Source organism: Trinickia sp. (assembly GCF_051954495.1).
In the GTDB taxonomy this organism is placed as follows: Bacteria; Pseudomonadota; Gammaproteobacteria; order Burkholderiales; family Burkholderiaceae; genus Trinickia.
This window is the reverse complement of the sequence record NZ_JBQCHR010000054.1, coordinates 1-50,411: the sequence shown is the minus strand read 5'-3', so window position 1 is coordinate 50,411 and position 50,411 is coordinate 1. Positions and strand designations below refer to the sequence as shown.

General features: G+C 63.3%; 37 protein-coding genes and 1 pseudogene. 18 read left to right on the top strand and 20 right to left on the bottom strand.

Translation table 11 applies throughout. The features are described 5' to 3' along the window. Window positions 1-155: 155 nt before the first annotated feature. The 3 genes from ACTHNR_RS08820 (at window position 156) to ACTHNR_RS08810 (ending at window position 5,446) form a co-directional block, all read left to right on the top strand. The gene (locus ACTHNR_RS08820; protein WP_440547196.1) at window positions 156-3,350 is read left to right on the top strand and encodes an efflux RND transporter permease subunit; all 3,195 of its coding nucleotides are present in this window, start codon (window positions 156-158) and stop codon (window positions 3,348-3,350) included. A 20-nt stretch (window positions 3,351-3,370) separates the two neighbouring features. After that, window positions 3,371-4,882, top strand: coding sequence for an efflux transporter outer membrane subunit (locus ACTHNR_RS08815; RefSeq protein WP_440547195.1), 1,512 nt, complete (start codon window positions 3,371-3,373; stop codon window positions 4,880-4,882). 153 nt (window positions 4,883-5,035) lie between these two features. After that, window positions 5,036-5,446 carry a DUF2384 domain-containing protein gene (locus ACTHNR_RS08810; RefSeq protein WP_440547194.1) on the top strand — a complete coding sequence of 137 codons (411 nt, stop codon included), beginning with the start codon at window positions 5,036-5,038 and terminating at the stop codon, window positions 5,444-5,446. Window positions 5,447-5,569: 123 nt separating this feature from the next. On the opposite strand, the gene ACTHNR_RS08805 is transcribed toward ACTHNR_RS08810, so the two are convergent. Together ACTHNR_RS08805 and ACTHNR_RS08800 are read right to left on the bottom strand one after the other, a co-directional pair. Then, window positions 5,570-7,699, bottom strand: a complete 2,130-nt coding sequence (locus ACTHNR_RS08805; RefSeq protein WP_440547193.1) for a hypothetical protein — start codon at window positions 7,697-7,699, stop codon at window positions 5,570-5,572. A 361-nt stretch (window positions 7,700-8,060) separates the two neighbouring features. Continuing rightward, the gene (locus ACTHNR_RS08800) at window positions 8,061-8,966 is read right to left on the bottom strand and encodes a LysR family transcriptional regulator (protein ID WP_440547192.1); all 906 of its coding nucleotides are present in this window, start codon (window positions 8,964-8,966) and stop codon (window positions 8,061-8,063) included. 359 nt (window positions 8,967-9,325) lie between these two features. Between ACTHNR_RS08800 and ACTHNR_RS08795 the strand changes: the two genes are divergently transcribed. Next, a complete protein-coding gene (locus ACTHNR_RS08795) occupies window positions 9,326-10,477 on the top strand; it encodes a sugar-transfer associated ATP-grasp domain-containing protein (RefSeq protein WP_440547191.1) in 1,152 nt (383 codons plus the stop codon). Here the strand turns inward: ACTHNR_RS08795 and ACTHNR_RS08790 are convergent. The 7 genes from ACTHNR_RS08790 to ACTHNR_RS08760 form a co-directional block, all read right to left on the bottom strand. Beyond that, window positions 10,467-11,669, bottom strand: a complete 1,203-nt coding sequence (locus ACTHNR_RS08790; RefSeq protein WP_440547190.1) for an ROK family transcriptional regulator — start codon at window positions 11,667-11,669, stop codon at window positions 10,467-10,469. The two genes, ACTHNR_RS08795 and ACTHNR_RS08790, sit on opposite strands and share 11 nt — an antisense overlap. Before the next feature lie 37 nt (window positions 11,670-11,706). After that, window positions 11,707-12,501 (bottom strand): ATP-binding cassette domain-containing protein, encoded by a 795-nt coding sequence (locus ACTHNR_RS08785; protein WP_440547189.1) that lies wholly within the window; start codon window positions 12,499-12,501, stop codon window positions 11,707-11,709. Between the two features lie 79 nt (window positions 12,502-12,580). Continuing rightward, window positions 12,581-13,516, bottom strand: a complete 936-nt coding sequence (locus ACTHNR_RS08780; RefSeq protein WP_440547199.1) for an ABC transporter permease — start codon at window positions 13,514-13,516, stop codon at window positions 12,581-12,583. 144 nt (window positions 13,517-13,660) lie between these two features. Beyond that, window positions 13,661-14,614 (bottom strand): sugar ABC transporter substrate-binding protein, encoded by a 954-nt coding sequence (locus tag ACTHNR_RS08775; RefSeq protein WP_440547198.1) that lies wholly within the window; start codon window positions 14,612-14,614, stop codon window positions 13,661-13,663. Window positions 14,615-15,109: 495 nt separating this feature from the next. Next, on the bottom strand, window positions 15,110-15,694 hold the full coding sequence (flhC, locus tag ACTHNR_RS08770; RefSeq protein WP_440547188.1) for a flagellar transcriptional regulator FlhC: 585 nt from the start codon (window positions 15,692-15,694) through the stop codon (window positions 15,110-15,112). A 19-nt stretch (window positions 15,695-15,713) separates the two neighbouring features. Continuing rightward, window positions 15,714-16,034, bottom strand: a complete 321-nt coding sequence (gene flhD / locus ACTHNR_RS08765; RefSeq protein WP_440547187.1) for a flagellar transcriptional regulator FlhD — start codon at window positions 16,032-16,034, stop codon at window positions 15,714-15,716. A 394-nt stretch (window positions 16,035-16,428) separates the two neighbouring features. After that, window positions 16,429-16,872, bottom strand: a complete 444-nt coding sequence (locus tag ACTHNR_RS08760; protein ID WP_440547186.1) for a diacylglycerol kinase — start codon at window positions 16,870-16,872, stop codon at window positions 16,429-16,431. 315 nt (window positions 16,873-17,187) lie between these two features. Here ACTHNR_RS08760 and bcsB point away from each other — a divergent pair, with 315 nt between their 5' ends. From bcsB to ACTHNR_RS08715, 9 genes are read left to right on the top strand one after another with little or no spacing between them, the layout of a single operon-like run. Continuing rightward, on the top strand, window positions 17,188-19,467 hold the full coding sequence (gene bcsB / locus ACTHNR_RS08755) for a cellulose biosynthesis cyclic di-GMP-binding regulatory protein BcsB (protein ID WP_440547185.1): 2,280 nt from the start codon (window positions 17,188-17,190) through the stop codon (window positions 19,465-19,467). Between the two features lie 3 nt (window positions 19,468-19,470). After that, entirely contained in the window at window positions 19,471-20,688 is a 1,218-nt protein-coding gene (bcsZ, locus tag ACTHNR_RS08750) for a cellulose synthase complex periplasmic endoglucanase BcsZ (RefSeq protein ID WP_440547184.1), read from the top strand. Further along, entirely contained in the window at window positions 20,685-24,539 is a 3,855-nt protein-coding gene (locus tag ACTHNR_RS08745; RefSeq protein ID WP_440547183.1) for a cellulose synthase subunit BcsC-related outer membrane protein, read from the top strand. Before bcsZ ends, ACTHNR_RS08745 begins: the two co-directional genes overlap by 4 nt. Window positions 24,540-24,552: 13 nt before the next feature. Continuing rightward, a complete protein-coding gene (gene bcsE, locus ACTHNR_RS08740; protein ID WP_440547182.1) occupies window positions 24,553-26,553 on the top strand; it encodes a cellulose biosynthesis protein BcsE in 2,001 nt (666 codons plus the stop codon). After that, window positions 26,550-26,783 (top strand): hypothetical protein, encoded by a 234-nt coding sequence (locus tag ACTHNR_RS08735; protein WP_440547181.1) that lies wholly within the window; start codon window positions 26,550-26,552, stop codon window positions 26,781-26,783. Before bcsE ends, ACTHNR_RS08735 begins: the two co-directional genes overlap by 4 nt. Beyond that, window positions 26,780-27,577 (top strand): cellulose biosynthesis protein BcsQ, encoded by a 798-nt coding sequence (gene bcsQ / locus ACTHNR_RS08730; protein ID WP_440547180.1) that lies wholly within the window; start codon window positions 26,780-26,782, stop codon window positions 27,575-27,577. The genes ACTHNR_RS08735 and bcsQ overlap by 4 nt, the downstream gene beginning before the upstream one ends. Continuing rightward, window positions 27,574-30,117 (top strand): UDP-forming cellulose synthase catalytic subunit, encoded by a 2,544-nt coding sequence (bcsA, locus tag ACTHNR_RS08725; protein WP_440547179.1) that lies wholly within the window; start codon window positions 27,574-27,576, stop codon window positions 30,115-30,117. The genes bcsQ and bcsA overlap by 4 nt, the downstream gene beginning before the upstream one ends. 16 nt (window positions 30,118-30,133) lie before the next feature. Further along, complete coding sequence (bcsG, locus tag ACTHNR_RS08720) at window positions 30,134-31,690, top strand: cellulose biosynthesis protein BcsG (protein ID WP_440547178.1); 1,557 nt, start codon at window positions 30,134-30,136, stop codon at window positions 31,688-31,690. Continuing rightward, window positions 31,687-31,926 (top strand): hypothetical protein, encoded by a 240-nt coding sequence (locus ACTHNR_RS08715; protein ID WP_440547177.1) that lies wholly within the window; start codon window positions 31,687-31,689, stop codon window positions 31,924-31,926. Before bcsG ends, ACTHNR_RS08715 begins: the two co-directional genes overlap by 4 nt. Window positions 31,927-32,027: 101 nt before the next feature. Here the strand turns inward: ACTHNR_RS08715 and cydB are convergent, their stop codons facing one another. The 8 genes from cydB to glmS form a co-directional block, all read right to left on the bottom strand. Further along, the gene (gene cydB / locus ACTHNR_RS08710) at window positions 32,028-33,029 is read right to left on the bottom strand and encodes a cytochrome d ubiquinol oxidase subunit II (RefSeq protein ID WP_440547176.1); all 1,002 of its coding nucleotides are present in this window, start codon (window positions 33,027-33,029) and stop codon (window positions 32,028-32,030) included. A gap of 82 nt (window positions 33,030-33,111) precedes the next feature. Beyond that, window positions 33,112-34,500, bottom strand: coding sequence for a cytochrome ubiquinol oxidase subunit I (locus ACTHNR_RS08705; protein ID WP_440547175.1), 1,389 nt, complete (start codon window positions 34,498-34,500; stop codon window positions 33,112-33,114). A gap of 382 nt (window positions 34,501-34,882) precedes the next feature. After that, window positions 34,883-35,161: a BrnA antitoxin family protein gene (locus ACTHNR_RS08700; RefSeq protein ID WP_440547174.1), complete on the bottom strand. Its 279-nt coding sequence runs from the start codon at window positions 35,159-35,161 to the stop codon at window positions 34,883-34,885. Beyond that, window positions 35,145-35,438: a BrnT family toxin gene (locus tag ACTHNR_RS08695; RefSeq protein WP_440547197.1), complete on the bottom strand. Its 294-nt coding sequence runs from the start codon at window positions 35,436-35,438 to the stop codon at window positions 35,145-35,147. The genes ACTHNR_RS08700 and ACTHNR_RS08695 overlap by 17 nt, the downstream gene beginning before the upstream one ends. A 217-nt stretch (window positions 35,439-35,655) precedes the next feature. Then, the gene (gene tssF, locus ACTHNR_RS08690) at window positions 35,656-37,485 is read right to left on the bottom strand and encodes a type VI secretion system baseplate subunit TssF (protein WP_440547173.1); all 1,830 of its coding nucleotides are present in this window, start codon (window positions 37,483-37,485) and stop codon (window positions 35,656-35,658) included. A 161-nt stretch (window positions 37,486-37,646) separates the two neighbouring features. Beyond that, window positions 37,647-38,093 carry a hypothetical protein gene (locus ACTHNR_RS08685; RefSeq protein WP_440547172.1) on the bottom strand — a complete coding sequence of 149 codons (447 nt, stop codon included), beginning with the start codon at window positions 38,091-38,093 and terminating at the stop codon, window positions 37,647-37,649. Window positions 38,094-38,138: 45 nt separating this feature from the next. Then, a complete protein-coding gene (locus tag ACTHNR_RS08680; RefSeq protein WP_440547171.1) occupies window positions 38,139-38,492 on the bottom strand; it encodes a hypothetical protein in 354 nt (117 codons plus the stop codon). Window positions 38,493-38,615: 123 nt separating this feature from the next. Next, window positions 38,616-40,445, bottom strand: coding sequence for a glutamine--fructose-6-phosphate transaminase (isomerizing) (gene glmS, locus ACTHNR_RS08675; protein WP_440547170.1), 1,830 nt, complete (start codon window positions 40,443-40,445; stop codon window positions 38,616-38,618). Window positions 40,446-40,665: 220 nt separating this feature from the next. Between glmS and ACTHNR_RS08670 the strand changes: the two genes are divergently transcribed. From ACTHNR_RS08670 to ACTHNR_RS08660, 3 genes are all read left to right on the top strand, one after another. Then, window positions 40,666-41,160, top strand: coding sequence for an Lrp/AsnC family transcriptional regulator (locus ACTHNR_RS08670; protein ID WP_440547169.1), 495 nt, complete (start codon window positions 40,666-40,668; stop codon window positions 41,158-41,160). Between the two features lie 212 nt (window positions 41,161-41,372). Next, window positions 41,373-42,548 (top strand): GGDEF domain-containing protein, encoded by a 1,176-nt coding sequence (locus ACTHNR_RS08665; protein ID WP_440547168.1) that lies wholly within the window; start codon window positions 41,373-41,375, stop codon window positions 42,546-42,548. An 84-nt stretch (window positions 42,549-42,632) separates the two neighbouring features. Beyond that, window positions 42,633-43,853, top strand: coding sequence for a diguanylate cyclase domain-containing protein (locus ACTHNR_RS08660; RefSeq protein WP_440547167.1), 1,221 nt, complete (start codon window positions 42,633-42,635; stop codon window positions 43,851-43,853). Window positions 43,854-44,678: 825 nt separating this feature from the next. Here ACTHNR_RS08660 and ACTHNR_RS08655 read toward each other — a convergent pair. Further along, window positions 44,679-45,266, bottom strand: a complete 588-nt coding sequence (locus ACTHNR_RS08655; protein WP_440547166.1) for an IMPACT family protein — start codon at window positions 45,264-45,266, stop codon at window positions 44,679-44,681. A 362-nt stretch (window positions 45,267-45,628) separates the two neighbouring features. Here ACTHNR_RS08655 and ACTHNR_RS08650 point away from each other — a divergent pair, with 362 nt between their 5' ends. Next, window positions 45,629-46,930 (top strand): UDP-N-acetylglucosamine 1-carboxyvinyltransferase, encoded by a 1,302-nt coding sequence (locus tag ACTHNR_RS08650; RefSeq protein ID WP_440547165.1) that lies wholly within the window; start codon window positions 45,629-45,631, stop codon window positions 46,928-46,930. A gap of 132 nt (window positions 46,931-47,062) precedes the next feature. On the opposite strand, the gene ACTHNR_RS08645 is transcribed toward ACTHNR_RS08650, so the two are convergent. Next, on the bottom strand, window positions 47,063-47,602 hold the full coding sequence (locus ACTHNR_RS08645) for a DUF4142 domain-containing protein (protein ID WP_440547164.1): 540 nt from the start codon (window positions 47,600-47,602) through the stop codon (window positions 47,063-47,065). 175 nt (window positions 47,603-47,777) lie between these two features. Here ACTHNR_RS08645 and ACTHNR_RS08640 point away from each other — a divergent pair, with 175 nt between their 5' ends. Further along, a complete protein-coding gene (locus ACTHNR_RS08640; protein ID WP_440547163.1) occupies window positions 47,778-48,488 on the top strand; it encodes an MgtC/SapB family protein in 711 nt (236 codons plus the stop codon). A gap of 1,010 nt (window positions 48,489-49,498) precedes the next feature. Here the strand turns inward: ACTHNR_RS08640 and ACTHNR_RS08635 are convergent. Further along, window positions 49,499-50,368, bottom strand: a pseudogene (locus tag ACTHNR_RS08635) (HAD-IIB family hydrolase); the annotation flags it as partial. Window positions 50,369-50,411 lie beyond the last annotated feature (43 nt).

Sequence of the window (50,411 nt, the reverse complement as noted above, 5' to 3'; positions counted from 1 at the left end):
CAGAAGGTGCAGGCGCACATGGTGCCGATGACGGACGATCCGGCGGGCGGCAGCGACGGCAGCGCTAGCGCGGATGCGGGCAAGGCCGGCCAATCGACGAATTCCTGAGCCAAACGCTTCGACGGCTTGAAGCGCTCAATTACTCAGAAAGCGACATGAACATATCCAAATTTTTTATCGACCGGCCTATCTTCGCAGGGGTGCTGTCGGTCCTGATCCTGTTGGCCGGCGTGATCTCGCTGTTCCAACTGCCGATCTCCGAGTACCCCGAGGTGGTGCCCCCGTCGGTCATCGTGCACGCGCAGTATCCGGGCGCGAACCCGAAGGTGATCGCCGAAACGGTCGCTTCGCCGCTGGAAGAGCAGATCAACGGCGTTGAAAACATGCTCTACATGCAGGCGCAGGCGAACAGCGACGGCAACATGACGCTGACCGTCACGTTCAAGCTCGGCACCGATCCCGACAAGGCGCAGCAGCTCGTGCAGAACCGCGTTTCGCAAGCTATGCCGCGTCTGCCCGACGACGTGCAGCGGCTCGGCGTGACGACGATCAAGAGCTCGCCCACGCTGACGATGGTCGTGCACTTGATTTCGCCCGATCATCGCTACGACATGACGTATCTGCGCAACTACGCGCTGCTCAACGTCAAGGATCGTCTCGAACGAATCGCGGGCGTGGGCCAAGTGCAGCTGTGGGGCGCCGGCGACTACGCGATGCGGATCTGGCTCGATCCGAACAAGCTTGCCGAACGCAACCTGACGGCGAACGACGTCGTGAGCGCCATCCGCGAGCAGAACGTGCAAGTGGCGGCGGGCGTGATCGGCGGATCGCCGTCGTCGGCCGACGTGCCGCTGCAACTTTCGGTGAATGCGCGCGGCCGCCTGCAGACCGAATCGCAATTCGGCGCGATCGTCATCAAGACTTCGCCCGACGGCGGCGTGACGTACTTGCGCGATGTCGCGCGCGTCGAGCTGGCCGCGTCCGAATACGGCTTGCGTTCGTTGCTCGACAACAAGCAGGCCGTCGCGCTCGGTATCAACCAGCAGCCCGGCGCGAACTCGCTCGCGATTTCGGATCAAGTCCGCAAGGATATGGCCGATTTGAAGAAGGACTTCCCGGCCGGCGTGGACTACGAGATCGTCTATGACCCGACGCAGTTCGTGCGCTCGAGTATCGAGGCGGTGATCCACACGCTGCTCGAAGCGATCTCGCTCGTCGTCATCGTCGTGATCGTGTTCCTGCAGACGTGGCGCGCATCGATCATTCCGCTCGTCGCCGTGCCCGTGTCGATCGTGGGGACGTTCTCGCTGCTCTTGGCGTTCGGTTTCTCGATCAATGCGTTGTCGCTGTTCGGGATGGTGCTCGCGATCGGGATCGTGGTCGACGATGCGATCGTCGTCGTCGAAAACGTCGAGCGTAATATTTCAGCGGGCTTGAGCGCCCGAGCCGCCACCTATCGAGCGATGCGAGAGGTGAGCGGGCCAATTATCGCGATTGCGCTGACGCTCGTCGCCGTGTTCGTGCCGCTCGCGTTCATGAGCGGTTTGACGGGGCAGTTCTACAAGCAGTTCGCGATGACGATCGCCATCTCGACGGTGATCTCGGCGTTCAACTCGCTCACGCTCTCGCCGGCGCTTTGCGCGATTCTTCTGCGCGGCCACGATGCGCCGAAGGATTGGCTCACGCGTGCGATGGATCGCGTGCTCGGCGGGTTCTTCAAGCAATTCAACAAGGTCTTCAAGCGCGGCTCGCAGTCGTATGGCCGTGGGGTTACCTCGGTCCTGGGTCGCAAGTCGCTGATGCTCGGCGTCTACGCGGTGCTGGTGGGCGCAACCTTGTTCGTCACGCATATCGTGCCGGGCGGGTTCGTGCCCGCGCAGGACAAGGAGTATCTGATTGCGTTCGCGCAACTGCCCAACGGTGCGACGCTCGATCGAACCGAGAACGTCATTCGCGAAATGGGCGACATGGCGCTCAAGCAGCCGGGCGTCGAACATGCCGTGGCGTTCCCGGGCTTGTCGGTGAACGGCTTCACGAACAGCTCGAGCGCGGGCATCGTGTTCGTGACGCTCAAGCCGTTCAAGGACCGGGGTTCGAAGGCGTTGTCGGCCGGCGCCATCGCCGGTGCGCTGAATCAGAAATATGCGGGGATCAAGGGCGCGTTCGTGGCCGTGTTCCCACCGCCGCCGGTGCTCGGGCTAGGGACGCTGGGCGGCTTCAAGCTGCAGCTCGAGGATCGCGGCGCGCTGGGGTATGCGCAGCTGGACGAGGCGACGCAGGCGTTCATCAAACGCGCGCAGGCCGCGCCCGAGTTGGGCCCGCTGTTCACGAGCTATCAGATCAACGTGCCGCAGCTGAACGTCGATCTCGATCGTGTGAAGGCGAAGCAGCTCGGTGTGTCGGTGACCGACATCTTCAACACGATGCAGATTTATCTCGGCTCGCTGTACGTGAACGACTTCAACCGCTTCGGCCGCGTCTATCAAGTGCGGGTGCAGGCGGACGCACCGTTCCGCGCGCGGCCCGACGACATTCTGCAGTTGAAGACGCGCAACGCCGCGGGTGAAATGGTGCCGCTGTCGTCGCTCGTGAAGGTCACGCCCACGTTCGGGCCCGAGATGGTGGTGCGCTACAACGGCTACACGGCTGCCGACATCAACGGCGGTCCGGCGCCCGGCTACTCGTCGGATCAGGCACAAAGCGCGATTCAGCGCATCGCGAAGGAAACGCTGCCGCGCGGCGTGAGCTTCGAATGGACGGACTTGACGTATCAGCAAGTGCTGGCCGGCAACTCGGCGATCTGGGTGTTCCCGATCAGCGTGCTGCTCGTGTTCCTCGTGCTTGCCGCGTTGTACGAAAGCTTGACGCTGCCGCTCGCGGTGATCTTGATCGTGCCGATGAGCGTGCTGTCGGCGTTGACCGGCGTGTGGCTGCTGCGCGGCGACAACAACATCTTCACGCAGATCGGTTTGATGGTGCTCGTGGGCCTCGCCTCGAAGAACGCGATCCTGATCGTCGAATTCGCGCGTGAGCTCGAACACGACGGGCGCACGCCGGTCGCGGCGGCGATCGAGGCGAGCCGCCTGCGGCTGCGCCCGATCTTGATGACGTCGATCGCGTTCATCATGGGTGTGGTGCCGCTCGTGCTGTCGACGGGCGCCGGCTCCGAAATGCGCCACGCGATGGGTATCGCGGTGTTCTTCGGGATGTTGGGCGTGACGCTGTTCGGTCTCATGCTCACGCCTGTCTTCTACGTGGTGCTGCGCACGCTTGCGGGCGGCAAGATCCACGTCGCGGGCAAGGACTCGAAGGAAGATGCGGACGTCGACGCCGAATTGACGGACGCTTGAGGCTTAGAGGAACGATAACGATGAAACGAAACGATTCGGTTGCCGGCATTGAGCGCCTGGGCGTACGCGCGCTGGCCGGCGGCCTTTTGATGACGCTTCTTGCGGCCTGCTCGATGGGGCCGACCTACAAGCGGCCCGACATCGACACGCCGGCGGCGTTCAAGGAAGCTCCGCTGCCGGCTTCGGAGGCGGGCACGTGGAAGAGTGCGCAGCCGGCGGAAGTGCTCGAGCGCGGTCAGTGGTGGACGGTGTTCAACGATTCGACGCTGAACCAGCTCGAAGACGAAGCGCTCGCTGCCAACCAAGACCTGAAGGCCGCAGCGGCGCGCGTGCGCGAATCGCGCGCTGGACTCGACGCGGCCCGCTCGGCCTGGTTCCCCTCGTTGGACGCGGGTTTCGGGCCGACGCGCGAGCGCGTCTCGCCCGCTTCGCAAGGATTGCCGCAAAACGCGTACGTCCCGCCGATGACGCTGTGGCGCGCGCAAACGACGGTGTCGTATGAAGCGCCGCTGTTCGGTCGCGTGAGCGACAACGTGGCGGCCAGCCGTGCCGATTCGCAGCAGTCCGAGGCGCTGTTTCGCTCGGTTCAGCTCGCGTTGCAGGCCGATGTGGCGTCGAACTACTTCTCGCTGCGCGAACTCGATACGGAGCAGGACCTGTATCGCCGCACGGTGTCGTTGCGAGAAGAAGGGCTCAACCTCGTCAAGCATCGCTACGACGCGGGCGAGGTGAGCGAGCTCGATTTGCAGCAAGCGACCAACTCGCTCGCCACCGCGCGCGCCGAGGCCGCGGGCGTGGCGCGTCAGCGCGCCGCGTCGGAGCATGCGCTGGCGGTGCTCTTGGGCAAGCCGCCGGCGGAGTTCTCGTTCCCGCAGCAGCCGCTCCAGCCTGTCCTCGCGCGCGTGCCGGCAGGTCTGCCTTCGGCGCTGCTCGAACGTCGTCCCGACATCGCGGCGGCCGAGCGTGCGATGGCGGCGGCGAACGCGCGCGTCGGTTTAGCCAAATCGGCGTTTTTCCCGCAGCTCAATATCACGGGCGCATTCGGCTATGAGTCGTCGGGCTTGAGCGAGTTGTTCCGCTGGTCGAGCCGCACGTTCTTGCTTGGGCCGTTTGCCGGCACGGCGCTCACGCTGCCGATTTTCGACGGTGGGCGGCGCAAGGCCGATTTGGCCCGCGCACGGGCGCAGTACGACGAGCAGGTGGCGAACTATCGCTCGCAGGTGCTGAACGCATTCCGCGAAGTCGAGGATAGTCTTGCCGATTTGCGTCTGCTCGACGATCAGATTCGTGCGCAGAACGATGCGGTCAATGCTGCCGCACGCGCCGAGCATTTGTCGGAAGCGCAGTACCGAGAAGGGCAGGTCAACTATCTCGACGTACTGGATAGCCAGCGCACGGTGCTGCTCGCGCAGCGCCAGGCGAGCCAGCTCGCGGGGTCGCAGGCCGTGGCGACGGTCAGCCTCATTCGCGCGCTGGGCGGCGGCTGGGGCGATATGAAGCCGGGCGATACGCAGCAAGTCGCCAAGCAGTAAAAGAGCGCGCCGCCTTGGCTCGGCTGGAATTCGAGTTCGAGCGAAGGCAAGGGACGGCGCGTTGTGGATCAGCGGGGCTCGCGAGCGTGCGTTTGCACGCGATCGGCGCCCCGCATGTGCGCAATCGTGTGCACATCGATGCGAGGTGGAAAGATGAACTCGATGGTTGACGTTGAATACATCGCGCAGGGCGCAAGCTTCGACCAATTCATGAATTCTTTGCGGGATCCGGTGTTTGAGGCGCCCATCGTATCGGCGCGCCGTTTCTCCGAAGCGTTGCACATCGATTTGCAGACGCTGGCGAAGCAGGCGGGCGTGCATCGCAATACATTGAGCCGCATGCCCGCATCCGAGAGCGTGCAGCGCTTCCTCCGTGAAGCCTTGCGCGTGATTCGCGCGGCCACCGATGTCCAGGGCTGCGTGAAGCAGGCGTTGTTCTGGTACCGGAACGAGCCGCTCTCCGAATTCGGTTACAAAACGGCGGAGCAGCTCGTTTCAAGCGGGCGCACCGAAGATGTGCTGCGTTATATCGTTTCGCTCAAAACGCGCTCGGCTGCGCAGTGACGCGCCGCTGCGCGGGCCTGTCCGTACATGGTGTGGCGCAACCCGGCAGGCCGGAGCCCGATGGGCTTCGGCCTGCTAGGTTTATGAGGCGCTGCATCACCGTAGGGCGGTCTTGCCGATGTATCAATTGTTGCGCATCACGCCGCTGATTTGTGCCTGATTCCTGCCTCTATCGCTGTTTGCCCCGTCCACGAGCTGGTTGAGCGTGTTGTAATTTGCGGATTGATTAATCTCGTCGGCGACATAGTCGGAAAATACTCGGCCTGCCGGGCCGGCAATTCTTTCGGCTGCTCCCGACAGGATTTTTTTCTTCAAATTATCCGCCTGCCCCGGGGCATCGAGATATCCAAGCTTTTTTAGATGTTTTGCAATAGTGACGAGCTTGCCGCTTTTCAGTACTATTCCGGCGGTTTTCAGTGCGTTGGCAAATGGTCCTCCGGCCAGCGCAATCATGTCGAGCACCGCTCGCACCGCCATTTCAGAGTATTCGTGTCGCTTATAGGCAATCCAGGCGGCGTAGAATGGGATGTGCCACTGAAGAAAGTTAAGCGTTCTCTCTCTTAGATTTTCATCGAATGCCTCGTTTTTGAATGCATCGACGATGGTCGTGGACAGCTTATCGGCCACATCTTGAATGACTAACAGGAAGTTCGCATATGCGTCGATCGTTTTCGTCGATATCCTCTGCAGCCGCCAGGGGGTTTCCAATTTTGTGTTGAAGAAGAGATGCGCATGCCGGGTTAGCCATTCGACCTGCTCCTTTTCATTCGTGGGAATCCGAATCAGCGGAGGATGGTGAGCAGGAGCAATGACATAGGATTCATTGCGATGCAGCGTGGCATCTTTGACATCCACGACGTATCCAATCGATGATGTGTCGGTGAACCGGTATTTCCCAGCAATCGGCTCTTCGACATTGATCGATTTGAGCATGTAGGTACCGCTGCCCATCAGTTTAGCGTAGGGCTCGTGTGTCTTGTTGTTTGCTGGCCCATATGCTGGAAATTTGTAGAGATGATGTGCTGTGTTGGTGAGTTCTCGCGTTATGTTATGTTTTGCTTGAAGTTTAACCGAATCTATCAAACTTGAGAAAATGTCATTGAGATTGGGAAGCTTTTTGATTGCGTCATCGATTTTGTATGAGCCGAGCCAATCCGGTTGCTGAGAAAAAATATAAATATCGATGCCCGTCATCATTTCCTCGATGGGCGTGCCACCTGCCGGCGTGTAACGGAGTTTGCGAAATTCATGTGGATCCAGGCCGTACATGCGCATTATGAATTCGCCGAGTTCGCGCCTAGAAATGATCTGCGGAATTATTTGATACAGCATCGGCTGGGTCGCGGCGGCGGTACTGTTCCGGTGGTGGTGGTGATGGTGGTGGTGATGGTGGTGGTGATGGTGGTGGTGATGGTGGTGGTGATGGTGGTGGTGATGGTGATGGTGATGGTGATGGTGATGGCGATGCGTCCCTGTCGGGGCGGCGGTCACTTTAACGCGACGGCGAGCGGGAGCGGCCTCGTTTCCTGGGAATGGCCATGCCGACGGCTTGTAATCGGGATCGGCGGAATTGCGCGAAAGCGGGTTCAACCATTCTAGGGCGCTCCATAAGAGGGCGCTCGCCGCCGTTCCGTACGACGTTGTCGGTACGAGCAGGTCTGCGGCCGGCCCGGGTGACGGCGTTGGCGGACTTTCGGCCGCGAGATCCGGGGATAGCGTCCTTAGTGTGGGGGGAGTTGAAGGCTCGCGGCCTGATTGGATGAACGTGTCGCGGCCGTTGTGAGCATCAGAGGCGAACGTCATGTTGCGGGCCGCGTCGTTTCCGTACCGAGGCGACGTTCCCGTTATAGGGCCCATCGAATTGGGCTGCACCGATGCCGGGTTTGGGGCCGGGTGGGCAGGCATGCCTGATCGGGCGGGTGCGGCATCGGCGCCACTGCTCGATGGCGGCTCGGGAATGATCGGGCTTTCTTTGGGAGCGTAAGGCCGTGTGCGCAGATTCATCTCGGCTTGAGCGTGGAGCCCATATTGCGTCGTCAATAAGGCCGTCAACAGCAACCCTAAGCGTGGGTTGCCCTCGCGTGGCAGCTCTGCCGCATTGTGATGGCGAACCTCGCGCGGCCTGTCGTTGACGAAGTTGTTGCTCGTGCCAATTGCCCGCCGCCAATTTGCAAGGTTGGCGGGTTTGGCCGTTTTGCGAGAGGCCTTGGGCGGCTTCCATCGCTTGGCCTTGAATTGTCCGTCATGCCCCATTTCGTGGTGCCTCGTGGAAATCGAAGCCCCACCTTCCGAGCGCGCTCGGGTTTTGAGCGAAAGAGGGGCTAGCCTTCACGTGTTCGCTCGCGCTTATACGTTATTGGGCCGGGCCCATGAATGCAACCGGGCGCGGCAGACCGGCCGGGAACGGCCCCTCTGCAACTCATATAGTGAGGAGCGGTCGATCGTTTTTGACGTGATCTTGTCGTTTTGTGGTCAACTAACTTCGAACCGGCAGATAGTCTCTCGTTCCGTCGATTTCGCCTCGAAGGCAGCGGGCGACAGATCGCCCGATGTCGACTGGCGTACCGACTTCCGCGATCCGAGTGCGGCCGTGGCCGCAGGCACGCGAGCCGCGCTAGCGTGCGTCGAGATACGCCGCGGTGCTCGTTTGCAAGAAGTCGCGAAGGCGGCTAAGCACCGGTGTCGCCGCGAGTCTATGCGTGCTGATGAGGTTGACGGGCGCGCTCTCGCCCGTCCAATCGTCGAGCGCGGTCTCGAGCCGCCCCGCGCGCAAATCGGCCAGCACATCCAAATGCGACTTGTAGGCGAGCCCATGCCCGGCCAGCGCCCAGCGGCGCACGAGTTCGCCATCGTCGCTGACGCGATTGCCGCTGACCTTGACTACGCGCTCGTCGTTCTCTTTGGCGAAGCTCCAGCGATCGTGCATCGTTTCGCTGAGGGCGTACCGCAAACAATTGTGCTCATGTAGTTCCTCGGGGGTCGCGGGCTTTCCATGCCGCGCGAAATAGGCGGGCGACGCGCAAAGGACGCGGCGATTGTCTGGCGCCATCGGCGATGCGACCAGCGTCGAATCGTCCGGCACGCCGTATCGCACGGCTGCGTCGACCGGCTGGCGAAACATATCCACCGGCGTATCGCCGATTCTTACGCTGACCGTCAGCGCAGGATGTTGCGCCATGAATTCGTCGAGCCAGCCGGCGAGCACGCTGCGGCCGAGATCCGACGGAATCGACAGCGTCAGGGCGCCACGCAATGCGTCGCGCTCGTGCATCAAGGCGTCTTGGCCGGCTCGCAATTCCGATAGCGCATTGCGGGCGAATTCGACGTAGCGGGCGCCGTCGGACGTTAGGCGCAGGCTGCGCGTGGAGCGTGCGAACAGGCGCACGCCAAGCTCCGCTTCGAGCCTTTTGATGGCCGCGCTCGCTACCGCCGGCGCAATATTGAGCAGACGCGCCGCCGCCGATAGGCTGCCGTTGTCGGCGGCCAACACGAATACCGTCAAATCGTCGAGTCGAATCATCGTGCTGCACCCCATTTCATGACTTTTTGCCTTCGTCCCATTCCAAGCCGCGCCAACTTAGCTGGAACCAACTTCGCAGCCGGTATTGTCTTATACAAGCTGCCGCCGGCGGGGGCTGTGCGATGGGCGCACTGTCTCGAAGCGGCGGTAAATTGTCGATTTATTTTCGAATAATTGCTGGCAACTCGGAGGTAAGCTGCAATCGCTTCCAGTGGTCCAGGGGACGTTTGGTGCAACGTCATGTCCGATAAATAAATTGCGCCTAACCGATTCGAGGAAGTGCGGTTGCGTTCTGCGGCATCGAAAGGCGATGCGCTGTAGCCAGCATTTTCTTCGTGTCGGGGAGCGGAGGAGGTGTCATGCAATTCGATGCTATGGTTTTTGCCGAGAGGCTGGCTCGCCGCGCGGCGGATTGGCGGTTTCATCGTGAGCATCGCGCTCAAGCCACGGCAATTCATCGAACGCTCGAGCGGGCATTAGGTCCGACGAATCGCGTCGACATTGAACGCGCGGATACCTATGCGCGCGAAGTGCTAGGGCATGTCTGCTACGCACCATGGCTTTATGTCTATACGGCTATCGCGGGACGCTTCAAGGAAGGCTGGATTCCTGACAATTATTACGGCCGTGTCGTCGTGCCGAAGCTCAAGGGCGGATATGGAAAGGCTGCAAGCCTGAAGGCGCTACAGCGCACGCTATTCGACAGCGCGACTTTTCCGGATGTCGCCTATTTCGTGAATGGGTTGTTCGTGAAGCCAGACGGTACGCCGATTCCGGCTGACGAAGTTGCGCTCCATCTCTTCGCCGAGCACGATTCGCTCGTCTTCAAGATCGACAACTCGCGGCAAGGCAAGGGTATCTTTTTCCTGGATCGCAAGAGGTTCGATGTCGAAACGGTCAAGCGCCTGGGTAATGGCGTCTTGCAACGAAGGATCGTTCAGCACGAAGCGCTTGGGTGCTTCGCGCCGCGGTCGGTCGCCACGTTGCGCCTCACCACGGCGGTGAACGACGAGGGCGTCGTAACCGTGCGCGCTTGCTATTTGCGTTTAGGGCGCGATACCGACACGCACGTCCAGTCGAGCAGTCATGTGCGCATTCCCGTCGATCCTGAGACGGGCGAACTGAACGAAACGGGCTATTTGACCGACTGGACTGTCATTCGCGAACATCCGGACAGCAAGATTCGATTCGCCGGTGTGACCGTGCCGTCGTTTGACGCTTGTTTGACGACGGTGCTCACTTTGCATCGAAAGATTCTATGCAATCGCTGTGTGGGATGGGATTTGGCGATTGCCGACGACGGCCGCGTCGAAGTGATGGAATGCAACGCCGAGCATAACGACGTCAAATTCAGCGAGGCGACTCAGGGGCCTTGTTTTGCTGATTTGCGGTGGGAGCGGTTGGTGCAGCCGGAGATGCGTCGACAAAAAGCGGCGCGTCCGCCGCTTGACACGAGCACTCAAGCGGGCGACGCATCGCCGAAAGAAGCGCCTCCGCCGCTCAGTCCTTGAGAAACAACTCGTGCATGGGCGCGAAATGCGCGTAGAGCGGCAGAATCGCCCCGCCCATTGCACGAGCATCTGCCCCGATCGTGCCTTCGATCAATTGCGGCCTGACCATGCCCTCCCATTCGATACGATCGAGCGCGCCTTGCGTGCGCCGGATGAGCTCGCGCACCAGCTGCCGATCGATCTCCCCGTCGATGACGACGGCCTCCAAATCGAGCAGCGCCGTCGATCCGGCGATCGTCATCGCGATCGCGGGGCATGCTTCGTCGAGCCAACGTTCCGTCACGGCCCAGGCATGCGCGCCCAGGGCGCGATGATCGTGCGCGGCGGCCGCGGGGATACCGGCGGCCACGAACCGTTGTTCTAAAACGAATCCCGACGCCGAATGCAGCAATTGTCTGGACGCATGGCCGTTGCCTAGCGCGAGCGGCATCGAGCCGACGGCGCCGGCGTTGCCGTGCGGGCCGCCGTGCAAGCGGCCGTCGATCACGAGCCCGCCGCCGATGAACGTGCCGACGAACAAGTAGAGAAACGAACGGATCCCGCGTCCCTGGCCCATGACGAGTTCGGCAGCGCAAGCGGCGGTCGTGTCCTTGGCGAATTCGACGGGCAGGCCCGTCATGGAAGCGATACGCGTGCGGATATCGATCGCGTTCCACGCTTCCAGCGCCGCGGGAGGCGCGCCCAGGAAATCGCGCCATCCGCCGAGCCAAAGCGGCGCGGCCACGCCGATGCCGACGACTTTGTCCGCATGCGGGCCGAGCGAGTCGGTCGCGCGCGCGATCTTCGCTTCCAGCGCCGGAAACAACGTGTCGGGATCGGGGTAGGCGTACTCGAGCACATCGCGCGTGCGGACGTGCCCCGTGAAATCCATGGCCAGCACGTCGAGACTGCGCCGTCCGACTTTGATGCCGATCGTGTAGGCCCCTTCAGGACGCAGCGCGATCGGCACCGACGGCTGGCCGATGCGCCCGCGCACGCGCGCTTGCTTGGCGAGCAGGCCGTCGTCGATCAAGCGATCCACGATCATCGACACGCTCTGCATGCTGAGCCGCGTCAGGCGTGCGACGTCGGCCTTCGAGAGCGGACCGTGCAGGCGCACCGCCTGCAGCACGATGCGCTCGTTGAACTGCCGCATGCCGACCTGGTTGGAACCGACGGTCCGTGCAGTATGCGGATGCGTTCGCGCGTTCATAGGTCAGGAAGCTCGGTGCGACGCCGTGCGCCGATCGTCATGCGATGGCTCTGACGTCGGCCTGCTTGGCCCCCGTCATGATCGCGACGGCATCGGACATGTGAATGTCCTTCGTATTGACGAGCGCCGCGCGCCGCCCGAGCCGCTGAATATGAATGCGGTCGGCGATCTCGAACACGTGCGGCATATTGTGGCTGATGAGGATGACGGGCAGGCCGCGATCGCGCACGCGCCGGATGAGCTCGAGCACCATGTTGCCTTCCTTGACGCCGAGCGCGGCCGTCGGTTCGTCGAGAATCACGACGTGCCGCGCGAACGCGGCGCTGCGGGCGACGGCAACGCCTTGACGTTGCCCGCCCGAAAGCGTTTCGACGGGTTGCCGCATCGATCGAATGCCGATCTGCAGATCCTTCATGTGCGATGTGGCTTCTTCGAGCATGCGCCGCTTGTCGATCATCTTGAGCACTGAACCGCGCCAACCTGGAAGCCGGCGCTCGCGCCCGAGAAACAGGTTCTCGGCGATCGTCATGGCCGGCGCAACGGCCAGCTCCTGATACACGGTTTCGATGCCTTTCTCGCGCGCATCGAGCGGGCTGCGAAACTTGACGGGCGCGCCGTCGAGCAGAATCTCGCCCTCGTCGGGTACGGTGGCGCCCGACAGCGCTTTGATCAGCGAGGATTTCCCCGCGCCGTTGTCGCCGATCACGGCGAGAATTTCGCCCGGCAGGACTTCGAAATCACAGCCGTCGAGCGCGGTCACTTGTCCGTAGCGCTTCACGAGGCCGCGCGCTTGCAGCACGGGCGTGGCCGAGCGGGAGGTTGGGGTCGACATGGCGTTTCCTTGACGAATTCGAAAGTTCGAATATTCGAATGCTTCGAGTACCAAATAACGATGAGCGGCGAGCGTTGCGTCAGCCGCGGCGATGCGAGAGCTTATCTGCCGCCACCGCGAGAATCACGAGAATGCCGGTAATGAGCACCTGATAGACGGACGACACGCCGATCAGCGTCAGCCCATTGCGGAACACGCCCACGATCAGCGCGCCGAGCAGCGTGCCGACGATCGATCCGCGTCCCCCGAACAAACTGGTTCCGCCCAGCACAACGGCCGTAATACTGTCGAGGTTGTCGGTCTGCCCGGCTTGCGGGTCGCCCACGCCGGTGCGCGAGACGAGCAGCAGCGCTGCGATGCCGTAGATGAAGCCGGCTAGCGAATAGACCGTCAGCAAGATGCGCTGCGACGACAGGCCCATCAAGCGCGCCGCTTCCGGGTTGTTGCCGAGCGCGTACAGATGCCGTCCGGGTACGGTGTTTCGGAGAACGAACCACGTGGCGAGGTACATCAAAAGCGCGAGCACGGTGCCGTACGTCACTTCTGCCGGCCCGACGCGGAACGTATTGCCGAGGAACATCATGGCGTCGGGCAGGCTCGATACCGTTTCCGCATTGGAATAGATCTGCGTCAGCGCGAACGCAATGTTCAGCGTGCCGAGCGTTACGATGAACGAGGGCAGTTTGATGCGTGTCACGAGGACACCATTTAGGAGACCGAACAATGTGCTCGCGCCGATGCCGCACAGAATCGCAAGCACCGGCGGCACGCCGAGCACGACGGCGAATTTGGTCATGATGATCGAGCCGAACGCCATGACCATGCCGCAGGACAAATCGATGCCTGCAGTAAGAACGATCAACGTCTGCCCGATGGCGATGACGGCCACGACCATCGTCTGCTGAAGAATCAGCGATAGATTTTGGAATGACAAAAACCGGCTGCTTTGCGACATGAAGAAGGCGCACGCGGCAACCAAGGCGATCAACGGGCCTGCCTCGGCGATGGTCGGCATGCGATGGCCGCGCGAGTGAGGGGCGGGGGCCGGCGCGAGCGGCCCGGCGGATTGAGTCGTCATGATGCGTCTTCTCCTACGGTCGAAATGGAAAACAGCGCCGGCGCGGCAACGGGGAATCGCCGCGCCGGTAGCGGTTGCCCGTTACTTGCCCCAGCAGTTCTCGAGGCCGAACTTCGTGTCTTTGCTGTCGACACCTTGCATCGGCTTATCGGTGATCAGCGTGACGCCCGTGTCCGTATAGCCGCTGACCTTCTTGCCGGTCTTCACATAATCGATGCCGGCGTCGACGCCCATCGCCGCCATCTTCAGCGGGTATTGCTGAGCCGTCGCCGCGATCTCGCCGGCCTTGACGTTGCGCACGCCTTCGCAGCCGCCGTCGATCGAGACGATCAGTACGTCCTTCTCCTTGCCGGCCGTCTTGAGCGCGCGATAGGCGCCGGCCGCCGCGGGTTCGTTGATCGTGTAGACGACGTTGATGTCCGGCGCCTTCTGCAGGCAGTTCTCCATGGCCGCTTGGCCCTTCGATTGATCGCCGCGCGTGTCCTGGCTGCAGACGATGCTGGGGTCGCCTTGCTTGACGCCGAAGCCTTGCAGGAAGCCGTTATGGCGCAGCACGCCGACCGAGATGCCCGGCGCGAGGTCGAGCGTGGCGATCTTGGCGGGCTTGTTGCCGAGCGCCTTCTTGGCGTATTCGCCGATCAGCACGCCGGCCTTGAAGTTGTCGGTCGCGAAGAGCGCGTCGGTCGCATTTTGCGGATCGGTGGGCGTGTCGAGCGCGATCACCATCACGCCGGCCTTGCGCGCTTTCTCGATCGATGGAACGATGGCCTTCGTATCGCTCGGCGTAATCAAGATCGCTTTCGCGCCGGCGGTCGTCATGTTCTCGAGCGCCGTCACCTGCGCGCCGTTGTCGCCGTCGTATCGGCCGGCGGCCGTCAGCAGCTTGGCGCCGCCTTTGTTCGCGGCGGCTTGCGCGCCTTCCTTCATCTTGACGAAGAACGGATTGGTGTCCGTTTTCGTCACGAGGCCGATGATGGGTTGTTCGGCGAATGCGGCGCCGGCCAGCAGAACGGACGCCGCGGCGGCGCCGAGCATGGCATGCCGCGCGCAAGCAAGATAGGGACGGGTCTTCATCGAACGCTCCTCCTCCAGTGATTAACAACGAATGGGTGAAGTGGCAGGCGCATGTCGTCGGCTGCTCGATTAAATCAACTGCGTGGATTTAGTACAGCAGCCGCTTGAGAAGGAGTCAAGGGCAGGGGATCTGTGCGGTGCGGAAGAAACGAGGCCGGTGAAACGACTCAGCCTTCGCCGCCTCGTGGCAAACGACGATTGCCGCAATGCATCATAAAAAGCGCAAACTCAGGGAATATCCGGAGGCGTAGGCGCCAGGGAGGAAGCGCTTAATTCGGTGTTTAGTGGTGGTTCGACGGCTGCCGGCTCTTGCGATTCGAGCTCGAACCGTCGAAGCACATCGAGGCCACGCCATCGACGTGGCGACCCGTGGCGCGGCTGGAGTGCGTCACGGGCGGGAAGAAAGAGGAAGGGGGCAGCGGGTTTAGCCCCGGGTTTGACCCCGGCTTTGACCCATCAGGCAGCGCAGGCGGCTTGTCCCGACGCGGCGGTAGCGGCGGCCACGGCAGGCTTCGCCGCGCTCGCGCGCTTGGTCTTGCCTGCCCGCGAAGGCGGCTGACAGGCGCCGCACACGACGTTGTGCTGCAGGTCGTGCTTATGCGCCACGAATTTGCCGCTGCAGCGGCAGCAGGGCGTGAGTTGCAGGATTTCGGCATCGAAGAAGCGCACGAGCGTCCACGCGCGCGTGAGATCGAGTACCGGCTCGGCGTCGCTGTGCTTGCAATGCTCGAGGTATAGCCGATAGCCCTTGGTCAGCGCGTCGAGATGCGAGCATCCGGCCTCGTGCTTGAGGAACACGTAGGTGTTGTAAAACAGCGACGCGTGAATGTTCGCGAGCCACGTCATGTACCAGTCGGCCGAAAACGGCAACATACCCTTCGGCGGCGACACGCCTTTGATCTCGCGATAAAGGCGAATCATGCGGTCGCGGGAAAGCGACAGTTCGCTCTCCAGCACCTGCATGCGCGCGCCCAGCTCGATGAGCGCAATGGCGCGAAACACTTCTTGCGCGTCTTCCGTGAGGCTCTTCTTTTGGACCATGACGCTGCCCCTTGTCGATTTACGCGAATTGCTCAGCCGGTTGGCTCGCGAGCAAAATCGCGGTGTGGGTGGCGGCCACTTCGGCGTTTTTCGCGGTCTGCGTCAAAGCCGAAAGCATGGCGTGGTCGTTGAAGCGGAAGAAGCACAACAGTTGATCGGAAGAGGCAAGCTTGACGCACTGCGCGAGCGACAGCCCGGCGAGCAAGTCAGCCATTTCCGATGACAGGCCGAGGCGAAACATTCCGATGGCCTTGTCCTCGCGCAGCATGCGCTGCGCAAGCATGACGTACGACAAATTAATTTCGCGGATAGAGTCCAGCGTCTCGCTGCTGCGGTCCATTTCTCACGTTTCCGAAGCCCCGTTGACCCGAATCGGTATGTTTTACCGTATATTTTTTTCGCTTTTGTGCCCGACATCGTTTGCGCGACCCCGCAGCACTATCTGATACAGGTAGTTACAATCTGTAACACCGTTGACCGCATTCTAAGAACCAGTTTTACCGAAAGCAATCCCTTCCTAATAAAATGTAGGAAAAAAGCACGCTTAGGGTTTTCGGCAATTTTTTCATGTTTGTGTAACAAGAAAAGTTGACCGAATTCAACCGAGGGTTTGCCCTTGAAATTCGCGACAAAACGCGTCGTTTTCGCGAATTGAAAGCTTGTTGAAAGATAATTGTTGCGCATGCGTAACAATTACCAAACCGCCTGGTCGGGTAAATCCCGAGGCGTGCCGCCTAGGGTTGGATGTGCAGCCAGCGGCGCGCAAGCGGCCAAAGCAGCACCGCCCACGTCAGGGCGCAGATGATGAGCGCGACGAGCACCGCGGCGCTGCCGCAGTCCTTGGCTCGTCCGGACAACTCGTGGCGATCGAGCGAAATGCGATCGACGACGGCCTCGATGGCCGAGTTCATCAATTCGACCAGTAGGACGAGCAGCACCGAGCCGATCAACATGACCCGTTCGACGGGGGAGACCGGCAACAGCAACGCACACGGAATCAGAACAACGGCGAGGACGCTTTCTTGGCGGAATGCGCTTTCCGAAAGCCAGGTTGCGCGCAGGCCCGCGTATGAGTGCTTGAAGGCGAATAAAGCGCGCAGCAAGCCGGTGCGCTTGGTTGCTGTCGGCGGCGATTGGGGCGTACGCGGCGCCGATGAAGAATGGGTGGAGCGAGCCATCGAATGTCCCTGTGCTCGGCTGCTCAAAGGTCGCCGATATTAACGAATGTTACGATAAAATTGTCAGACTTCTCTGCTATCCTTGACCGCTTTCGCGCAGCGAGGCGTTCGCCTACCGGTTACAGATCGGCGTCCTTCCGCGTGCGGCGCGCGCAACGGCGCCGGCCGCCACATTCAGTCGATCGGGGCCTGTTCGTCATCGGCGCATTTGCCGTGTATCAAAGTTCTACTTAAAAACCGTTATATATAAACGGGCCGAAATCGGCGCACTCTTTGCTTGTGCACAGCCGCCATTTCGTATGAACCAGGCCGTCAATGAAAATAGTTCTTTCGACTTACGTTTGTGCGGCGATATTGGCAGGGTGCTTAGTGTCGTCGTCGCAGGCAGCACAGCAGATCGCATCCCCGGCGGGGCAGGTACCGGCAACCGCGATGGCGAGCCCGCCGGTATCGGCTTCGGCTTCAGCGACGACGCTCACGTTCGCCGCGCTGGGTGCTTATCAGCCGCTTCACCTGCGCGGTCCCGACGATACGCGCACGGTTAATGTGGGCGTCAGGCTCGATCGCGTCGTCACCGCGGCCACGCTCAGGCTGCGCTATACGTATTCGCCCGCGCTCGTGTTTTCGCTGTCGCATCTAAAAGTATCGATCAACGGCGAGGCGGTGGCTACCGTGCCGTTCGACGCCGAGCATGCGGGGCAGATGCTCACGCGCGACATTCCGCTCGATCCGCGTTTCTTGACGGATTACAACCAGCTCAACGTTCAATTGATCGCGCATTACACGCTCGATCATTGCGAGGATCCCGAGAACTCGGCGTTGTGGGCCGATGTGAGCCCGACGAGCGAAGTCTTGCTCGATACCGTCCCGCTCAAACTGCCGAACGATCTGAGCTTGCTGCCTGCGCCGTTTTTCGATCGGCGCGATCCGGCGCAACTGCGCCTGCCTTTCGTGCTGCCGGCTTCGGCCGATAACGCGACGCTGGAAAGCGCGGGCATCCTGGCGTCATGGTTCGGTGAACTCGCCGATTACCGCCAGGCTCGATTCACTGCCATGGCCACACTGCCGACGGATTCGCATGCGGTCGTCGTAGGCACGCGTGCGCAGCTGCCCGCTGGGTTGGCGTTGCCCGAGGTGAACGGCCCGATGTTGCTCGTCATGGACAATCCGTCGGCGGCCGACAAGAAGCTTTTGATCGTGACGGGGCGCACCGAGGAAGAGGTCAAACGGGCCGCGGACGCGCTCGTGCTCGGCAAGGCCGCGCTCGCGGGCGATCGCGCAACCGTGTCGCAAGTCGACATCGGGCCGGTGCGCCAGCCCTACGATGCGCCGCGGTGGCTGCCGATCGGCCGGCCGATCGCCTTCAAGAAGCTCGTCGACGATCCCAGCCAGCTCCAAGTGTCGGGCAGCCGGCCCGATGCGATTCGCCTCAACTTGCGCGTACCCGCCGATCTCTATTCATGGAGCGGACAAGGCGTGCCGCTCGATTTGAAGTACCGCTACACCGCACCCACCGTGCAGAACAACTCGGCGCTGGCGATTTCGATCAACGACTTGCTGGTCAAATCGCTTCGACTGCCGCCGGCGAAGGCCCAGGACGCACAAGGGCGCCTGCAGGTACCGCTGCTCGGCGGCTCCGATGCGCGCACGGCCGACTTGCTCGACATCCCCGCGTTTCGCGTCGGCAGTTCGAACCAGCTTCAGTTGAAGTTCGATCTCGACTCGCAAAAGACCGGGCTTTGCCAAGGCGTCGCGCAAAACCCGGTCCGCGCGGCCGTCGACCCGGATTCGACCATCGACTTTTCTCACTTCGTTCACTACGCGCGGATGCCGAACCTCGCGTACTTCGCGAACAGCGGTTTCCCGTTCACGCGCTATGCGGATCTCTCGCAAACCGCGGTCGTCTTGCCGGAGCACCCCGCGCCGGAAGATCTCGATGCGTATCTGACCGTGCTCGGGCATATGGGGCAATGGACGGGCTTTCCGGCGCTGCGCGTGCAAGTGGTGCGCCCCGCGCAAGTGCCGCGTGCCCGGCAAACTCCGCATGAGTCGGGCAAGGATTTGCTCGTGATCGGCGACAGCGGCTCGGGCGTGCTGCCGGCCGCCTGGTCGGGCGCCTTGCCGCTGGCGATCGCGGCGGGGTCGGGCGGGCAAGTCACGCGCACCGCGTTCTCGGTCAAGGAATACTGGCGCGACGGCGTGCACGTACCGGAAGGCAGCGCGCGGCTCGACGAAAGCGGCCCGATCGCCGCGCTGCTCGGGCTGGAACTGCCGGGCAGCAAGGGGCGCAGCGTCGTCGCCATGACGGGCACGTCCCCGGCTCGGCTTCGCGATTTGCTCGATGTGCTGGATAAGCCTGGGCTCGTCGCGCAGTTGCAAGGCGACGTGTCGCTCGTGCGCGGCGGGCGGGTCGAGAGCATGCGTGTCGGCGATACGTACGTCGTCGGCTATGTGCCTTGGTATGCGCAGATCTGGGGCCGTGCGATCCGCCATCCGATTTTGCTCGGCGTGCTCGGCGCGATCGGCGGTCTGCTGCTCGCCATCGGCGCGTTCACCGCGCTGCAAGAACTGTCCGCGCGACGCCGGGGGATTTGACGGATGGCGTGCGGCAAAGAGCGACGTTCGTTCGGAAAGGCGATCGGGTGGGTGTGCGGCGGCTTGGCCGCGGCCCTCGTGGCGGGTTCGGCATGGGCCGAAGGCGCGAACGCGGCGCGGCCGGCGGGCGCATCGTCGGCCGCCGCTTGCACGTTCGGCTGGCCGCTCTGGGACAGATTCAAGCAAGGATTTCTTTCGGCCGATGGGCGTGTGATCGACGTCGGTTCGGCCGACGAACGTACCGTGTCCGAAGGGCAGGGATATGCCCTGTTCTTCGCGCTCGTCGCGAACGATCGCGCCACATTCGACGAAGTCTTGCGCTGGACGGAGAACAACCTAGCGGCCGGCGATCTGACGAGTCACTTACCGGCTTGGCTATGGGGCCGCGCCCAGGACGGCAACTGGCGCGTGCTCGACGACAATTCGGCGTCGGACGCCGATCTTTGGATTGCTTACGCGCTCATGCAGGCGGGCGCGCTGTGGCACGAACGCAGCTACACGGCGCGCGGCGCGGTGCTCGCTCGTCACATCCTCGAGCAGGAAACGGCAACGCTGCCGGGCCTCGGGCTCACATTGTTGCCGGGCCCGCAGGGGTTTCATCCGAACCCGGACGAGTGGCGCGTCAATCCTAGCTATGTGCCGCTCCAGGTGTTGCGCGGCCTGGCCGCCCAACAGCCGGACGATGGCCGGTGGGCGCGTCTGACGGCGTCGGCGTCCACGATGCTGCGGGACTCCGCCCCCCGCGGCTTCGCGCCGGACTGGGCGCGCTATCGCGCGGGGCAAGGGTTCCTGCCCGATACCGACACGCAAGGCCGCGGCAGCTACGACGCGATCCGCGTCTACCTATGGGCGGGCATGCTCGATCCGACTGGCGCGGGCGCGAAACGCTTGCTCGAACACTTCAAGCCATTTGCCGATTACATCGCGGCGCACGGTGCGCCCTACGAATCGATCGATACGACGACGGGCGAGGCGAAGCAAACCGGTAACGCCGGTTTCTCGGCAGCTGCCGCGCCGTTTCTGGCGGCGTTGGGCCAGAGGGCCGCGGCCGATGCGCAGGTGCGGCGCGTGCAATCGCTCGAAGCTCAGGAGCCGCCGGGCTACTACACGAGCGTGCTGACGCTGTTCGGGTTGGGTTGGCGCGATGGCCTCTTTCGGTTCAAAGCCAACGGCGCGCTCGACGTTAGGTGGAGGGCGGCGTGTCCGGGCGCGTCGCAATGAAGCATCGCGCTCGCGCCGGAGCCCGTCTCGCCCTGCAGTGCGCGATCATGACCTCGCTCGCGTGGGCGGCGTGCACGAAGGCCGCCCCTGCGTCCGATGCGCGCGCCTCCTCGCCTACCCAGGCGATCACCCCCGAGGCGCGTTTGCTCGCGACGGCGCGCATGTGGTCGGCGAAGCATCGCGACGACCTTGCATTGCAGGCCCTGCAAAAAGCGATGTTGATCGCACCGGACGATCCCGTGCTGATCGGCCTGGCCGTTCGGATCAAGTTGCGTCTGGGCGACGCTCGCGGCGCGGCGGCCATGCTCGACCGGCTGAAGGCGAGTCAGCCGGATGCCTTGACCACCCAGCAGCTCGAGGACGAATTTCGCGCCGCCACGAGCGGGCGCGGCGAATTGGCCACGATCCGATTGCTCGCGCGCAGCGGGCAAAACGAGCAAGCGGTCGAGCGCTTGCGCACGCTCTTTCCTCATGGTGCACCGCCCGGCGCGCTCGGGGCCGAGTATTACCAGATCCTGTCGGGCACGCCCACCGGGTACGTGCAGGCGGTCGACGGGCTGCGCAGGCGTATCGCGGCCGATTCGAGCGATTCGGCGGCGGCGCTGGTCCTCGTCGGCTTGCTGAATCAACGCGGTGCGACGCGCGCTGAAGCGAATCGACTCGCGTGGGCGCTGGCGGAACGCAAGGACGTCGACCATACCGAGGCCATGAATGCGTGGCGAGCCGTGCTGCAGTCGGCCGGCGAAGATCCCGCTTATCTCGGTGCCGTGCATGCGTACTTGGTGCTCGAGCCCGACGACAACGAGTTCAAGGATCGGGCCGCTGCGCTGGACGCAGAGCGGCAGGCCCAACTGAAGCTCGAGCGCGACCCCGACTACATCGCGCAGAAGCAAGGGCTGCGCGCATTGTCCAGAGGCGATCTGCCGGCGGCCGATACGCTGCTTTCGCGTGCCGCCAAAGCCCGCGCAAGCGATGCCGACGCTATTGGCGGTCTGGGCCTCGTGCGCTTGCGCGAGGGGCGGCAAGACGAGGCGCGCGCGCTGTTCCAGCGAGCCGCGGCCCTCGCGCCCGACAATCGCTCGAAGTGGGACGGGCTCGCCCGTACCGCGCTGGTCTGGGGGACGATCGCCAAAGGGCGCGAAGCCGCCGCCGCGGGGCGCCCGCAACAGGCGCAGCAGGCGGCGCAATCCGCGCTCGCACTCGACCCGAGCAACGCGCAGGCGAAGCAACTGCTCGCCGATGCATGGCTCGCGCAGCGCAATTGGACAGCCGCCGAGCCGTTGCTGCGCGAACTGCTCGCCAGCCGCCAACTCGACGTGGGCGCGGTGGAAAGCATGCAGACGCTGCTGCGCGAGACCGGGCGTGAAAATCAGATACCGGGCCTGCTCGATGCGCTTAGCCAGCGGTTTCGCGATCCGGCCGATCGCCAAGGGCTGGCCGGGCTGCGCGCGGATGTCCTGACGCGGCAGGCGCAGCAACTCGCGTCGATGGGCAAGCTTGGCCCGGCCGCCGAGCACTACGAGAAGGCGCTGCGTTTGACGCCGGATGCGCCGTGGACTCGCTTCGCGCTCGCCCGCATCTATCGCGGCCTCGGTTTGCCGCAACTGGGGCGGGCGGTGATGGACGATGGGCTGAAGACGAACCCATCGCCGGAACAGCGCTATGCAACGGCCCTTTATCGCAGTTCCGTCGACGACTTGACGGGGGCGCAATCGGTTTTAGCTGGCGTTCCGCCCGATGCGCGCACCGACGGCATGCGTGCGCTCGCACTTCGGCTCGAGGCGCAGGTCGCGCTGCAAGAGGCGCGTGTGGCATTCGCGAGCGGCGACGCCAAGGCCGCGGCGCACGCACTCGATACCGCACGCGAGAAAGGCGGCGCCGATCCGTACGTGACGGCATCGATCGGCGCCTTGCTCATCGACGAAGGACAGCCGGATCAAGGCTTGGCGCTGATGCGCGATTGGATGGCGCGGCACCCGAACGAAACGGATACCGATGTTCGATTGCGATACGGCGACCTGCTCGGCAGTGCTCAGCGCGATGACGATTTGGCCGCTTGGCTAGCCGGGTTGCGCCGCGAGCCGCATTTGACTGCGGAGCAGAGCGCGCGGCTGGAAGATCAATCCTTGCGGCTCGTGCTGCGCCGGACCGATACGGCGCTCGACGACAAAGACTTCGCGCTGGCGCGGCGCCGCTTGGCCGAGGCGAGCGCGGCCGGGAAACGCGACAAGCGATACGCACTCGAACTGGCCGATCTCGAGCGCGCGCAAGGGCATTTCGCCGCCGCACGCGCCGCGCTTGCTCCGGTGCTGGCGCATTCGCCGCAAGATCCCGAGGCGCGCCTCGCGCTCGCGCGCGTGCTCGAAGACAGCGGTCAGCGCGGTGCGGCGCTGCGCATCGTGCGCGAGGTGCTCGATGCCGCGCCGCCCGACGACATCGACACGCGCCTGTCGGCCGCGCGCCGATTGACGGCGCTGCGCCAGCCGCAAGAGGCGGCCCACATCACGGACGCACTCCGAACCGCCTATCCGACGCGCTCCGATGTGACGGTCGAAGCGGGGCGGGTGGAAGAAGAGCTCGGACGCTACGATCAAGCGGCAGCGCTCTATCGCCGCTCGCTTGCGCAGGAGCGCGCCGCGGGCATCGTCGCGCGCGGCCCGGACGGTACGCCGGCGCAAAGCGCGCTGGCCGATCTCGAACAGCGGCGCGATCCCGAGATCGAGGCGGGCTGGATGCCGGCGTTCAAATCGGGCGACCCGGGCATCTCCGATTATCACGCGCAGCAGGCGCCGATCTATATTCAGATGCCTTACCGTTACGAGGGCCATGTTTTTCTGCACCTCGATACGGTTCACTTGGATGCGGGCACGCTGGCGGTCACCGATCCCTCCACATTCGCGTTGCGCACGTTCGGCACGTTTTCGGCGTTCCCGTCGATTACCGGCTTGCCGGTCTACGTCTTGCATCAATCGGCGACAGGCGTGGCGATCGGCACGGGCTTCGTCTCCGACGCCTGGCGATTCGACATCGGTACGACGCCGCTCGGTTTTCCGATTCACTACATCGTCGGCGGCGTCCGCTATCGTTTCGACGCGGGGCCGGCGAGCTTTTCGGTCAGTGCGTCGCGCCGGCCGGAAACGAGCAGCGAACTTTCCTACGCGGGCCTGCGCGATCCCTGGACGAACGCCGTCTGGGGCGGCGTGCGCCGCGACGGCGTGGATTGGCACACGGGCATCGATTTGGGACGATTCAGCCTGTTCTCCGAACTCGGCGCCGGCGTGCTGACCGGCAAGCACGTCGCGTCGAACCAAGAGGTGACGCTTCGAACGGGCTTCACGACGCCCGTCTACCAGGGCAGGAGCATGCGCGTGAGCACGGGGCTCGTCGGCAACGTGTGGCACTACACGAACAACCTGCGCTTCTACAGCTACGGGCAAGGCGGCTACTACAGTCCGCAGATGTACCTGTCGCTCGGCGTGCCGATCGAATGGAACGGCAGGCGCGGACCGCTGACGTGGGATCTGACGGCGACGGTCGGCGTGTCGCACTCGTACGAAAAGGATTCGCCGTACTATCCCAACGGCTTGCCCGCCGGGGTACCCCAGCCTCCGGCGGGGCAAAGCCTCGTCTACACGGGCGGCTCGGGCGGCATAGGATTCTCGTACGGTTTGAGCGGCGTGGTGCAGTACCGATTCAATCCGCGTTTAGTGGCGGGCCTGCGCGTGGACATCGACCACGCGCACGATTACGCACCGAGTTCCGGCATGGTCTACGTGCGGTATTCGTTCGACGCGCGCAAGCCGGACACGAGCCTTTCGCCGAAGCCGGTCAGCCTCTATTCGAGCTACTAGCCCTATCAGTCACATGGACGAACGCAATCAACCCTCGAGCCGGCGCGACAGCGCGGACGGAGCCGATACGAACGGCGGCGCCGGCGCGCGCGCGGCCGGCAAGCGCTCGCCCCGTTTCGGCGCGCTCGTGCGCGAGGCGGTCGCGGCGCACGCCGGCAGCGGCAGCCGGCTCGCGATCGACGCGTTGCCCGACGAAGTCGCGCAGCTCGCACCGGGCCACTTCTATGCCATCTATGCCAAACCGCGCACGGCGGCGTGCGACGCGCTGATCTGGGCCAGCGCGAAGGCCGCGAACACGCGCCATGTGACGATCGTCCTGTCGCGCACACGCGCTCAGGCAGCGGCGCAAATGCGCGCGCTCGGCTTTCGTCCGGGCGTGCCCGCCCAAGGCTGGCCGCGCAATCTGAACGTGCTCGCGATGCCCGATGAAAGCGGGGAGCCTCTGGGCGACGGTCAGCCGTCCGACGTGGTTGCCGCGCCCATGCAATCGGGAAGTCGAATCGCATTCGCCCATCTGTTCGGCGGCCTGCGCGCGCTCAAGCGGTTCGGCTTTCGATCGAATGCGCTGTATTTCATCGAGGGGGCCGAGCGGTGGCTGTCTTGGGGCGATGCGGATGCGTTGGCGCGCGAGGGCCGGCTGCTCGCAAATTGGTGCGAGGCCCGGCGAATCGCACTCGTGTTGCTGCTCGATCCGTCAAAGATAGGCGGGACGCCCGAGCGCGACGAAACCGTCGACGCCTTCATGACCGACGAACTCGCCCAACGGGCGGGCCATCTCGAGTTTCATGGCGCCTGCGCGGGCATGGCGCGCATGGGGCGCACGCATGGCGAATTGCTTTGGCATGTCGATTTCTGGCGTACGGGCCGTGCGCTGGCGACAGGCGAGACCCGTGCGCTGCGCTTCACCGACGATGGGCGGCTATCCGTCGCGCCCGAGATCGTCGATGTCCAAGCGCAAGCGGCGCTGCGTCTCGCGCGCGATGAATCGCGCGTGGTTGCGACACGCTCGGTCGTTGCTCGCGAGAGCTGGGTGCCGCCGGAATGGGACATCGTCGAAGACCAGCAGGCGGCTGTCGCGGCGTGCGTCGGAGCGCAGGCCGCGACGGTGTTGCTCGACTACCGCGATCGGTCGACGCTCGAGGCGTTGTGCGCCGCCGTGCATACGCTGCGCCGCGAATGCGGACGGGCGCTCAAGATCGTCGTGGTCGAGCGGCGCGAGGCCTTGCGCCATCAATATGAGTTGCTGCTGCTCAGTCTCGGCGCGAACCTCATCATCGGGCGAGAACTGCCGTTCTCGCGCGTGCAATCGCTGCTGCGCTCCCTGCAGGGCCAACTCGATACGCGGCCGGTGGCGCTCGACTATCAAGCGGCGCTGGCCGCGGCATTGACCGACGATGTGCGAGGCTACTTGCCCGTGCCCGCGTTCTGCGAGCGCATCGAAGCGGTGCTCGCGCGCGGCGCGGTGCTCGACTTGCCGCATGTGCTGGCGAAGATCGCATTGCTGCCCAACGTGTCGCACGCCGAAGCGTTGAAGCAATGCGCGCCCCGTCGCGCCGGCGATGTGGTGACCGCCGACGCGGCGCATCTGTACGTGTTCTTGTTCGCATGCCGATTGCCCGATGCCGACGTGGCCCTCGCGCATATCTTCACGACGGCTGTCGAGCAACTGTCGGATCGCGTCGTCTATCTGGCCGAAGCCAGCATCGAGCGGGAGGTCAAGGCGCTGGAGGACACCAATCGGCGTTCGCCTATTGCCGATTTCAGCGATCTGTTCCCCGCCCCGCCGGTCGGCGAGCCGCGGCGCCCGGCCGTGGAACCGAGCCTGCCCGATGCGGCTCCCGCCGACGATGCGGCGTCTCAGCTTCAGGCTGTTGAAAATATGCTCGCAAAGATCAATCGGGACGAAACGGCGTCGCGGCGCCCCGCCGCCGATGCGCCGCCGCGGCCGCCCGCGTTTCGGCGCGGCGCGCAACCCTGTCCCATGCCGGTGCGCGGCCAAGGGGGCTCGAAATGATCGTCTTCTTATCGATCTGCTTTGCCGCCGGCATCGTCATCGCGATTCCGGTTTGGATCATCTCGCAGCGCTTCGGTACGCGCCGGGGGTTGCATGAAGCGCGTCGTTTCAACCCCGAGGACGCCGTGCCGTACCGCATCGAACCCGTCGCGCTGAAAGGCCGGCTGATGCCCGATCTCGATGGCGCCGAAGACGAAGTCGGTCATGGCGAGCAGGGAGGCGCTCGATGAAGACCGTTGCGCTCGTTTCGACCGTAGGAGGCGCGGGCCGCACCACGCTGACCGCGGCCTTGGCCGTTCTCCTCGCACGTCGCAGCCGCCCTGTCGCCGCGCTCGACCTGGATCCGCAGAACATGCTGGGCGCGCACCTCGGGCTCGACACGTTCGCCGCAGCGGGGCTTGCGCAGGCGATGGCCGGCCAGGCGCCTGCGTGGCAAGGCAATACCTGGCGCAATGCGGAAGGCGTGCTGTTCGTCCCGCACGGCGAGACCACGCTGGCCGAGCGAACGGCCTACGAAGCGCGGCTGGCCGCTCACCCCCGCTGGCTTGCCGATGCGCTTCAGCAAATCGATTTTCCGGCTCACGGCGTCGTGCTCGTCGATGCGCCGCGCTTTCCTTCGCAGCAGGCCGAGCAAGCGATCCGCTCGGCCGACCTCGTGTTGTGCGTGACGCCGCCCGAGCCGGCCGCCTGCGCGACGCTGGCCCGCTGCTTCCCAAGCTTGCGCGCGTCGGCTAGGACGGTCAAAGTCGTCGTCAATCGGCTCAACCCGGCGCGCGAAATGCAGCGCGATGCGCTGGCATTGCTGCGCGCTGCGGTAGGCGATGCGCTCGAGCTTGCGCATCGCGTGCATTTCGACGCGGCGATGCCCGATTCTCTCGCTCGCGGCGGATGGATCTTCGATGACGTTCCCTATTCGCAAGCGTCGCACGACCTCCACGGCTTGGCCAACTGGCTCGACGTCTGGCTGGAAAACGATGCGAACGCCGGCGCCGATGCGCGCGCCGGCTCGGAGCCGACGCGATGAGCACGCGAATCGCACGAGCGTTGCGCGGCCTGCGCGTGCGGTTGATCGAATGGATCGCCCTGGGTCTCGGGTTGCCGCGCGAGCGCACGACGCTCGATTGGTTCGTGCGCCTCGTGTTCATGCCGCCGCGCGGCGGCAGGCCCGATCATCCGCGACGCTTGTCGCGCCTAGCTTTCCGCACGCTGGCCGAAAGATGGGGCGTGCTCGATCCGCATAGCGTGCGTTCATGGTTGTGGCGCGCGTTCGTTCGGCCGCCGCGTACCCGCGTGCGCCCGGACATATCGCGCGCGCGCGAAACGCTCGATCGCCTCGAGCGATGGTTGACGCCGGCGGCGCTGCTCGTTCGGGGCGCGTGGCGCAAGCTCGAAGACTTGCTCGGTCTGCTGCCTTGGGACCGCTGGGGCGATGCGCTCGAGCGCGGCACGCAGCGCCTGGGGCATGCACGCCGTCTCGTGCTGGTGCTGGCGCTGTTCGGGGCGTTGCTGTGGGCAGGTGTCGGCGCCTCGCCGCTGCAGGCCAGCGGGCAGGTCCAGTTCTTCGTGCTGACGATCGGGCTCGCGCTCGTGGTGCGTCGCTTTCCGGGGCGCCTGCCCGTGCTCATTCTCGCCGCGCTGTCGCTGCTCGCGATGGGCCGCTACATCATTTGGCGGGTGACCCAAACGCTGGACTTCCGCACGCCCACCGAAGCAATCGTCGGCTATGCGCTGTTTTCGGCTGAAGTCTATACGTGGATGATCATGACGCTCGGCATGATCCAGACGGCTTGGCCGCTGAACCGTACGGTCGCAAGGCTGCCGAGCGACCCTTCGACTTGGCCGAGCGTCGACGTCTACATTCCCACCTATAACGAACCGCTTTCGGTGGTGCGGCCCGCGGTGTTTGCGGCGCAAGGTATCGATTGGCCATCGTCGAAGCTGCGCGTGTACCTGCTCGACGACGGACGCCGGCCCGAATTCGAAGCGTTCGCGCGCGAGTCGGGCATCGAGTATTTGACCCGCACGGACAATCGCAACGCCAAGGCGGGCAACATCAATGCGGCGCTCACGCGCACGCAGGGCGAATACATTGCGATTTTCGACTGCGACCACGTGCCGACGCGCTCGTTCTTGCAGACGACGATGGGCACGTTCCTGCGCGATCCGAAGTGCGCGATGGTGCAAACGCCTCACCACTTCTTCTCGCCCGACCCGTTCGAGCGAAATTTGGGCACGTTCCGCCGCGTGCCGAACGAAGGCAAATTGTTCTACGGCCTAGTTCAAGCCGGTAACGATCTGTGGAATGCCTCGTTCTTCTGCGGCTCCTGCGCGATCATCAAGCGTGGGCCTTTGGAGGCCGTGGGTGGCGTGGCCGTCGAGACGGTGACGGAGGACGCGCATACCGCCCTGCGGTTGCATCGCAAAGGTTATACGACGGCCTATTTGCCCACGGTGCAGGCGGCCGGTCTGGCGACGGAAAGTTTGGCCGGGCACATCAAGCAGCGCACGCGGTGGGCGCGCGGCATGGCGCAGATCTTCCGTATCGACAATCCGTTTCTCGGTCGCGGGCTGGGCCTGTTCCAGCGGCTGTGCTACGGCAACGCGATGATGCATTTCTTCTACGGCGTGCCGCGTTTGATTTTCCTCGTCATGCCGATGGCGTACCTGTTCTTCCAGCTGTACTTCATCAACGCGGCCGCAACGACGATCGCGAGCTACGTGCTGCCATACATCTTCCTGTCGAATGTCGCGAACTCGCGCATGCAAGGAAAGTATCGGCATTCGTTCTGGGCCGAGGTCTACGAATCGGTGTTGGCCTGGTACATCGCATTACCTACGACGTTCGCCTTCTTCAGTCCGAAACACGGCAAGTTCAACGTGACCGAGAAGGGCGGGCGCGTCGACGAGGGCTATTTCGACTGGGCCGTCTCCAAGCCGTATCTCGTGCTGCTCGGCCTGAACGTCGTGGCGTTCCTGGCCGGCGTGTATCGGCTGTCGTTCAATGCGAACGGTGAAGGGCCGACGATCGTCATGAACATGGTGTGGACGATGTACAACCTGGCGCTGCTGGGCGCGGCGGTCAGCGTCGCGAGCGAGGCCAAGCAAGTGCGCGTCACGCACCGCATCGCCATGCGCGTCCCGGCCACGCTGCTGCTGCCCGATGGGACAACGGTCGCGTGCATGACGAGCGACTATTCGACGGGCGGCTTGGGGCTCGAGCTGCCCGCTGACGGCATCGCACTCGACGGCGGGCAAGCGCTGCACGTGACACTGAGCCGCGGCGATCGGATGTTTTATTTCCCGGCGCGCGTGACGCGGCTGGCAGGCCGTCATTTGGGACTGCAGTTCGAGACGCTGACGCTCGAACAGGAGCGGCAATTCGTGCAATGCACGTTCGGGCGCGCCGATGCTTGGCTCAGCGGCGACGACGAAACGAAGGAAGACATGCCGCTTGCCGGCTTCAAGGAAGTGATGCTGATGGGCATCGAGGGCTATGCGCGATTGGCGCAGGGCGCGCTGCGCTCGGTGCGCTCGCTGCTGGCGCTCGATCGCGCCCGATACTGACGATGGAAATCCATTCATGACGTTCTGGAATCTTTATTTCATCCTGAAACTGTTTCTGTTCGCGACGGGACACTTGAAACCGGTGTGGCTCGCGAACATTGCGTTCGTCGCGCTGCTTGCCTTGACGAGCCCCATTCGTCATCGCGGCTTGCGCGCATTGCGGTTCATCGGGGGGCTGGCCGTTGGGGTGCCGCTGCTTTATTACGAAGCGATCGTTCCGCCGTTCTCGCGCGTGATCGAAGAGTTTTCGGGGCTTGAATCGTTCACGGCCCGCTACTGGTGGGAGCTGGCGCAGCGGTTCTTGCCGCCTGCGCTCATCATCGGCGTGCTTGCCGTGATCATCGGCCACTGGATCGTCAATCGGTGGCTGCGCGTGACGACGTTCGTCGTGCTCGCATTGGTCGTCTTGCCGGTATGGAATGCCGCGAATCTCGTCGTCACGGCGGCGCAGAACGTCTCGGCGGCAGGCGCACGCAAGGGTAACAACGTCGTCGAACAGCCGCTCGATCACAATGCCGCGCTGGCGGCGTTCCGCACGGCGGAGTCCCAGCGACAGGTGACGTTCGGCAAACTCAGCAGCGATCCCAACCAGCAATTCGACGTCATCATTCTGCATATCTGCTCGTTGTCGTGGGACGATCTCGACGTCTCGAAGGCGCGCGATAACCCGATGCTGAGCCACTTCGACTACCTGCTGACGAACTTCAGCACAGCCGCGAGCTATAGCGGCCCCGCCGCCATACGCGTGTTGCGCGCGAGCTGCGGACAAGAGGCGCACGCCGATCTTTACAAACCGGCGCCGCAGCAGTGTTACTTGCTCAGCGATCTGGCGCGGGCGGGATTCACGCCGCAAGTGCTGATGAATCATGACGGCCACTTCGACAACTTCCTCGACCTGGTCAAGCAGAACGCGGCCGTACCGAATATCCCGATCGAGTCGAACGCGAACGCGACGGTGTCGATGCATGCGTTCGACAACTCGGTCATTCATGACGATTATTCGACGTGGTCGAATTGGTACGCACAGCGCGCGCAGACACCGGGCCCCGTCGCGCTCTACTACAACACGATCAGCTTGCACGACGGCAACCGCATCGTCGGCAAGGAAAACTTGACGAGCATCGCGTCGTACCCTTATCGCGTCAACACGCTGATGAACGAAGTCGACCAGCTGGCCGATCTGATCGCGAAGTCGGGCCGCCGCGCCGTCATCGTATTCGTGCCCGAGCACGGCGCCGCGCTGCGCGGCGATGAAAACCAGGTAGCCGGATTGCGAGAGATTCCGACGCCGCGTATCGTTCATGGCCCGGTGGGCGTGCGGATCGTCGGACTGCCCGGAGCGCATGGACCGACGACCGTCATCGACAGCCCGACGAGCTTCCTCGCCCTGGCGCAGTTGTTGTCCAACCTGGTGTCGAACAGCCCCTTCAAGCCGGGCGCCGTGCTGTCGCAATATGCGTCCGGTTTACCGCAAACACAGATGGTCGGCGAAAACGAAGGGACTGTGACGATGAAAACAGCGACGGGCTATGCTGTGAAGACGCCCGACGGCGTATGGGTGGATGAAAAGTGACGAACGAGACGAACGGTACCGGCTGGCCCGTCAACGACATCGGCGGGCTCGCTCGCGAGGTGCCCGAGGTCGATCCTCGGCGCTACTTCGACGAGCAAGCGCGCGTGGCTTACGAGGAGGCGCTCGTGAAGTGGCCGGTCCTCGCGCGGCTGATGGGGCTGGTCGACGAGGAAGGCAACGAGCAGCCGCCTGTCACCGCGACACCGCAAACAGCGTCGCATTCATTAAAAGCTTGAACGCTTCGCCGAGCAGTACGGCGCCGGCGACGCCCGCGCACCACAGCGCGATGAACCAGACCCAGCGGGGCACCGCCACGCGGCGCGTGGCGCGCGGGCCTTTAGTGATAAAGATGTTCGCCATGGCGCACCTTCCCGCGAAATACCCAATAGCCCAGCATCGTATAGGCGACGATGATCGGCAAGATCACGACGGCGCCCGTCAGCGTGAACTTCAGCGTGCGTTCGGGTGACGCGGCTTGCCACAGCGTGACCGATGACGGAATGGCATAAGGCCACAGCGTCGCGAGCAGCCCCGCATACCCGAGCACGACGAATGCCGTGGCGAGCACGAACGGGCGCGTGTGATGACGCTCGCGCGCCGCGCGTCGCATCAAGTACGCGCAGATCGCGACGAGGAAAGGCGCGGGCAGCATACGGCGGAACCATTCGCTGTCGAACCAGCGCGCCGCCACGTTGGGCTCTTGCAGCGGCGTCCAAACGGTGACGGCTACGATGAACGCGATCAGCACGAGCGTCAGCGGCCAAACGAGGCGATGCAGCCGGCGTTGCAGATCGCCCTCGGTCTTGGCGACGAGCCAACAGCAGCCGAGCAACCCATAGGTTACGACGACGCCCAGCCCCGTCAACAGCGTGAACGGCGTGAGCCAGCCGAACGCGCTGCCGGCGAATTCGCCATCCGTCAGCGGAATGCCTTGCACGAATGCGCCGAGCGACACGCCCTGGAAAAATGCCGCGCCCGTCGATCCTCCGATGAAGGCGAGATCCCACAAGTGCTTGGTGCGCGAGGCTTTTCCCCGGATCTCGAACGATACGCCACGCAGAATCAAACACGCGAGCATGGCGACGAGCGGCAGATAGAGCGCGGACAACACGGTTGCGTAAACGAGCGGAAACGCTCCGAACAACGCCGCGCCGCCGAGCACGAGCCACGTCTCGTTGCCGTCCCACACGGGGGCGACCGTGTTCATCATGAGATCGCGTTCTTGTTCGTCGGGGAAGAGCGGAAAGACGATCCCGATGCCGAGATCGAAGCCGTCCAGTACGACGTAAATCAAAAGACCGAGCGCGATGATCGCGGCCCAGACGACGGTAACGTCCATGATGTGCCTCGAAAAACTTGAAGAAAATGACTGGCGGTGTTCTGCTTCGTCCGCTTTGGCTCGATACCCGTGGGCCGAAGGCTCAAGCCGTGGCGACGAGCGAGCGGCGGCCGTCTCGGTGCGGCTCGGAGGCCTGGTCGTCGTCCGGCGTAATGTTCGGGCCCGCGTTCATGAGCTTGAGCATGTAATAGATGCCCGTGCCGAACACGAGGAAGTACACGACGACGAATGCCATCAGCGAGATGCCGACCTGCTGAGCCGTGAGCGGAGAGACGGCTTGAGAGGTTCGCATGACGCCGTAGACCACCCACGGTTGCCGGCCGACCTCCGTGGTGACCCAGCCCGCGAGCAGCGTGATGAAGCCGCTCGGACCCATTAGGAGCGCGAAACGATGAAACCAGGCAGTATCGTAGAGACGGCCGCGGCGATCGAGCACCCAGGCAATCACGGCCAACGCGATCATGAGTATGCCGAGCCCGACCATCACGCGGAAACTCCAAAACACCACCGTCGAATTCGGCCGATCTTCGCGCGGGAATGATTTCAAGCCACGGATTTCGCCGTCCCAGGTGTGCGTAAGCAGCAGGCTGCCCAAGTGCGGGATGGAGAGCGCGTAGCGTGTGGTTTCGCTTTGCATGTCCGGCAAACCGAACACATTCAGGGCCGTGCCGTTCGTTTCGGTGTCCCAGAGGCCTTCGATCGCGGCGATCTTCGCGGGCTGGTAACGCAGCGTATTGAGGCCGTGCTGATCGCCGACGAACGCTTGCAGCGGCGCAATGGCGAGCAGCATCCACATGGCCAGCGAGAACGTCTTCTTGATGGCCGGATCGCGACGCCCCTTGAGCAGATGCCAAGCCCCCGTCGCGGCGACGAGCAGGGCCGCGACGAGAAAGGCGGCCAGCGTCATGTGCACGAGGCGATAGGGGAACGACGGGTTGAAGACGATCTGAAACCAGTCGACGGGGACGGCGCGTCCGTCCTCGATCGCGAATCCTTGGGGCGTTTGCATCCAGCTGTTCGACGCCAAAATCCAGAACGCGGACATCAGGGTGCCGACGGCCACGGTGGCCGTGGCGGCGAAGTGCGCGCGTGGACCGACGCGATTCCAGCCGAACAGCATGATCCCGAGAAAGCCGGCTTCGAGAAAGAACGCGGTCATGACCTCGTAGGTCAGCAGCGCGCCCGTGATCGGCCCCGCGAATTTCGAGAAGCTTGCCCAGTTCGTGCCGAATTCGTAGGCCATGACGACGCCGGACACCACGCCCATGCCGAACGCGATGGCGAAGATCTTCGACCAAAAGAGGCAGAGATCCTTGTAATACGCTTTGCCGGTTTTGAGCCAGCGCCATTCGAGGACGGCGATGAAACTCGATAAGCCGATGCTGAGGGCGGGGAAGACGATGTGAAACGAGACGGTGAACGCGAATTGAATGCGCGCGAGGTCGAAGGCGCTGAGCGAAGACGATTCCATAACGTGATACCGATGACGAGCGACGCACGCCGGCTGATGTCGACGCGCACTGCATGAGCAGCCGGTCGCAAGAGTAGAGCAGTGAGGGAAAAAATGCTGCGCCGCGCAGGGCGGGGCCCGCGGGAGGAAGGTGCGGCAATCTACCGTATCGACAGCGATTAAAGCGCTGACGCGAAAGCGATTTTTCGCCGCGATGCACCACGCGCGCGGCGCCGCGACTTGGCCGCGCTGCGGCAATACACCGCGCTTACGCGCGGTGCTCGCTTGATCGACATCGACTACGTGTGAGAAGACCGTGTGCTACGCGGCGGTGGTCTGCGCTGAAGCGAGCGATGCTTCGGAAGACCGATGAGATCCGATGGGCGGAAGCCGGTATAAGCGATTACGCAAGCTGGTGCGTATAGAGCCATTCGCGTAGCGCGTTGTTCATGCGCGTCTGCCAACCTTCGCCGCTTGCCCTGAACCGCTCGATGATGTCGGCGTCGTAGCGCACCGTCAGTGCAACCTTCGGATGTTCGAGCTTGGGCCGGCCGCCGCGCCGTTTCATTTGTGCGAACTGCGGATCGGTGGGCACGAACGTATCGGGATCGCTGTCGATGCCGCGCTGGATGGCGGCGTCTTCTTCCGGTGTGGGAACGTGCAGCTTAGGTTTGTTCGACATAACGTTTGACCTCTCGCGAATTAGCTTTGCGCAAGCTGATGACTCGGAACGTACGACCACGCTGTGTGAAGACGACGCAGTACAAATAGCCATCGAGTTGGGCGTAGCCGATCTCCCGCAACTCGCCGTAATCGCGTCGGCAGTCGGGGGCGCACCAGACCGCGCGCCAGTCGATGAACTCCGCCAGCTTCAGCGAGACGCCGTGCTTTCGCAGGTTGGCCTCATTCTTCGCCGGGTCGAACGTTGTGTTGCCGGTTATTGTAGGTACGAAAAGCATAATGTGCAAGCCAGAATTTGTAGTTGCAAAAACTGGCGGCTTCCACGGCACGAGACGACCGTCGCATTGTGTTCGGTGCGCATGCACCCGAAGGTCGGATGCAGCGTGGAACCGCCTCAGGCGAGCCTAAGGGTTGCGCACCTGCGGCGACTGCTTTTAGCGGAATCTCGGACTACAAATGACCGAACGGTAGAGGGCGGCGGGGCGAAATCGCAGGCTACAGCAGCGCGACCGCCCCTCGCCGCGGTTCGCACCGGCGCAGCACGGCGCCCGTGCTCTTCGTCACGACAACGAGTTGCACGAAGCTGTTTTCCGGTGCGAAGGGGGCGAAGAAGCGATCCATCACGTCGATGAACGCGCTGATGCTGCTGCCGGAAAACGCTGGCTCATCGACGGCGAGCGTTACCTCGATGCCGCGCACGAGCGAAGGGCACGGCTCCATCACGATCCATTGCATCGTCGATCGCGAGCCGATGAACGTAATGCCTTCGATATGGCGCGTGGGCGTGGGGGAGAGCGCCGCGAATTGACGCAAGAGCCGTTTGATCTCGTCGAGGCCATCGGCGCTGAGCGCCATCGCCTGCGGCGTGAACTGCGCGAGCAGGCGCCATAACGACCCGTTGCTGTACTGGGCACGCAAGCTTTCCGTGGGCCGGCGCAAGAACACGAGCCGACCGGCTACCGATCCGCCTTCGACGATGAGATCGCCCGCTGTCGAGCCATAAGGCAACGTCGAGGGTGCATGCAGATTCGTGCAGGTGACGTCGAGGGCGACCTGTGTGACCGGGACGGCCGCCGGCTGCCCGTCGAGGCCGACGAATGCGAGCTTCGTATCGTGCGAGCCGCGACGCTCGAGGTTTTCCTCCGTGCGAGCGACCCAATAAGGCCCGTTCAATGCGGCCGCGCTTCCGTGCATCAATCCAAAGAACGGCTGAAATGCCGATGGGCTGGAAGCGGATTGCTTTTCAGGATAAACCGCATCGACCGAATACACTTCGACGTCGGCCGCCTCCGACGACTTCTGCATCTTTGGGGCGACGAGGTATGAGTGAGTGACCGCGTCGATTTTGATCGGCTCGGACTTCGCTGGGAACAGATTGACGACGGGCGTGCAAAAGAGCTTGAGGTGACGCTCGCTCAACTGCGCGACGCGCTGACCGGCCCATGAATCCTCGTGCAGCCCTTCGACGGCCACGTAGAGCGTCAGCGATCTGCATCGTCCCGCAGCTGCGAGCATCGACGCCGAGTCGAGATCGACGAAGTCGAACTTGTCGGGGAAGGCGAAGTATTCCGCGAGCAGCCGGAACGGCGCGGATGCATCGCCCCCTTCCTTGATGAGCGCATCCTCCGTCGCGAAACCGGCCGCGGCGATCGGCAGGCGTTCCAGTGCAATCCAGCGCCCGGAGCCGTCGGCTTCGACGAAGGCTTTGGTTGCGCGCAATAAGAACGTATCGGTCAGCGCCGTCACGACCTCGCGTTGACCGTGCAGGTGCAGGCGAATCGTCGACGGGGCGATCGCATTGAGCGCGGCAGCCGTCGATGCGGATGCGAAGGTGATGGCGATGAGCCCGGCCGTATCGGGCGGCAACGACGCGTTGGCCGGAGCGGACGCGCTTGGTCGATAGCGCGCGGCGGCAATGCGCATCGGCGCGAGCGTGACGTCATAGGCCGTTCGAAAGCGGCATGACTGCACTTTTGTGACGACATCGGCGCCGCGTTCGATTTTGACGGGGCCCGAGAGGCCTTCGAATAACCCTTCGATATCGAACTCGACGATCGAGCACGATGGGTAAGGACGCAAATATTGCGGATAAATTGCCTCCAGCATGCTTTCCGTGAATTCCGGATATTCGTCGTGAAGCCGCGTGTCGATGCGTGAGGCAAGCAGAGCGAACGATTGGAGCATGCGCTCGACGTGAGGATCGTCGGAATGTTCGCCGGAAATCGCTAAACGGGCGGCTATTTTCGGATACCTCGCCGCAAAATCATGCAAAGAGCGGCGCAGCATGGCGAGTTCACGTTCGTAATGCGGAAGCAGGTCTTCCATTGGAAAAATCCGATTTCGAGAAGGCTTGCGGGCGGGGCGCCCTTAGGATGAGGCCGTCAGGGGCGCCGAATCGAGTGAATCGAATATTACAGGAAGTGGTCCATTCGAATGCCACGGTATTCCGATGCCTTCCCCTTACGCTATAGGCTACCGATGAACGCTCAGCTATTGCCCGCTTCAATCATGACTTGTTCGACGTAGGAAAAGCGACGCCAGCCTTCGATACCGGCGAAGGCGCATTCGATACCATGCGCCGCAGCCGCTTCCGTGAATTTCGAGACGCAAAGCGCCTTTAATTCGTCGATGGCTTCGGCTGTGAAATCGTCGCCGCTGACGAACGAAATCGCGGTGATGAGGCGGTGTTGCGATTCTCGGAAATCTTCGTCGTTTCCGCAGATGTCGTAGGCGGCATCTTGCACATCGGCGCTATGCGGGTACATCGACGGCAAGCCGCGGTACTCGGCCGCAATGGCTGAATACGCATCGTCACACACGTGGTGCACGGCGTCGGGGATCTCCCCGTCGAATTCGGCGGTCAACCCCGCGAGCTGAAATTGAACGGCAATCCAGGCTTCCTCGAGCAGAGGCTTGCTGGTCGACACGGCCATCTTCGGTTCCTTCGGTTAGGCCGATACTGGACGCGTTTGCGCCGATCAGCGAGTGATGTTGGGTTTTGCGCCGTTCGAGTCGACGCGCAGCACGTTGCCTTCGGGCGTGTAGACAGGCGGACGATTCCACGCGTGCGACGCGGCGTTGACGGGTTCGGCATGCGCCACGCGCTGCCGTTTCGTCGGCTTCCGGGTGCTGACGGCCACGCGCGAGGGTTTCGCCTTGGCCGACCGCTTTGCCGCGAGTTGGCATGTTGCGGCCGCCGGCTTGTGGCTGGCGACATGGCGCGTGTGCCGCGCATGCCCGGCCTCCGGCGGATTCCAGACTTCGCGATAGCGTTCGCCCGCATGGGCGACGCAAGCCCCTGCCAGCAGCATGACACACAAAACACGCAACATCTTATCTCCCAGGCTCCGAGGTGGGCGAACCGTGTGCCCTGGCTGGGACACTGAACCGGGCCAGTTCGCTATCGACGATTGGAAGATAGCATACTGTATAAATAAACAGGTGTCATGCCCCCTTCACTCCACCGTCACCGACTTCGCCAAATTCCTCGGCTTATCGATATCCGTCCCTCGCGCGAGCGCCGCGTGAAACGCGAGCAGTTGCATCGGAATGGTATGCAAGATCGGCGATAGCGGTCCGTAGTACTCATTGAGCCGAATCACGCTCACGCCCTCGCTCGACGACAACCCGCAATCCACATCGGCGAACACGAAAAGCCGTCCATTGCGGGCGCTGACCTCATGCATATTCGACCGCAGCTTCTCGAGCAGCCGATCGTTCGGCGCCACGGCAACCACGGGCATCTCGTCGCTCACCAGCGCCAGCGGCCCATGCTTGAGTTCTCCCGCCGCATAGGCCTCGGCGTGGATATACGAAATCTCCTTCATCTTGAGCGCACCTTCGAGCGCGGTCGGGAAGTGCATCCCACGCCCGAGAAACAAGATGTTCTCCTTGCGCGTCAGGGTTTCCGACCACCCCATGATTTGCGGCTCGAGGGCAAGCACCCTGCTCATCGCATCCGGCAGATGACGAAGCGCGTGCAGATGCAGCCGTTCGTCGTCATCGCTCAACCGTCCGCGAATCTGCGCCAACGTGAGCGTCAAAAGAAACAACGCAACCAACTGCGTCGTAAACGCCTTCGTCGACGCAACACCGATCTCGATCCCCGCCCGCGTCATGAAGTTGAGCGCGCATTCGCGCACGAGCGCACTCGTCGGCACATTGCATATCGCCAGCGTATTGACCATGCCCAGACGCTTGGCCACTTGCAGCGCGCCCAGCACGTCGGCTGTTTCTCCACTCTGCGATACCGCCACGACGAGCGTCTTCGGATTCGGCACACTGTCGCGATACCGAAATTCGCTGGCGATCTCGACGCTTGCCGGCAACCCGGCCAGACTTTCGATCCAATACTTGGCCGTCAACGCCGCGTGATAACTGCCGCCGCACGCCAGCAGCAGCACCGAATCCACGGCGTTCAATACGCGCCACGCGCTATCGCCGAAGAGTTCGGGCATGACCGACGTGACATCGAGCAGCGTATCGGCCACCGCTCTCGGCTGCTCGAAGATTTCTTTTTGCATGTAATAGCGATAGCCGCCCAAGTCGGCCGCACCGCTATGGGCGGCGACTTTCTGCACGGGTCGTTCGACGCGCCGGCCGTCGCCGTCGACGATCCAATGGCGGTGCAGCTGAACGTCGACAACGTCGCCGTCTTCCAGATAAACGATGCGATCGGTCTCGTTCGACAATGCGATTGCATCGGAGGCGAGGAAGGTTTCGCCGTCACCCACGCCGACCACGAGCGGCATGCCTTCGCGCGCCCCCACGATACGATGCGGTTCGTCTCGGCACATGACGGCGATCGCGTAGCTGCCGCGTAGCCTTCCCGCCGCGGCCTTGACCGCTTCGAACAGATCGCCGTCGTAAAGATGGTCGATCAGGTGGACGATCGTCTCACTGTCGGTTTGACTGGCGAACACGTATCCATGCTGCTGCAGTTCCGCACGCAGCGCATCGCAATTCTCGATGATGCCGTTGTGCGACAGCGCGATGCGCGCGTTTTCATCGCTCGGAGAAAAGTGCGGGTGAGCATTGGTCGTGATCGGCGCGCCGTGCGTCGCCCAGCGTGTGTGAGCGATGCCCGTATAGCCCGAGAGCGCGACTGCTGCGATGTCGGCCTGCAATGCGGCGACGCGTTCGACGCTGCGTGCCCGAACGAGTCGCCGATCTTGATACGCCACGACGCCGCAGGAGTCATAGCCCCGATATTCGAGCCGCTTGAGCCCATCGACCAAAGTGGGCAGGACGTTTCGTTGAGCGACCGCGCCGACAATTCCACACATCTCGTCTTCTCCGTTAGGCGACTCCGGGCCGAGTCGACGGAACCGATCGTAAGATGGGCTGAATGAAACGTTCTTTCAAAAAACTCGTGTCGATGAAACGAAAGGACCACAACGTGGCCGCATGAAATAAAATTGCACAGATTCGACAGGACGGAAGCTCGGATCCAGTAAGATTCAGCCTGAAATTAAATTTCACTAACGATACCGACGGAGACGGGGCATGCCGCGGCTCGAACTCGACGAACTCGATCGGCGAATTCTCGCGATTCTTCAAACGGACTCCTCGCTGTCGAACATCGATTTGGCGCAAAGGGCGCTCGCCTCCGCGCCCACGTGCTTGCGTCGTGTTCGTCGGCTCAAGGAAGCCGGGTTGATCGAGCGCGAAGTGGCGATCCTCGACTTTTCGAAGATCGCATCGACGGTGACGGCCGTCGTCGAAGTCAGCTTAGATAGGCAGGCGGCCGAGGATTACGATGCCTTCGAACGCCATGTGTGCGCCGACCGGGCCGTGACGCAGTGTTATCGTGTCTCGCCCGGGCCCGATTTCATCGTCATCGTGGAATTGCCCGATATGCGCGCTTACGACGAATTCGCCCGGCGTCTTTTTACGCAATCGTCGAACGTGCGCAACGTCCGGACGTTCTTTTCGATGCGCCGGGCCAAATTCGAATCGGGCCCGCCCATCGACACCATGCTCGAGAAGGCAGCGGGGTAGGGTAGCCCGTAGCCGGCGCGGCGCTCGATTGCGCATAGGCCTGCCGTATATGCGCCGTTCCGGCAATGGCTTGTGTTCCCGCGCAACACCTTGTTCGGCGCGGCCATCGAGTGCGATACGATATGCCCGATACGGGGGCGCTGGCCGTGGGTTGCCACGGGGCGGTTACGCCCCGTGCCTGTCGAATTCACGAGCCAACGATTTCCATCACCATGCCAAGCACCGTCGCGCTACTCGGCGTCGCCATCATGTCGTGCGTGATGAGCGCCGCAGTACTCGCCTCGCTATTGCGGGCCGGCGTGGCGGGCGTACCGCGCTGGTGCGCGGCCTACGGCATGTTTACCGTGGCGCTCGCGCTGGTGATCGCGGGCACGCATGTGCCGATGTGGCTCGGCACGATGGTCTCCCACACGCTGTTCCTCGTGGCCAGCTTGGTCATCCTGCAAGGGGTGCGGGAGTTTTTCGGGCGGCCGCTTGCGTCGCCGATGGAGTACGTCCTCGTCGTCGCCATCTGCGTCGTGATGTTCTATCTGACGTACGTCGATTCCAATCTGGATGCCCGCGTGACGATCAGTTCTGCCTACTTTGCTTATGTGCGAGTGGCGATTGCTTGGACGGCTGTGCGCTACCGGCCGCCGAAACGACCCAAGTACAACTATTACTTTCTGGCCATTTCGGCGTTCGTCGGAGCTCAACTGCACGCGGCGCGCGCCATGACGTACGGCTTCGGCTTCGACCACCAGACCGCTTTTCTCGATCCCTCGCCGCTCAATGTGGCCTTCCTTGGTCTGGGCATTTTGAGTTTTCCGTTCATGTCGATTGCGATGGTCATGTTGGCGCATGACCAGTTAGCGCAGCGCATGGAGCGGCTCGCGACGATCGACGAACTGACCGGCGCGCTCGTTAGGCGCGCGTTCATGGAGCGCGCGGAGTCTGCGATGGTGACCGCCCGGGCGCGTGGAACGCCGCTTGCGCTGGCGATATTGGACATCGACAACTTCAAGGCGGTCAACGATCGCTATGGCCATGCCGCGGGCGATCGCGCGTTGGCGCATTTCGGGGCGATGGTGTCGAAGTGGTTGCGCCCGGGGGACTCGTTCGGGCGCCTAGGCGGTGAGGAGTTTGCCGTTTTGTTCCGCTCGACGCGGGAAGCCGAGGCGCTTCAGCTCACCAATGGTCTGCGCGCGGTCGTCGCGGCCCGCCATGGCGATAGCACGCCGTACACGTTCAGCGCGGGCGTCGACGAGTTCGAGCGCGGCGACACGCTAGCGCGCGTCATGGTCCGGGCCGATGCGGCCCTTTACGCCGCAAAGGCCTTGGGCCGCGATTGCGTCGTCACGGCGCAGGCCGACGACGGGCCCGGCGAGCGAATCGAACAGCCCGGCTGACGCGCATGACAGCCGTGAAGCGGCGACGACGGTCGACTATTATTGAACTCGTCAGATCAAACGCCCCGAGGGCGGGAGAAAGCCTTGCCTAGCCGGTTGTTTCGTTTGGCGCGGCACGATCGCAATCGTTTTGTCGCCTTATATCTTTTGCTCGTTGCGGGCTTGCTCCTTGCCGCGGCGGTCTTCATCTACGAAGCGCGCGTCATCCTTCGAGACGGCGTGTCGCAAGAGCGTGCCGTCGCCGTGCTCGGCATCGCCAGCCGGACACTGGACGATCTGCAGGATGCGGAGACGGGGCAACGCGGCTATCTGCTGACCGGTTCGCCCGATTACCTTCGCCCTTACGAGCGCGGTACGCGCGATGTCGAGGATGCCATACGGCAGTTGCAACAGACCCTCGATGGCGATCCCGCGTCGATGACGATCGTTCGACGTATCGACGAGCTGCAGCGCGAAAAGCTGGCCGAACTGTCGCTGACCATCGATTTGTCCCGTGGCGGCGACTGGCGCGAGGCCATCGCGCTCGTCAAGACGGACGAAGGCAAACGGCAGATGGACAAGTTGCGCGGCGAATTCGATTCGCTGCGGGGGCTTTGGGAGGCGCGCCGTCACGCCGCGCTCGACGATGCGCGTAGCCGCTTGGTGTTCGGTACGGGCGCATTGGCCGTCGTCGCGATTTTTGTCGGCGGGTTATTGGCTTATGGCCTCGTCGTTCAGCAACGGGCGTTCGCCAATATCAGCGCATATTCGGAGGCGATGAACCGCGAGGCGGGCTGCGATCCGCTGACCGGCTTGCCGAATCGACGCAGGTTGCTGGCCACGCTCGATGCGCTGGCCTCGCGTCCGGATATCGATCGGTGCAAAGTCGCGCTGCTTTATCTCGATGTCGACGGGTTCAAGGCAGTGAACGATGTCCTCGGCCACAGTGCCGGGGATGCCTTCTTGCGGCGGCTTGCCAAGTGGCTTTCTGCGGTCGTGCGGCGCGAGGACGTTCTGGCGCGTGTGGGCGGCGACGAATTCGTCGCAGTCCTAACCGACTATGGCGACGATGAGGATTTGCGCCAACTCGCGCGCCGGCTCATCGCGCAAGCACAGGCGGTCGCTCAAGCGGAATATGCGGGCCGATTCGCGATTGGGCTGAGCGTCGGCATCGCGACGTATCCCGATCGCGTGAAGAACGTGCGGCAGCTGATCGATGTCGCCGATGCCGCGATGTACGCGGCCAAGCGGGAGAGGTCGTCGACGTTTCGCTTCGGGCCTGTCACGGCGAACGACAGCGAGTACGACATGAGGGTGATGAAGTAGTCTTGGCGCGGCCGCAAGGCGATGGGCCCTACCCAGGGAAGAGGCAGGGCCCGTCTACTGCAACTTCGAGGTGAGGTGAAGCTACTGCTAGGGGTGCTGCCACTACCAGGGGTGCTGCCACTGCAACTGCTAGGTGCTGCTATTCCGAGGTGAGGTGCTGCAAGTAAAGCTGGTGCTTCCGGTGTCGCCAACTGCGGTACTGCCCATCAGGTACTCGTTACTGCCAGGTGCTTCGAACCGCTAGATGCTTCGAACTGCTAGATGCTTCGAACTGCTAGATGCTTCGAACTGCTAGATGCTTCGAACTGCTAGATGCTTCGAACTGCCAGGTACTTCGAACTGCCAGGTACTTCGAACTGCCAGGTACTTCGAACTGCCAGGTACTTCGAACTGCCAGGTACTTCGAACTGCCAGATACTTCCGACTACGCTTTGCTTCGAACCGCTAGGTACCGCTAACTACTGGGTACTGCCAACTGCGACTACGCACTGCCCGAACCCCGGTTTTGAGCCTTGCCAGCGATAACCCTGATCGTGCCGAGTGGAATCGCTTAACCGCTGTCTAACTTCTAGCTTCGACTGCCTTGCGCCACGTTGCATCGCGAGGGCTTCGTGGATGGAGCCAACGTCTCGCTCCATGGAAAACAGTGTAGTCCCGCCCGCGAAAATCCAATTGGGTGAAAGGAGTGAGTTTTTGCGCTCAATTCGGCAGATGGGGGGGGCCGCAAGGCGGCGATGAGCACCGCGAAGGCGTCGCTTGGCGACCCGACGGAACGGGGACGCATGCGGGGCAGGGCGCGGCGATCCCGGGGCGCCGCAGTCTTCGCTAATCGGGAAAGCCGGCCCGCCCTTGCGTCAGGTCGGTCAGCGCATCGCGGGCGGCATCGCACATCGTCGCGGGCATGCGCATGTGCAGGCGCACGGACATCCCATAGTGGCTTTCGAGAAGTTCGACCCCTTCCTGTTCGATCCAGCGCCGCACGCGCGCTTCGTCGGGATAGCCGATTTCGATCGCCAATTGCGCCTGGGCGATGCGCTCGATACGCGTTGCCCCTTGCAGGGCGCTCGCGATGGCGTCGGTATAGGCCCGCACCAGCCCGCCGGCGCCGAGCTTGACGCCGCCGTAGTAGCGCACGACGGCCGCGAGCACGCCGTCCAGATCGTGGTGGCGCAGGACTTCGAGGATCGGCCGCCCCGCCGTGCCCGACGGCTCGCCGTCGTCCGACATGCCCGATTGCCCACCGGCCAACAGGGCCCAGCAGACGTGCGTGGCCCCCGGATGGGCCTCGCGCAGCCCGCGCAGCATCTCTATGGCGGCATCGCGGTCGGCAACGGGAATGGCATGCGCGATGAAGCGGCTTTTGCGGATCTCGAGTTCGGCCGTGACGGGGACGGCGAGCGTAAACGTGGGCAAGGCGCAGTTATCCCCAGATTATGTTGGCAAGGCTGTGAATAACATGCTCATAGACGATGCAAGTGCTTGATGCGAAAGCGACAGTCGCCCGCGTTCGCGTTTGTGGCACCCGCTCTGGGCGAAGCGATCGGCGAACGCCGGGCGGGCGGGATTTCAATGAGTGGAAAGTGCGCTGGCGCCAAGCGCCGTGCGCCCTTCGATATGACGAAAAACGACCCGCCGTGTGCGATTATCGGTTGCGTAAGCCGAAATTGGCAATTGCGGGCCGCGCGAGCAAGTTTCTCGTCCACCCCCGGCTCGACGTGGCATGATATGCGCCTGCGTTTCTCTGCCACGCCCCTTTCACCCGTTTTGCCCCACCTATGTCCGATCTAATCGTCCATGGCGGCCTCCCGCTTCGCGGAGAGATCACGCCGTCCGCCAACAAGAACGCCGTACTGCCGATTCTTTGCGCCACGCTGCTGACCGACCAGCCGCTGCGGCTCATCGGCGTGCCCGAGATCACCGACGTCAAAAAAATCCTCGACATTTTCCGCGCGCTCGGCAGCGAGGTGTCGATGGATTTTTCGACGGGTGTCCTCGATTTGCATCACCACGCCACCGCATTCGATCCGGTCAAGCATCGTTTGCCGGAGGAAATGCGCTCGTCCATCATGCTCGTGCCGCCGCTGCTCGCGCGTTTTGGCGTGGCCCGGCTTGAAAACGACGTGAAGGGCTGCACGCTCGGCGTGCGCGAGATCGATCCCCACGTCGAGGTGTTCGAACGTTTCGGCGCGCGCGTGGAGCGCACGCCCGATTCGCTGATCGTTCGCGCCCAAACGCGCATGGCCGCGAACGATCATTGGCTCGACTACGCGTCGGTCACCACCACCGAGAATTTCGTGCTGTGCGCGGCCTGTGCATCGGGCACGTCCACGCTCGTCAATGCAGCGTCGGAGCCTCACGTTCAAGAGTTTTGCCGGTTCATCGCGATGCTCGGCGTACCCATCGAAGGCATCGGCACGTCGCGGCTCATCGTCGAAGGCGGCCAGCGCCTTGGCGGCGGGGAGTTTCGCTTCAGCGAAGATTTCCATGAGATCGCGACGTTCTTGGCGCTCGGCGCGATCACCGGCGGCGACATCGTCGTCAAGAACAGCGCGCCGGAACAGTTTCCGCTGATCGATCGGACGTTTGCGAAGTTCGGCATCGATCTCGTGCATCGCGATGGCTGGTCGCGCGCCTTGCGCGATGGGCCGCTGCGCGTGCGGCGGCCGTTCACGCCCAATATCCTCACGAAGATCGAGGCCGCTCCGTGGCCGTACCTTCCGGTCGACCTCTTGCCGATCTTCATCGCGCTCGGCGTTCGAGCCGAAGGCAGCGCGATGTTCTGGAACAAGGTGTACGACGGCGCGATGGGATGGTCCGTCGAACTGTCCAAGTTCGGCGCGCACGTGTTCCTTTCCGATCCGCATCGGCTCATCACCTTCGGCGGCATTGCCTTGAGCCCGGCGAAAGTCGAAAGCCCCTACATCATTCGAGTCGCCATCGCGTTGCTGATGGTCGCCTCGAGCATCGAAGGGCGCTCGGTCATTACGAATGCGCTGCCGATCCGGCGCGCGCATCCGCATTTCGTCGAAAACCTGCGCTCGGTGGGCGCGAACGTCGAATGGACGAAAAGCGACTGACGGTGAAATCACCGAGTGTGCTGGCTAAAGACGGGCCGTAGACGATGAGACCATGCGCGGGCATGGCTTCATCGTCGCGGCTTCCGGGCGCTCGCACGGCGCCTTGATGGCCGGCGCCGCTTTTGTAGTGCGTTATTCCTTCACGCCTTTCTTCTTGGCGAGATCCTGCGCCATCTGATAGTGGCGTTCGATCGTCGGCAGTCCCTTTTGCGCGAGTTTCTTCAGGTCGGCGTTTTGGCCATCGGAGATCTCCTTTTTGAAGGCGGCGACGGCGTCTTCATGACCCTTCAGCCCGATCTTCGCGATATAGGCATCGTTGAACTCCTTGCCCTTGAGCGGCTTGAGCTCGTCCAGCACGCTCGTATCGGAGTTGTCCTTCGGCACCTCGACGCCGTGCGGCGCAGCCATTTTCAATTGGGCGGTCAACTTCGTGTGGTCGAGCATCATGTGATGGGCGAACGATTTGACGTCCTTGTCGTTCGAGTTCTTCTGCGCGAGCTTGGCCGCGTCGATTTCGGTGGACGACGACATCGAGGCTGCCTGCACGAAATCGCGATCGGGTTCGGGCAGCGGATTGGCGGCGGTGGTCGATGCGGCTTGTGTTTGCGCCTGCGCGATGCCGATCGGCAGGAGCAGGGCGCAGCAGGTCAAGGCTAGTGCGGTTCGCTTCATTGTGTCTCCCTTGAAAACATTGGACAAGTCGATGCGCGTTCAGATGAATGGGGGCGCGCACCGTGGCTGCTGCGCCGCAAACCCCATACCCGAAATTCGACCGTCGCGGGAGCATGGCGGGCGTGGCGTTTGCTGCTCACGGAACATGCCTGTTACCAGACCACGCACCTGACGAATGGAGACGATGCCGCTCGCACTGGATTGGCCGGATATCGTCGCGCGACTCGCGTGCGCGTTGGCGGCGGGCGCCGCCTTTGGCGTGAATCGCAGCGAATCGGGCAAGGCGGCCGGGTTGAGGACGACGATTCTCGTCTGCCTCGCGGCCTGCGTCGCGATGCTGCAGGCCAACGCATTGCTCGACCAAGCCGGCAAGGCCAAGGACGGCTTCGCCACGCTCGATTTGATGCGGCTTCCGCTAGGCATCTTGACGGGCATGGGGTTCATCGGCGCCGGCGCCGTCCTGCGCAAGGACGGGCTCGTCATCGGCGTGACGACCGCCGCGACGCTCTGGTTCGTCACCGTCGTCGGTCTGTGCTTCGGCGGCGGGCAACTTCGACTCGGGTGGGTCAGCGTCGGGCTGGGCATCGCCGTGCTTTGGGGTTTGCGTTTTATAGAGCGAAAGCTCGAGCGGGGGAAGGCGGCTTGGATCACGGTGTGCTACCCGTTGGACGCCGATTGTCCGCAACGGCTCAAAGACCGCCTCGCGCAAATCGGCTGTTCGTTGGAGCCGCGCGGCGCTCGGTTCAATGAAGCCGACGGTATGTGCGAAGGGCGGCACCTCGTCCGCTGGAAGGAGCCGTTCGACCGGCACGCCGTCGCACCGTCCTTCGACGCATTGGGGCGCGCCAGCGGAGCCGTGTCGCTGCAGTGGTCGATGGTCGATTAGGAGAAGACGTGAGGCGCCGCGCTCGCGCGCCCGACGCCTGCCCGATTCGGCGCAGCCGTCGCTTACGATGCACGCAGCGGTGGCAGCGACGGGTTTTCCGGCTGCGTGTAGCGTCGCTCGATCGCATCGCGAATGCGGGCGCGGCTGCTGTCGGCGTCTCGCGACGCTTGCTGTTCGATCGCGCGTGCCTCGGTTGCCAGTTCCTCATCGCCGATGACCTCGCCGAACCAGCGCGAGTAGTCGCCTCGGTCCAAATGAAACTGCCACGTGTCGGCGTCGACGCCTTCAGCAATTTCGAGGAACAGTACGAGGTTGTGGGCACGCAGGTTCAGCTTGCCTTCAGGGCCGCGGAAATAGAAGCTCCGTTCGGGGATCAACAATCCTTCCGCGTATTTGCGATGATGCCGGCGGCGTTGCGTGGTGCCCGGTTCCACCGCTACGACGAACGTTTCGTGGCTGCTACCGGCCTGTCCCTCGGGCTTGGCTTTGCCCTTGCCCTTGGCTACCGGAGCGGTTGCCGGGGGCGGGCGCCAAACGAGCAATTCGCCGCGTTCGAGCGTCTGCGCGCTGCGCAGCGATGCCGGCGCAGGCACTCCGACCGAAGCGGCGAACGCCGCCAGGGTTTTGTCGGGGTGCGTACCGGTCGCCAGAGCGACGTTGACCTGCCGCAGGAAGGCTTGGGCGACCTGGTCCGGGTGCACCGTGACGGCGAGCGCCGTCTCCAGCATGGACGGCAGCGATTGATCGGCCGGGTCCCAGTTGGCGGGAAACAATTGATGCGCCTCTTCGAAGACGAGCCAATGCGGCCGGCCCGTCTGGACTCTCAGCGCCTGAAGGCGCAACAGCAGGCTTGCGCAGTAGCGCGGGCGGTCCGCCAACGGCACGCGCAGCAGGTTCACGGCAACGCTTTGCTTGGCGTTGCTCAGCAGTTGAACGGCGCTATCGAGCGAAGGTGTCGTGTGCGCATCGCCCAGCGCAACGAGGTCCCCTTCGTGCCCGTAGTCGCCTTCGGGATCGAAGATGCAGGCTTGGTAGCCGGCGCGGCCCAGCCGTTCGAGCAACGCAGCTGTAGCGGTCGATTTGCCGCCGCCCGATGGGCCGGCCAGCAGCGCGATCGTGCCGTGCGCATCTAGCAAAATCGGCTCGCCTTGGCGCCCCGTGCGCCGATGTCCGAGCAGAACCTTGCAGCGATCGAGCGCCGATGCGCGGCTCTTCAGATCGTCTTTGACGAGCGCATCGGCAAGCTCGGCCACACCGCGTCCGCTCGCGTGCGGCGTCACCCAGTCGGCGTGTGCTTTCAGCGCGGGCAATGCGTTGTCCACGGCGACCGAAAACCCGCATGCTTCAAGCAACGGGTGGTCGTTCTCCGCGTCGCCGACGCCGACCACGTTCAGCGGCGAAATCTCCAATTCGTCGAGCGCGGCGCGCAGGCCTGTCGCCTTGGTCACGCCCGGGGCAAGGATCATGACGGCGTCGCCGTTGAACACGACGTGCAGGTCGAGCCCCAGGTCGCGTATCGCTTCGAGGGCGATGCGCTCGTTTGGCTTCATCGTCGCCACGAGCGTCTCGCTGACGCTGAAGTGGTGCATGCCGCGTTGGCGTAGCGCATCGACGAACGCCTGCGGTGGAGCCGGTGCGAGAAGGCGCTTCTCGCCGCGGTCGGGGCGATAGAGAACGCCGCCGTTTTCGGCAACGACGCGCGAGAACACGTCCAGGCGCGGGCAAACGGAACGTAAATCGTCCAATTCGCGGCCGCTCACCAAAACGAGTTGACGGCCCGATTGGCGCAGCCGTTCCAAGGCCGCCCAGGTATGATCGGCGACTTGGCCGTCGGTGGCGATCGTATTGTCGTAATCGGTTGCGAGCGCAACGAATCGCATGATCAAGCTCCTTCGAGCGAAGCGGCGGACGGGGTGCGAAGGC

Coding starts and splice junctions, on each gene's coding strand:
- ACTHNR_RS08820 (WP_440547196.1), top strand. CDS start 156: ATGAACATATCCAAATTTTTTATCGACCGGCCTATCTTCGCAGGGGTG.
- ACTHNR_RS08815 (WP_440547195.1), top strand. CDS start 3,371: ATGAAACGAAACGATTCGGTTGCCGGCATTGAGCGCCTGGGCGTACGC.
- ACTHNR_RS08810 (WP_440547194.1), top strand. CDS start 5,036: ATGAACTCGATGGTTGACGTTGAATACATCGCGCAGGGCGCAAGCTTC.
- ACTHNR_RS08805 (WP_440547193.1), bottom strand. CDS start 7,699: ATGGGGCATGACGGACAATTCAAGGCCAAGCGATGGAAGCCGCCCAAG.
- ACTHNR_RS08800 (WP_440547192.1), bottom strand. CDS start 8,966: ATGATTCGACTCGACGATTTGACGGTATTCGTGTTGGCCGCCGACAAC.
- ACTHNR_RS08795 (WP_440547191.1), top strand. CDS start 9,326: ATGCAATTCGATGCTATGGTTTTTGCCGAGAGGCTGGCTCGCCGCGCG.
- ACTHNR_RS08790 (WP_440547190.1), bottom strand. CDS start 11,669: ATGAACGCGCGAACGCATCCGCATACTGCACGGACCGTCGGTTCCAAC.
- ACTHNR_RS08785 (WP_440547189.1), bottom strand. CDS start 12,501: ATGTCGACCCCAACCTCCCGCTCGGCCACGCCCGTGCTGCAAGCGCGC.
- ACTHNR_RS08780 (WP_440547199.1), bottom strand. CDS start 13,516: ATGCCGACCATCGCCGAGGCAGGCCCGTTGATCGCCTTGGTTGCCGCG.
- ACTHNR_RS08775 (WP_440547198.1), bottom strand. CDS start 14,614: ATGCTCGGCGCCGCCGCGGCGTCCGTTCTGCTGGCCGGCGCCGCATTC.
- flhC (WP_440547188.1), bottom strand. CDS start 15,694: ATGGTCCAAAAGAAGAGCCTCACGGAAGACGCGCAAGAAGTGTTTCGC.
- flhD (WP_440547187.1), bottom strand. CDS start 16,034: ATGGACCGCAGCAGCGAGACGCTGGACTCTATCCGCGAAATTAATTTG.
- ACTHNR_RS08760 (WP_440547186.1), bottom strand. CDS start 16,872: ATGGCTCGCTCCACCCATTCTTCATCGGCGCCGCGTACGCCCCAATCG.
- bcsB (WP_440547185.1), top strand. CDS start 17,188: ATGAAAATAGTTCTTTCGACTTACGTTTGTGCGGCGATATTGGCAGGG.
- bcsZ (WP_440547184.1), top strand. CDS start 19,471: ATGGCGTGCGGCAAAGAGCGACGTTCGTTCGGAAAGGCGATCGGGTGG.
- ACTHNR_RS08745 (WP_440547183.1), top strand. CDS start 20,685: ATGAAGCATCGCGCTCGCGCCGGAGCCCGTCTCGCCCTGCAGTGCGCG.
- bcsE (WP_440547182.1), top strand. CDS start 24,553: ATGGACGAACGCAATCAACCCTCGAGCCGGCGCGACAGCGCGGACGGA.
- ACTHNR_RS08735 (WP_440547181.1), top strand. CDS start 26,550: ATGATCGTCTTCTTATCGATCTGCTTTGCCGCCGGCATCGTCATCGCG.
- bcsQ (WP_440547180.1), top strand. CDS start 26,780: ATGAAGACCGTTGCGCTCGTTTCGACCGTAGGAGGCGCGGGCCGCACC.
- bcsA (WP_440547179.1), top strand. CDS start 27,574: ATGAGCACGCGAATCGCACGAGCGTTGCGCGGCCTGCGCGTGCGGTTG.
- bcsG (WP_440547178.1), top strand. CDS start 30,134: ATGACGTTCTGGAATCTTTATTTCATCCTGAAACTGTTTCTGTTCGCG.
- cydB (WP_440547176.1), bottom strand. CDS start 33,029: ATGGACGTTACCGTCGTCTGGGCCGCGATCATCGCGCTCGGTCTTTTG.
- ACTHNR_RS08705 (WP_440547175.1), bottom strand. CDS start 34,500: ATGGAATCGTCTTCGCTCAGCGCCTTCGACCTCGCGCGCATTCAATTC.
- ACTHNR_RS08700 (WP_440547174.1), bottom strand. CDS start 35,161: ATGTCGAACAAACCTAAGCTGCACGTTCCCACACCGGAAGAAGACGCC.
- ACTHNR_RS08695 (WP_440547197.1), bottom strand. CDS start 35,438: ATGCTTTTCGTACCTACAATAACCGGCAACACAACGTTCGACCCGGCG.
- tssF (WP_440547173.1), bottom strand. CDS start 37,485: ATGGAAGACCTGCTTCCGCATTACGAACGTGAACTCGCCATGCTGCGC.
- ACTHNR_RS08685 (WP_440547172.1), bottom strand. CDS start 38,093: ATGGCCGTGTCGACCAGCAAGCCTCTGCTCGAGGAAGCCTGGATTGCC.
- ACTHNR_RS08680 (WP_440547171.1), bottom strand. CDS start 38,492: ATGTTGCGTGTTTTGTGTGTCATGCTGCTGGCAGGGGCTTGCGTCGCC.
- glmS (WP_440547170.1), bottom strand. CDS start 40,445: ATGTGTGGAATTGTCGGCGCGGTCGCTCAACGAAACGTCCTGCCCACT.
- ACTHNR_RS08670 (WP_440547169.1), top strand. CDS start 40,666: ATGCCGCGGCTCGAACTCGACGAACTCGATCGGCGAATTCTCGCGATT.
- ACTHNR_RS08665 (WP_440547168.1), top strand. CDS start 41,373: ATGCCAAGCACCGTCGCGCTACTCGGCGTCGCCATCATGTCGTGCGTG.
- ACTHNR_RS08650 (WP_440547165.1), top strand. CDS start 45,629: ATGTCCGATCTAATCGTCCATGGCGGCCTCCCGCTTCGCGGAGAGATC.
- ACTHNR_RS08645 (WP_440547164.1), bottom strand. CDS start 47,602: ATGAAGCGAACCGCACTAGCCTTGACCTGCTGCGCCCTGCTCCTGCCG.
- ACTHNR_RS08640 (WP_440547163.1), top strand. CDS start 47,778: ATGGAGACGATGCCGCTCGCACTGGATTGGCCGGATATCGTCGCGCGA.